Source organism: Mycobacterium sp. IDUB_28, assembly GCF_055419285.1.
This window is the reverse complement of record NZ_JBVAXK010000015.1, coordinates 1-57671: the sequence shown is the minus strand read 5'-3', so window position 1 is coordinate 57671 and position 57671 is coordinate 1. Positions and strand designations below refer to the sequence as shown.

The 57671-nt window shown below is 67.9% G+C and carries 48 protein-coding genes and 1 pseudogene (1 of these 49 running past the window's edge); 31 read left to right on the top strand and 18 right to left on the bottom strand.

Annotated elements, in window-relative coordinates:
• The 3 genes in view from ACZYZ9_RS24130 to ACZYZ9_RS24120 are tightly spaced (at most 58 nt apart) and all read left to right on the top strand, a layout consistent with a single transcriptional unit that may run on beyond the window.
• Positions 1-64, top strand: partial view of a TetR/AcrR family transcriptional regulator gene (locus ACZYZ9_RS24130; RefSeq protein WP_463828712.1) — the 3' end only. The gene continues 566 nt to the left of window position 1, outside the view; 64 of the gene's 630 nt are visible here — the last part of the coding sequence; its start codon lies beyond the left edge, outside the window; it ends in the stop codon at positions 62-64.
• Entirely contained in the window at positions 61-1176 is a 1116-nt protein-coding gene (locus tag ACZYZ9_RS24125) for an alpha/beta hydrolase family protein (protein WP_463828701.1), read from the top strand. Before ACZYZ9_RS24130 ends, ACZYZ9_RS24125 begins: the two co-directional genes overlap by 4 nt.
• A gap of 58 nt (positions 1177-1234) precedes the next feature.
• On the top strand, positions 1235-3409 hold the full coding sequence (locus ACZYZ9_RS24120; protein ID WP_463828700.1) for an acyl-CoA dehydrogenase: 2175 nt from the start codon (positions 1235-1237) through the stop codon (positions 3407-3409).
• A gap of 312 nt (positions 3410-3721) precedes the next feature.
• Here ACZYZ9_RS24120 and fadD2 read toward each other — a convergent pair.
• Positions 3722-5383 (bottom strand): annotated as a pseudogene (gene fadD2, locus ACZYZ9_RS24115) (long-chain-fatty-acid--CoA ligase FadD2); the annotation flags it as partial.
• Between the two features lie 68 nt (positions 5384-5451).
• Between fadD2 and ligD the strand changes: the two are divergent.
• The 10 genes from ligD (at position 5452) to ACZYZ9_RS24065 (ending at position 15402) form a co-directional block, all read left to right on the top strand.
• Positions 5452-6681 carry a non-homologous end-joining DNA ligase gene (ligD, locus tag ACZYZ9_RS24110; RefSeq protein WP_463828699.1) on the top strand — a complete coding sequence of 410 codons (1230 nt, stop codon included), beginning with the start codon at positions 5452-5454 and terminating at the stop codon, positions 6679-6681.
• A gap of 32 nt (positions 6682-6713) precedes the next feature.
• Positions 6714-7691, top strand: a complete 978-nt coding sequence (locus ACZYZ9_RS24105; protein WP_463828698.1) for an ABC transporter substrate-binding protein — start codon at positions 6714-6716, stop codon at positions 7689-7691.
• 87 nt (positions 7692-7778) lie between these two features.
• Positions 7779-8435: a 5-oxoprolinase subunit B family protein gene (locus ACZYZ9_RS24100; RefSeq protein WP_463828697.1), complete on the top strand. Its 657-nt coding sequence runs from the start codon at positions 7779-7781 to the stop codon at positions 8433-8435.
• Between the two features lie 11 nt (positions 8436-8446).
• Positions 8447-9325 carry a 5-oxoprolinase/urea amidolyase family protein gene (locus tag ACZYZ9_RS24095; protein ID WP_463828696.1) on the top strand — a complete coding sequence of 293 codons (879 nt, stop codon included), beginning with the start codon at positions 8447-8449 and terminating at the stop codon, positions 9323-9325.
• A 29-nt stretch (positions 9326-9354) separates the two neighbouring features.
• On the top strand, positions 9355-9888 hold the full coding sequence (locus ACZYZ9_RS24090; RefSeq protein WP_463828695.1) for a GNAT family N-acetyltransferase: 534 nt from the start codon (positions 9355-9357) through the stop codon (positions 9886-9888).
• 133 nt (positions 9889-10021) lie between these two features.
• Positions 10022-11428 (top strand): nitrate/nitrite transporter, encoded by a 1407-nt coding sequence (locus ACZYZ9_RS24085; protein ID WP_463828694.1) that lies wholly within the window; start codon positions 10022-10024, stop codon positions 11426-11428.
• A 176-nt stretch (positions 11429-11604) separates the two neighbouring features.
• Positions 11605-13014 (top strand): nitrate/nitrite transporter, encoded by a 1410-nt coding sequence (locus ACZYZ9_RS24080; RefSeq protein ID WP_463828693.1) that lies wholly within the window; start codon positions 11605-11607, stop codon positions 13012-13014.
• A gap of 34 nt (positions 13015-13048) precedes the next feature.
• Positions 13049-14194 (top strand): uroporphyrinogen-III synthase, encoded by a 1146-nt coding sequence (locus ACZYZ9_RS24075; protein WP_463828692.1) that lies wholly within the window; start codon positions 13049-13051, stop codon positions 14192-14194.
• Positions 14191-14931, top strand: coding sequence for a sirohydrochlorin chelatase (locus ACZYZ9_RS24070; protein ID WP_463828691.1), 741 nt, complete (start codon positions 14191-14193; stop codon positions 14929-14931). Before ACZYZ9_RS24075 ends, ACZYZ9_RS24070 begins: the two co-directional genes overlap by 4 nt.
• 21 nt (positions 14932-14952) lie before the next feature.
• The gene (locus ACZYZ9_RS24065; RefSeq protein ID WP_463828690.1) at positions 14953-15402 is read left to right on the top strand and encodes a TetR/AcrR family transcriptional regulator; all 450 of its coding nucleotides are present in this window, start codon (positions 14953-14955) and stop codon (positions 15400-15402) included.
• 10 nt (positions 15403-15412) lie between these two features.
• Here the strand turns inward: ACZYZ9_RS24065 and nirD are convergent, their stop codons facing one another.
• Together nirD and nirB are read right to left on the bottom strand one after the other, a co-directional pair.
• A complete protein-coding gene (gene nirD / locus ACZYZ9_RS24060; protein WP_463828689.1) occupies positions 15413-15778 on the bottom strand; it encodes a nitrite reductase small subunit NirD in 366 nt (121 codons plus the stop codon).
• A 15-nt stretch (positions 15779-15793) separates the two neighbouring features.
• Positions 15794-18334 (bottom strand): nitrite reductase large subunit NirB, encoded by a 2541-nt coding sequence (nirB, locus tag ACZYZ9_RS24055; protein WP_463828688.1) that lies wholly within the window; start codon positions 18332-18334, stop codon positions 15794-15796.
• A gap of 217 nt (positions 18335-18551) precedes the next feature.
• Between nirB and ACZYZ9_RS24050 the strand changes: the two genes are divergently transcribed.
• The 6 genes from ACZYZ9_RS24050 to ACZYZ9_RS24025 all read left to right on the top strand — a co-directional run bounded on the left by ACZYZ9_RS24050 (position 18552) and on the right by ACZYZ9_RS24025 (position 23264).
• Positions 18552-18989 carry an Hsp20/alpha crystallin family protein gene (locus tag ACZYZ9_RS24050; protein WP_463828687.1) on the top strand — a complete coding sequence of 146 codons (438 nt, stop codon included), beginning with the start codon at positions 18552-18554 and terminating at the stop codon, positions 18987-18989.
• Between the two features lie 159 nt (positions 18990-19148).
• Positions 19149-19445 (top strand): hypothetical protein, encoded by a 297-nt coding sequence (locus tag ACZYZ9_RS24045; RefSeq protein ID WP_463828686.1) that lies wholly within the window; start codon positions 19149-19151, stop codon positions 19443-19445.
• 79 nt (positions 19446-19524) lie between these two features.
• The gene (locus ACZYZ9_RS24040) at positions 19525-20355 is read left to right on the top strand and encodes a hypothetical protein (protein WP_463828685.1); all 831 of its coding nucleotides are present in this window, start codon (positions 19525-19527) and stop codon (positions 20353-20355) included.
• 41 nt (positions 20356-20396) lie between these two features.
• Positions 20397-22310: a fumarate reductase/succinate dehydrogenase flavoprotein subunit gene (locus ACZYZ9_RS24035; RefSeq protein ID WP_463828684.1), complete on the top strand. Its 1914-nt coding sequence runs from the start codon at positions 20397-20399 to the stop codon at positions 22308-22310.
• A complete protein-coding gene (locus tag ACZYZ9_RS24030; RefSeq protein WP_463828683.1) occupies positions 22310-23056 on the top strand; it encodes a succinate dehydrogenase/fumarate reductase iron-sulfur subunit in 747 nt (248 codons plus the stop codon). The genes ACZYZ9_RS24035 and ACZYZ9_RS24030 overlap by 1 nt, the downstream gene beginning before the upstream one ends.
• A 46-nt stretch (positions 23057-23102) precedes the next feature.
• The gene (locus tag ACZYZ9_RS24025; RefSeq protein ID WP_463828714.1) at positions 23103-23264 is read left to right on the top strand and encodes a hypothetical protein; all 162 of its coding nucleotides are present in this window, start codon (positions 23103-23105) and stop codon (positions 23262-23264) included.
• A 9-nt stretch (positions 23265-23273) separates the two neighbouring features.
• On the opposite strand, the gene ACZYZ9_RS24020 is transcribed toward ACZYZ9_RS24025, so the two are convergent.
• Together ACZYZ9_RS24020 and ACZYZ9_RS24015 are read right to left on the bottom strand one after the other, a co-directional pair.
• Positions 23274-23765, bottom strand: a complete 492-nt coding sequence (locus ACZYZ9_RS24020) for a flavin reductase family protein (RefSeq protein ID WP_463828682.1) — start codon at positions 23763-23765, stop codon at positions 23274-23276.
• A gap of 50 nt (positions 23766-23815) precedes the next feature.
• Complete coding sequence (locus ACZYZ9_RS24015) at positions 23816-24811, bottom strand: isopenicillin N synthase family dioxygenase (protein ID WP_463828681.1); 996 nt, start codon at positions 24809-24811, stop codon at positions 23816-23818.
• Between the two features lie 212 nt (positions 24812-25023).
• Between ACZYZ9_RS24015 and ACZYZ9_RS24010 the strand changes: the two genes are divergently transcribed.
• The gene (locus tag ACZYZ9_RS24010; protein ID WP_463828680.1) at positions 25024-26859 is read left to right on the top strand and encodes an acyl-CoA dehydrogenase; all 1836 of its coding nucleotides are present in this window, start codon (positions 25024-25026) and stop codon (positions 26857-26859) included.
• Positions 26860-27239: 380 nt separating this feature from the next.
• On the opposite strand, the gene ACZYZ9_RS24005 is transcribed toward ACZYZ9_RS24010, so the two are convergent.
• On the bottom strand, positions 27240-28553 hold the full coding sequence (locus ACZYZ9_RS24005; protein ID WP_463828679.1) for an acetyl-CoA C-acetyltransferase: 1314 nt from the start codon (positions 28551-28553) through the stop codon (positions 27240-27242).
• A gap of 121 nt (positions 28554-28674) precedes the next feature.
• Here ACZYZ9_RS24005 and ACZYZ9_RS24000 point away from each other — a divergent pair, with 121 nt between their 5' ends.
• Both ACZYZ9_RS24000 and ACZYZ9_RS23995 read left to right on the top strand, forming a co-directional pair.
• Positions 28675-30039: a 3-oxoacyl-ACP reductase gene (locus ACZYZ9_RS24000; protein ID WP_463828678.1), complete on the top strand. Its 1365-nt coding sequence runs from the start codon at positions 28675-28677 to the stop codon at positions 30037-30039.
• A gap of 5 nt (positions 30040-30044) precedes the next feature.
• Positions 30045-30887: a MaoC/PaaZ C-terminal domain-containing protein gene (locus ACZYZ9_RS23995; protein WP_463828677.1), complete on the top strand. Its 843-nt coding sequence runs from the start codon at positions 30045-30047 to the stop codon at positions 30885-30887.
• Positions 30888-30894: 7 nt separating this feature from the next.
• On the opposite strand, the gene ACZYZ9_RS23990 is transcribed toward ACZYZ9_RS23995, so the two are convergent.
• From ACZYZ9_RS23990 to ACZYZ9_RS23980, 3 genes are read right to left on the bottom strand one after another with little or no spacing between them, the layout of a single operon-like run.
• Positions 30895-32175: a chloride channel protein gene (locus ACZYZ9_RS23990; protein WP_463828676.1), complete on the bottom strand. Its 1281-nt coding sequence runs from the start codon at positions 32173-32175 to the stop codon at positions 30895-30897.
• Positions 32156-32770 (bottom strand): TetR/AcrR family transcriptional regulator, encoded by a 615-nt coding sequence (locus ACZYZ9_RS23985; RefSeq protein ID WP_463828675.1) that lies wholly within the window; start codon positions 32768-32770, stop codon positions 32156-32158. Before ACZYZ9_RS23985 ends, ACZYZ9_RS23990 begins: the two co-directional genes overlap by 20 nt.
• 41 nt (positions 32771-32811) lie before the next feature.
• The gene (locus ACZYZ9_RS23980) at positions 32812-33999 is read right to left on the bottom strand and encodes a glycoside hydrolase family 3 N-terminal domain-containing protein (protein WP_463828674.1); all 1188 of its coding nucleotides are present in this window, start codon (positions 33997-33999) and stop codon (positions 32812-32814) included.
• Positions 34000-34097: 98 nt separating this feature from the next.
• On the opposite strand from ACZYZ9_RS23980, the gene ACZYZ9_RS23975 reads away from it, so the two are divergent.
• Genes ACZYZ9_RS23975 through ACZYZ9_RS23965 form a run of 3 tightly spaced genes read left to right on the top strand, consistent with a single transcriptional unit; the run spans position 34098 to position 39855 of the window.
• Positions 34098-34271, top strand: a complete 174-nt coding sequence (locus tag ACZYZ9_RS23975) for a DUF2613 domain-containing protein (RefSeq protein WP_463828673.1) — start codon at positions 34098-34100, stop codon at positions 34269-34271.
• Positions 34222-38412, top strand: coding sequence for a DUF3367 domain-containing protein (locus ACZYZ9_RS23970; RefSeq protein WP_463828711.1), 4191 nt, complete (start codon positions 34222-34224; stop codon positions 38410-38412). The genes ACZYZ9_RS23975 and ACZYZ9_RS23970 overlap by 50 nt, the downstream gene beginning before the upstream one ends.
• A gap of 39 nt (positions 38413-38451) precedes the next feature.
• The gene (locus tag ACZYZ9_RS23965; protein WP_463828672.1) at positions 38452-39855 is read left to right on the top strand and encodes a lipase maturation factor family protein; all 1404 of its coding nucleotides are present in this window, start codon (positions 38452-38454) and stop codon (positions 39853-39855) included.
• On the opposite strand, the gene ACZYZ9_RS23960 is transcribed toward ACZYZ9_RS23965, so the two are convergent.
• The 3 genes from ACZYZ9_RS23960 to ACZYZ9_RS23950 form a co-directional block, all read right to left on the bottom strand.
• Positions 39822-40994, bottom strand: a complete 1173-nt coding sequence (locus ACZYZ9_RS23960) for an NAD-dependent formate dehydrogenase (RefSeq protein WP_463828671.1) — start codon at positions 40992-40994, stop codon at positions 39822-39824. The genes ACZYZ9_RS23965 and ACZYZ9_RS23960 overlap by 34 nt on opposite strands.
• Positions 40995-41092: 98 nt before the next feature.
• Complete coding sequence (locus tag ACZYZ9_RS23955; RefSeq protein WP_463828670.1) at positions 41093-41986, bottom strand: LysR family transcriptional regulator; 894 nt, start codon at positions 41984-41986, stop codon at positions 41093-41095.
• A gap of 24 nt (positions 41987-42010) precedes the next feature.
• Positions 42011-43657 (bottom strand): acetolactate synthase large subunit, encoded by a 1647-nt coding sequence (locus ACZYZ9_RS23950; RefSeq protein ID WP_463828669.1) that lies wholly within the window; start codon positions 43655-43657, stop codon positions 42011-42013.
• Between the two features lie 91 nt (positions 43658-43748).
• On the opposite strand from ACZYZ9_RS23950, the gene ACZYZ9_RS23945 reads away from it, so the two are divergent.
• On the top strand, positions 43749-45125 hold the full coding sequence (locus ACZYZ9_RS23945) for an NADP-dependent succinic semialdehyde dehydrogenase (RefSeq protein ID WP_463828668.1): 1377 nt from the start codon (positions 43749-43751) through the stop codon (positions 45123-45125).
• A gap of 15 nt (positions 45126-45140) precedes the next feature.
• Here ACZYZ9_RS23945 and ACZYZ9_RS23940 read toward each other — a convergent pair whose 3' ends face one another.
• The 3 genes from ACZYZ9_RS23940 to ACZYZ9_RS23930 all read right to left on the bottom strand — a co-directional run bounded on the left by ACZYZ9_RS23940 (position 45141) and on the right by ACZYZ9_RS23930 (position 48856).
• The gene (locus tag ACZYZ9_RS23940) at positions 45141-46079 is read right to left on the bottom strand and encodes a R2-like ligand-binding oxidase (RefSeq protein WP_463828667.1); all 939 of its coding nucleotides are present in this window, start codon (positions 46077-46079) and stop codon (positions 45141-45143) included.
• Positions 46076-46756, bottom strand: a complete 681-nt coding sequence (locus tag ACZYZ9_RS23935; RefSeq protein ID WP_463828666.1) for a TetR/AcrR family transcriptional regulator — start codon at positions 46754-46756, stop codon at positions 46076-46078. Before ACZYZ9_RS23935 ends, ACZYZ9_RS23940 begins: the two co-directional genes overlap by 4 nt.
• Before the next feature lie 402 nt (positions 46757-47158).
• Positions 47159-48856: an acyl-CoA dehydrogenase gene (locus ACZYZ9_RS23930; RefSeq protein WP_463828665.1), complete on the bottom strand. Its 1698-nt coding sequence runs from the start codon at positions 48854-48856 to the stop codon at positions 47159-47161.
• A 125-nt stretch (positions 48857-48981) separates the two neighbouring features.
• On the opposite strand from ACZYZ9_RS23930, the gene ACZYZ9_RS23925 reads away from it, so the two are divergent.
• Positions 48982-49962, top strand: a complete 981-nt coding sequence (locus ACZYZ9_RS23925; protein WP_463828664.1) for a phosphotriesterase family protein — start codon at positions 48982-48984, stop codon at positions 49960-49962.
• An 87-nt stretch (positions 49963-50049) separates the two neighbouring features.
• The gene (locus ACZYZ9_RS23920; protein WP_463828663.1) at positions 50050-50793 is read left to right on the top strand and encodes a PP2C family protein-serine/threonine phosphatase; all 744 of its coding nucleotides are present in this window, start codon (positions 50050-50052) and stop codon (positions 50791-50793) included.
• Positions 50794-50797: 4 nt separating this feature from the next.
• Here ACZYZ9_RS23920 and ACZYZ9_RS23915 read toward each other — a convergent pair whose 3' ends face one another.
• On the bottom strand, positions 50798-51970 hold the full coding sequence (locus tag ACZYZ9_RS23915) for an acyltransferase family protein (protein WP_463828662.1): 1173 nt from the start codon (positions 51968-51970) through the stop codon (positions 50798-50800).
• Between the two features lie 95 nt (positions 51971-52065).
• Here ACZYZ9_RS23915 and pgfA point away from each other — a divergent pair, with 95 nt between their 5' ends.
• Together pgfA and ACZYZ9_RS23905 are read left to right on the top strand one after the other, a co-directional pair.
• Complete coding sequence (gene pgfA, locus ACZYZ9_RS23910; RefSeq protein WP_463828661.1) at positions 52066-53361, top strand: cell envelope lipid trafficking protein PgfA; 1296 nt, start codon at positions 52066-52068, stop codon at positions 53359-53361.
• Between the two features lie 5 nt (positions 53362-53366).
• Positions 53367-55061: an MmpA family trehalose lipid delivery protein gene (locus tag ACZYZ9_RS23905; protein WP_463828660.1), complete on the top strand. Its 1695-nt coding sequence runs from the start codon at positions 53367-53369 to the stop codon at positions 55059-55061.
• Here ACZYZ9_RS23905 and ACZYZ9_RS23900 read toward each other — a convergent pair.
• On the bottom strand, positions 55042-55368 hold the full coding sequence (locus tag ACZYZ9_RS23900; protein ID WP_463828659.1) for a helix-turn-helix transcriptional regulator: 327 nt from the start codon (positions 55366-55368) through the stop codon (positions 55042-55044). The two genes, ACZYZ9_RS23905 and ACZYZ9_RS23900, sit on opposite strands and share 20 nt — an antisense overlap.
• 194 nt (positions 55369-55562) lie before the next feature.
• On the opposite strand from ACZYZ9_RS23900, the gene ACZYZ9_RS23895 reads away from it, so the two are divergent.
• A complete protein-coding gene (locus ACZYZ9_RS23895; protein WP_463828658.1) occupies positions 55563-56333 on the top strand; it encodes a YoaK family protein in 771 nt (256 codons plus the stop codon).
• Here the strand turns inward: ACZYZ9_RS23895 and ACZYZ9_RS23890 are convergent.
• Positions 56330-57487 carry a glycosyltransferase family 4 protein gene (locus tag ACZYZ9_RS23890; protein ID WP_463828657.1) on the bottom strand — a complete coding sequence of 386 codons (1158 nt, stop codon included), beginning with the start codon at positions 57485-57487 and terminating at the stop codon, positions 56330-56332. The genes ACZYZ9_RS23895 and ACZYZ9_RS23890 overlap by 4 nt on opposite strands.
• Positions 57488-57671 lie beyond the last annotated feature (184 nt).

Below are 57671 nucleotides of genomic sequence, written 5' to 3'. Positions count from 1 at the left end.
GTGCATCCGGACGCTGGCCAACATCTACTATCGCGCCATCTACAGCGAGAAGGACCGCTCTTGAGTGAGATCGTCCGCGAGTTCCTCGGACTGACGTCCCCCACCGGAGCGCGGGCCGGCGCCGGCGGTCATCCCTGCCAGGGCCTCTACCACCACGCCGCCGGCCACCGTCCGAAAGTGGCGATGATCGCGACGCACTACCAGATCGACTTCGCCGAGCACTACATCGCCGAATACCTGGCCGCCCGCGGCATCGGGTTCCTGGGCTGGAACACCAGGTTTCGGGGTTTCGAAAGCAGCTTCGTGCTCGACCACGCACTCGTCGACATCGGGGTGGGGGTGCGTTGGCTGCGCGACGAAGCCGGAGTGGACACCGTGGTGCTACTGGGCAACTCAGGTGGCGGGTCACTGATGGCGGCCTATCAGTCCCAGGCGGTGGATCCGAATGTGACTCCGCTGCCCGGCATGCGGCCCGCCGCCGGTGTCACCGAACTCTCCGCCGCCGACGGCTACGTCGCCACCGCGGCCCACCCGGGCCGCCCGGATGTGCTGACCGCCTGGATGGACGGTGCCGTCGTCGACGAAAACGATCCCGTCGCAACCGATCCCGATCTGGACCTGTTCGACGAGAACAACGGGCCGCCGTATTCAGCGGAGTTCGTCGAGCGCTACCGGGCCGCTCAGGTGGCGCGCAACCACGCGATCACCGGCTGGGCCGAGTCCGAGCTCAAACGTGTTGGCGCCGCAGGCTTTTCGGATCGTCCGTTCACCGTGCAGCGCACCTGGGCCGATCCGCGCATGGTTGACCCGAGTATCGAACCGACCAAGCGGCAGGCGAATGCGTGCTATGCCGGTACCCCGGTGAAGGCCAATCGCTCCGCGCGGGGCATCGCCGCGGCCACCACGCTGCGAAATTGGCTGGGCATGTGGAGCCTGCGGGTGGCGCAGACCCGCGCCGAGCCGCACCTGGCCCGCATCACCTGTCCGGCGCTGGTGATCAACGCCGAGGCCGACACCGGCGTCTTCCCCTCGGATGCGGGTCGCATCTACGACGCGCTGGCCGCAACCGACAAGACACGCGTCGCTATCGACAGCGACCACTACTTCACCACGCCCGGTGCCCGCGATGAGCAGGCCGACACCATCGCGGACTGGATCGCCAAACGCTGGCCGTGAGATCCACCCAACCGACCGGTTGTTAGCTTGGTAGAAACCGCGCACGGGAAGGCGACCAATGCCGATCGCAATCAGCCCTGAACATCAAGACCTGGCCGACTCGGTGCGGTCCCTGGTGGCGCGGGTGGCGCCGTCGGAGGTGCTGCACGAGGCCATGGAAACTCCGGTTTCCAACCCGCCCCCGTACTGGCAGGCCGCCGCGGACCAGGGTCTGCAGGGAGTGCACCTTGCTGAAGCGGTCGGCGGCCAGGGCTTCGGTGTCCTGGAGCTGGCCATCGTGCTCGCCGAGTTCGGCTACGGCGCAGTACCCGGGCCGTTCGTGCCGTCGGCGATCGCCAGTGCGCTGATCGCCGCGCACGATCCCAAGGCGGCTGTGCTCACCGAACTGGCCAGCGGGGCGGCCATCGCCGCCTACGCGCTGGATTCGAGCCTGACCGCAACGCGGCACGGCGACGGCCTGGTGATCCGTGGCGAAGTGCGCGCCGTACCCGCCGCCGCACAGGCCGCCATCCTGGTGCTGCCGGTCGCCATCGACAGCGGCGAAGAGTGGGTAGTGCTGCGGTCCGATCAGCTCGAGATCGAGCCGGTGGCGAGCATCGACCCGCTGCGTCCCATCGCCCACGTGCGGGCCAACGCCGTCGAGGTCGGCGACGACGTGGTGCTGGGCAACCTGAGCATGACCACCGCCCACGCGCTGATGACCACGCTGCTGTCCGCGGAGGCGGTGGGCGTGGCGCGCTGGGCGACCGACACCGCCTCCGGCTACGCCAAGATCCGCGAACAGTTCGGCCGGCCGATCGGTCAGTTCCAGGCCATCAAGCACAAGTGCGCGGAGATGATGGCCGACACCGAACGCGCCACGGCAGCGGTGTGGGACGCAGCACGCGCCCTGGACGGTGCCGACGAGCACGTCCCGTTCGCCGCGGCGGTGGCGGCGACCCTGGCACCGGCCGCGGCGCAGCGGTGCACCCAGGACTGCATCCAGGTGCACGGCGGCATCGGGTTCACCTGGGAGCACGACACCAACGTCTATTACCGCCGGGCGCTGCTGCTGGCCGCCGGTTTCGGCCGCATCTCGGAGTACCCGCAGCGGGTGGTGGACACCGCCACCACCACTGGAATGCGGGCGGTGGACATCGATCTGGACCCGGAAACCGAGCAGTTGCGTGCCGAGATCCGGGCCGAGGTGGCCGCGTTCAAGGACATGGACCGCGCGGAGCGCACCGTCGCGCTCGCCGAGGCCGGCTGGGTGCTGCCGTATCTGCCCAAGCCGTGGGGCCGGGCATCCAGCCCCGTAGAGCAAGTGATCATCGCCCAGGAGTTCACCGCCGGGCGGGTGAAACGGCCGCAGGTCGGCATCGCCGCGTGGATCATCCCGTCGATCGTCGCGTTCGGCACCGAAAAACAGCAGCAGCAGTTCCTGCCGCCCACTTTCCGCGGCGAAATGGTCTGGTGCCAGCTGTTTTCCGAGCCCGGCGCGGGCTCCGATCTGGCCGGGTTGTCGACGAAGGCGACCCGGGTCGACGGTGGTTGGCGCATCACCGGCCAGAAGATCTGGACCACGGCGGCGCAGTTCTCGCAGTGGGGTGCGCTGCTGGCGCGCACCGACCCCAGCGCGCCGAAGCACAACGGCATCACCTATTTCCTGCTGGACATGAAAAGCGAAGGCGTGACGGTCACACCGCTGCGTGAGCTCACCGGGCAGGAGTTCTTCAACACCGTCTACATCGACGACGTCTTCGTGCCGGACGAGTGCGTACTGGGCGAGGTGAACCGGGGCTGGGAGGTCAGCCGCAATACCCTTACCGCCGAACGGGTTTCGATCGGCGGCAGCGACCTGAACTTCTTGGCCAGCCTGCCGGCGTTCGTCGAGTTCGTGCGCGACGGCCACTTCGACCAGGCCGCCCGGCAGCGGGCCGGTCAGCTGATCGCCGAAGGGCACGCCGCCAAGGTGCTCAACCTGCGCTCCACGCTGCTGACGTTGGCGGGCGGCGATGCCATGCCCTCGGCCGCGATATCCAAACTGCTCTCGATGCGCACCGGCCAGGGCTACGCCGAATTCGCGGTGTCGTCCTTCGGCTCGGATGCGGCGATCGCCGATCCTGAACAGCCGCAAGGCAAGTGGGGCGACTATCTGTTGTCCAGCCGGGCCACCACCATCTACGGCGGCACCTCGGAGGTCCAGCTGAACATCATCGCCGAGCGGCTGCTCGGCCTGCCCCGCGACCCGTAACGACTTGGGGACACTCCCATTCGAGCGTGAAGCTACGGCGTCCGGGGTGAACAGGTGGCGGGATTATTTTGCCGAATTTCCCGCCGTGCCTTCACTCGCAACGCCGCAGCGTCACTCGGCTTTGGCCTTGTCGTCTTCGGCCTTGTCGTCGTCGGCCTTGTCGTCGTCGGCCTTGTCGTCCGTTGCCTCGTCGCCCTGGGCTTTGTCGCCGTCCGCGGAGTCCTTGTCCGAACCCTTCTCCGAGCCCTTCTTATCGGACTTCTCGTCCAGGTCCTTGGCCTTCTCCTTGGCCTCGTCCTTGTCGTCGACGTCCAGCTCGCGCAGCTCGCGCTTGAGGATCTTGCCGGTGGGGTTGCGCGGCAGCTCGTCGAGGAAGATGACCTCCCGCGGCACCTTGTAGCGGGCCAACTCCTCTTTGACGTGCTTCTTGAGGGTGTCCTCGTCGACGTCGGAGCCGTCCTTCTTGACCACAAAGGCGCGCAGCCGGTGCCCGTACTCTTTGTCCTCGACACCGATCGCGGTGGCTTCCACCACTTCCGGATGTCCACTGAGGCAGTCCTCGACCTCGGCCGGGAACACGTTCTCGCCGCCGGAGACGATCATCTCGTCGTCGCGGCCGCTGACGAAGAGCAGGCCTTCTTCGTCGAAGTAGCCGACGTCGCCCGAGGACATCAGGCCGTCGATGATCTCCTTGTGGCCGCCGCCGGTGTAGCCCTCGAACGGGAACGCGTTGCCGACGAAGATCCGCCCGACCTCGCCCTGCGGCTTCTCCTTGCCGTTGTCGTCGAGGATCTTGACCTTGACGCCCTTGACCACCGGACCGCACGTGGCCGGGTTCTTCTCCAGGTGCTTGGGCTCGGCGATGGTGGCGAACGCGATCTCGGTGGACCCGTACATGTTGTAGATCACCGGACCGAAGTCCTTCAGCGCGCGGCTGGCCAGTTCCCCACCGAGCTGCGACCCGGACACGAAGATGATCTTGAGCTTCGACAGGTCCGGCTTCTCGTCCATCTCCTCGATTGCGTCGAGCAGCCGCGTCAACATCACCGGCACCACCACCATGGCGGTCGCGCCGTGCTTCTCCAGGTCCTTGAGCACCAGCGGCGGCTTGAACTTGCGGCGCAGCACCAGCGTGGAGCCCAGGAACATCGCGATGGTGGCGTGCAGGAATCCCAGCGCGTGGAACATCGGCGCCGGCAGCGAGGTGATCTCGTTGGCCTTGAACGGGACGTGCGACAAGATGCCGCCCACCGGGGCCAACGTCGGCGGCGTGCTGCGATTGGCGCCCTTCGGGGTGCCGGTGGTGCCGCTGGTCAGGATGATGATCGAGGCGTGCTTGGCGGCCTTCGGCGCCGGATCCTTACTGCTGCGCTCGATCAGGTCGGCCAGCGTCTCGTCCTCGCTGCCGGAGTCCTCGTCGCTGTCCGGGTTGGTGCCCAGCGCCCGCAGGAAGCCCAGCTCCGGCTTGGCCTTGCTGACCACCTTGGTGTACTCGTCGTCGTAGATGATGATCTTGGCGCCTTCGCGCTCGGAGACCTCTTTGACCTGTGGCCCGGAGAACTCGCTGTTCAACAGGATGATGCGGGCACCGACGCGGGCCGCACCGAAGTAGGCGACGAGGAACCAGCGGCTGTTGCGGGCCAGGATCGCGACGCCGTCGCCGGCTTTGACGCCTTTGTCGATCAACCCGTTGGCGACGGCGTGCGCGGCATCGTCGAGTTCCTTGAAGCTGAATTCGCCGTCTTCGTCGATGCACGCCGCGCGGTCCGGGGTGCGGGCGGCATTCAGGGCGGGCAACATGCCGAACTCGCCCCATTTGACCAGGCCGGTGGCCAGCGCGGCATAGTTCTGCGGCGGTTCCAGCCGGAATGCGCCCGATTCAAAAATCTTGCGCACGTAATGCAGTTCGGCTGCGCCGCGTTCCACGTACTGCTGAAGTTTTCCGACCCCGGGTACATCGCTCAGGCTAGGCATGGTCCTCACCATATGTGACGGAGGTCGCAATGCGACCAGTGGTTTCCCCCGAATTACCATCAATTTCCATGACCAAACCCGTGTCGCTGGAAGTGAGCGGCCGCCCGGTCACCGTCACCCACCCGGACAAGGTCGTCTTTCCCGACCCGGGCATCACCAAAATCGAGCTGGTCCGGTATTACCTGAGCGTGGCCGACGGCGCCCTGCGTGGCGTGCGGGGTCGGCCGATGATCCTCAAGCGGTTCGTCAAGGGCATCACCGAGGAGGCGGTGTTCCAGAAACGCGCTCCCGCCAACCGACCGGACTGGGTGGACGTGGCCACCCTGCGTTACGCCTCGGGCACCTCCGCCGACGAGGCGGTCATCCACGACGCCGCCGGTCTGGCGTGGGTGGTCAACCTGGGCTGCGTGGATCTCAATCCGCATCCGGTGCAGGCCGACGATCTCGATCATCCCGACGAGCTGCGCGTCGACCTGGATCCGATGCCCGGGGTGTCCTGGTCGGGCATCGTCGATGTGGCGCTGGTGGCACGCGAGGTGCTCGAAGACCACGGTCTGACCGCGTGGCCCAAGACCTCCGGGTCGCGGGGTTTTCACATCTACGCCCGGATCCACCCACACTGGCCGTTCGCCAAAGTGCGGTTGGCCGCGCAGACCGTGGCCCGCGAAGTCGAACGCCGCGTGCCCGACCTGGCGACCAGCCGGTGGTGGAAAGAGGAACGCGAAGGCGTATTCGTCGACTTCAATCAGAACGCGAAGGACCGCACGGTCGCCTCGGCGTATTCGGTGCGTGCCACCCCCGATGCCCGGGTGTCCATGCCGCTGCGCTGGGACGAGGTCGCCGATTGTCGGCCCGAGCGGTTCACCATGCGTACCGTCCCGGATCGGTTTGCCGCGCAGGGCGATCCCTGGGCCGGCATGGACGATGCGAAGGGCGGCCTGGACAAGCTGCTGGCCCTGGCCGACGAGCTCGGTCCACCGGAGAAAGCACCCAGGGGCGCCGGCAAGAGCGGCCGGCGGCAGTCGGTGATGCCGCTGATAGAGGTCGCCCGGACCAAGACCCGGGACGAGGCGATGGCCGCCCTGGACACCTGGCGCGCCCGCCATCCGGCCGCGGCTGAACTTCTGCAGCCCGCCGACGTCCTGGTCGACGGGATGCGCGGACCCAGCTCGATCTGGTACCGGATCCGGATCAACCTGCAGCACGTGCCCGCCGCGGCCCGCCCGCCGCAGGAGGAACTGATCGCCGACTACTCCCCCTGGGTGGGACACACGCCCAAGCAGCGGCCACGCGACTGACGGCCGGGGAAGACACGCGCTACTCTCACGCTGTGACCGGGCTGAGTCGACGCGGATTCCTGCAGGTTGCCGCGGCGTCCGGGCTGCTCGCGGCGTGTTCGGACCCGAAGCCGAAGCCGGGCACCCCCGGCGGCGGGTCGGTCACCGTCACCCACCTGTTCGGCGAGACCGTCGTCAAGGAGCCGCCCAAGCGGGTGGTCAGCGCGGGCTACACCGAGCAGGACGATCTGCTGGCGGTGGGTGTGGTGCCCATCGCGGTGACCAACTGGTTCGGTGATCAGCCCTTCGCGGTCTGGCCGTGGGCCCAACCCAAACTCGGCGCGGCACAGCCCGCCGTGCTGACCCTGGACAACGGGATTCAGGTCGATCAGATCGCCGCACTCAAGCCCGACCTGATCGTGGCGACCAACGCGGGCCTGGACGCCGACACCTATCAGAAGCTGTCGGCCGTCGCCCCGACTATCGCGCAGTCCGATGGGGACGCGTTCTTCGAGCCGTGGCAGGACCAGGCCGCCGCGATCGGCCAGGCCGTCTTCCAGGCCGACCAGATGAAGTCGTTGGTGGACGCCGCCAAGGCCGGGTTCACCGATGTCGGCCAGCAGAATCCCTCCTGGAAGGGCAGGAAGGCGCTGCTGATGCAGGGCCGGATGTGGCAGGGCACGGTGGTGGCGACCGCGGAAGGCTGGCGCACCGACTTCCTCACCCAGATGGGCCTGGTCATCTCCGACGGCATCAAGGCGTACACCACCGACCACCGCGCGCTGATCCCCCGCGATCACATCAAGGACGTGCTCGATTCAGCCGATGTGGTGATCTGGTGCACGGAGAGTCCGGAGGAACAGCAGGCGATTCTGGCTGATCCCGAGGTGGCGGCAGCGCAGAACACCGCCCGCCAGCGCCATCTCTTCACCGGCAAGGACCTGGCCGGCGCCATCGCGTTTGCGTCGCCGCTGAGTTATCCCGTCGTCGCCGATCAACTTCCCCCGCAGCTCGGTAAAATCCTGGGCTGATTGAGTATTCGCTAAGGCACCTCTGGCAGTGCTCCACATTCAGTGCCGAGTGCCCGGCGGCGGCGTTACCGTCGAATTATGACTGTGATGGAGATCACTACCATCGAGGGGGACCGCGACCTGAACGGCGCCGTGATGGACTACGGCGACCAGGCGTTGCTGGTGCAATGTGCTTGCACCGCTGACGTTTTGGCGTGGGCCGAGGCACTGCGTGCGGCGCGGCTGCCCGGTGTCGTCGACATCGTCCCGGCCGCGACCACGGTGCTGGTCAAGCTCGACGGGCCGCGGCGGCAGGCGATCACCCGGCAGCGGTTACGCACGCTGCGCATCACACCTGGCGCGCAGCCGCACCCGCACCAGGCGACGCGCGAAGTCGTCATCGACGTCGGCTACGACGGACCCGACCTGGCCGAGGTCGCCGAACTCACCCGGCTCAGCGCGGCCCAGGTGATCGACGCCCACACCAGCACCCGGTGGCGGGTGGGCTTCAGCGGATTTGCACCCGGGTTCGCCTACCTGATCGGTGGCGACGAACGGCTGCGGGTACCGCGACGCCCGGAACCGCGGTCCGCGGTCCCGGCCGGATCGGTGGGACTGGCCGGCGAATTCAGCGCGGTTTACCCGCGGCGATCGCCCGGCGGGTGGCGACTCATCGGTCGCACCGATGCGGTGCTGTGGGACATCGACCGACCGGACCCGGCCCTGCTCACCCCGGGCACGTGGGTCCGGTTCCGGGCCGTGTGACGGAGGTCGGCATGGACACGGACACCACCCTGGAAATCCTGCGCAGCGGGCCGCTGGCGGTCATCCAGGACCTCGGCCGGGCCGGGCTGGCCCACCTCGGCGTCGGCCGCTCCGGGGCCGCTGACCGTCGGTCCCATACCCTGGCGAACCGGCTGGTCGCCAACCCCGACGACCGGGCCACCGTCGAAGTCACCTTCGGCGGCTTCTCGGCCCGGGTGCGCGGCGGCGACCTGGACATCGCCGTGACCGGCGCCGACACCGAGCCGACGGTAAACGGAAAAGTTTTCGGCACCAACAGCATTCAGCATGTACGCGACGGCGAGGTGATCTCGCTGGGCACTCCGCGGACAGGCCTTCGCACCTATCTGGCGGTGCGCGGGGGCATCTGCGTCACACCGGTGCTGGGCTCGCGCAGCTACGACGTGATGTCGGCGATCGGGCCGCTGCCGCTGCAGGCCGGCGACGTGGTGCCGGTCGGCGAACACACCGACGACTACCCCGAGCTCGACCAGGCGCCCGTCGCAGCGATCGACAACCACCTGGTCGACGTCATGGTGGTGCCCGGGCCGCGGGACGATTGGTTCGTCGATCCCGACGCCCTGGTGCATACCGTCTGGATGGTCTCGGATCGCAGCGACCGGGTGGGCATGCGCCTCGAGGGTCGCCCCATAGCGCACCGCTGGCCGGACCGGCAGCTGCCCAGCGAGGGCACCACCCGTGGCGCAATCCAGGTGCCGCCCAACGGATTACCGGTCATCTTGGGTCCCGATCACCCGATCACCGGCGGTTACCCGGTGGTCGGCGTCGTGGTCGACGAGGACATCGACAAGGTCGCCCAGGTGCGGCCCGGCCAGTACGTACGTCTGCACTGGGCGCGGCCGCGGTCGTGACGGCGGCTGGATCCTGGTAGACAAGGACGGTGCACACCGCACGCCTGGTCCACACCGCTGATCTCGACGACAGAACCCGGCACAGCGCCTGCCGGATGGTCACCGAGGCATTCGACGGTGACTTCGCCGAGACCGACTGGGAACACGCGCTGGGTGGCATGCACGCATTGATCTGGCACCACGGCGCGATCATCGCGCACGCCGCGGTGGTGCAGCGCCGGTTGCTCTACCGGGACCGCGCGTTGCGCTGCGGCTACCTCGAAGCTGTTGCGGTACGCGAGGATTGGCGTGGCAAGGGCCTGGTGACGGCCCTGCTGGACGGCGCCGAACAGGTGCTGCGCGGCGCCTACCAGCTCGGTGCGCTGAGCTCGACCCTCGCGGCTCGCGGACTGTATGCCGCCCGCGGCTGGGCGCCGTGGCTCGGTCCGACGTCGGTGCTGGCCCCGGCGGGTCCGACCCGCACACCTGACGACGACGGCACGGTGTTCGTGCTGCCGGTGAGTGTGACCCTGGACACCTCCGCTGAACTGATGTGCGACTGGCGCGACGGCGACGTCTGGTAGTCCTCACACGGTCACCGGCACGATGGTGAGCGGAAGTTCACCGCCCGGGGTCACTGCGGGAAGCGCCCGGGCAACAAAGGATTTCTAGCGTGGCGACCAGGTCTGCAACAGGTCAAGCCATGAGGAGTCCTTCGTGTTCGCCAAGCTCACGCGCCGTTCACACACCCTTTCCGACTGGGATCCCGACGACGTGGCGGCGTGGGAAGCCGGCAACAAGCACGTCGCGCGCCGCAACCTGATCTGGTCGGTGGCCGCCGAACACGTCGGCTTCTCCGTCTGGTCCATCTGGTCGGTGATGGTGCTGTTCATGCCCGCCTCGGTGTACGGCTTCTCCGCGGGCGACAAATTCCTGCTGGGCGCCACCGCGACCTTGGTGGGCGGCTGCCTGCGGTTTCCCTACACCTTTGCCACCGCCAGATTCGGCGGCCGCAACTGGACCATCTTCTCCGCGCTGGTGTTGCTGGTCCCCACCGTCGGCAGCATCGTGTTGCTGGCCCACCCAGGTCTACCGCTGTGGCCGTATCTGGTGTGCGCCGCGTTGGCCGGTCTCGGTGGCGGCAACTTCGCCTCGTCGATGACCAACATCAACGCGTTCTATCCGCAACGGCTCAAGGGCTGGGCGCTGGCCCTCAACGCCGGCGGTGGCAACCTCGGCGTCCCGATGATCCAGCTGGTCGGACTCCTGGTGATCGCCTCGGTCGGCGACCGCGAGCCCTATTGGGTATGTGCGATCTACCTGGTACTGCTGGGCGTCGCAGGCATCGGCGCGGCCCTGTACATGGACAATCTGACCCAGTTCAGCATCGAGATGCACACCATGCGTGCGGTGTTGGCCGAACCGCACACCTGGGCAATCGCGCTGCTGTACATCGGCACCTTCGGTTCCTTCATCGGCTTCTCCTTCGCTTTCGGCCAGGTGTTGCAGATCAACTTCGTCGCCGGCGGGCAGAGCACCGCCCAGGCTGCCCTGCACTCAGCCCAGATCGCCTTCCTGGGGCCACTATTGGGCTCGCTGTCCCGCGTGTACGGCGGCCGGCTGGCCGACCGCGTCGGCGGCGGGCGGGTAACCCTGGGTGTCTTCTGCGCGATGATCCTGGCCGCCGGAATCCTGGTCAGTGTCAGCACTTTCGGCGCACACCGCCATGGACCTGTGCCGTCGGCGGTGATGGCCGGCTATGTCATGGGCTTCGTCGCCCTGTTCATCCTGTCCGGGATCGGCAACGGCTCGGTCTACAAGATGATTCCGTCGATCTTCGAAGCGCGCAGCCATTCCCTTTCGCTCGCCGAGACGCAGCGCCGCCAGTGGTCGCGCTCCATGTCGGGTGCCCTGATCGGTTTCGCCGGGGCCATCGGCGCGCTGGGCGGGGTGGGCGTCAATCTGGCTCTGCGCCAGTCGTATCTGAGCAGCGGCACCGCCACGTCAGCCTGCTGGGTCTTCGTCGTGTTCTACGTCGGTGCCGCACTGCTGACCTGGGTGGCCTACGTCCGCAAGCCCCTTCGGGCCACTGGTCACCCGCGCGCGGGCCTGGCCTATGTATAGCGACGTCGCTCGGACTATCAGTGTCCTGCCAGAGAACTGAGACTCAACTTTCAGGCGATATCGGCCCTGTGGAGTTGACTGGTTTACGCCACCGATGTGAGCATCGAAACCGACAGCGGCGCAAGCCTCTTGAGCTGACGGCGCCGCCACGTGCGCCTGGAAAGGTGCACATCCTGATGGGTCGCGAGCATCACCTCACCGACTGGAATCCTGAAGACGTCACGGCGTGGGAAGCCGGCGACAAAGCGGTCGCTCGCCGCAATCTGCTGTGCACCATGGCCGGTGACCACGTCGCCTTCTCGATATGGTCGCTGTGGTCGGTGATGGTCCTGTTCATGCCCACAGCGGTCTACGGCTTCTCGGCCGGGGACAAGCTGCTCCTGGGCGCGACAGCGACCCTGGCCGGCGGCTGTGCGCGCATCCCCTACACGTTGGGGATCGCCCGATTCGGTGGCCGCAACTGGACCGCGTTCTCGGCCTTTGTGCTGCTGATACCGACCGCGGCCACCATCGTGTTGCTGGCCAATCCGGGCCTGCCGCTGTGGCCGTACGTGGTGTGCGCGGCACTGACCGGACTGGGCGGCGGCAACTACGCGGCATCGCTGGCGAACGTCAACGTGTTCTATCCGCAGCGCCTCAAGGGTGCGGCGCTGGCGGTCAACGCCGGAGTCGGCAACCTCGGCGTGGCGGTGATCCAGCTCGTCGGGCTGCTCGCCCTGGCCACGGCCGGTCACCAGGCACCGTACTGGGTATGTGCGATCTACCTGGTGCTGCTGGCGATCGTGGGTGTCGCCGCGACCTTATCGATGGACAGCGTCGAACACGGCGTGCAGGTAAAGACCATGGGGGCTGTGCTCTTCGTCCGGCACACCTGGGTGATCTCGCTGCTCTACATCTGCACCTTCGGTTCGTGGATCGGGTTCGCGTTCACGTTCGGTCAGGTGTTGCAGGTCAACTTCGAACACCACGGTGAAACCGCCCGGCACGCTTCGCTGCACGCCGCGCAAATCGCCTTCGTCGGACCGCTGTTGGGTTCGCTGGCACGCATCTACGGGGGCCGGTTGTCCGATCGCATCGGCGGCGGCCGGGTCACCCTGGCCGTGCTGGGCGGCATGATGCTGGCCGCCGGTGCACTGGTGACGCTCAGCAGTCGTTCCGAAAACCAGTCCAGTACAGACACTTTCATGGTGGCCGGCTATGTGTCGGGCTTCCTGGCGCTGTTCATTCTGGCGGGCATGGGAAACGGCTCGGTGTTCAAGATGATCCCCTCGATCTTCGAGGCACGCAGCCGCGCACTGGAGGTGAGCGAGGCCAACCGCCGCGAATGGTCCCGCGCCATGTCGGGATCGCTGATCGGGTTCTGCGCCGCGGTCGGCGCACTCGGCGGCGTGGGCATCAACCTGGCACTGCGCGAGTCCTACCTGCGCACCGGCAGCGAGACGCTGGCCTACTGGGCTTTTCTGGTCTGCTATGCGGTGGCCGCGTGGCTCACCTGGGCGATGTACGTGCGACGTCCGGCCACCGCGGTTCCGGCGGCTGTGACCGAGAACGCAGGTGAGGGCAATGCCGCAGCAATTGCCAGGTAACTTCCCCGAAACTTGCGGGGCATACACAACTGGTATGGCCCAGAAGCCTTCTGTGCCACTGAGTGGCTACCGGATTGCCGTGACCTCAGCTCGTCGTTCCGAGGAGCTGTGTGCGTTGCTGCGCAGACACGGGGCCGAGGTCTACAGTGCGCCCGCGATCAACATGATCGCCCTGCCGGACGACGATGAACTGCACAGCAACACCCAGTCCCTGATCGCCGACCCGCCCGACATCCTGATCGCACACACCGGTATCGGTTTCCGCGGCTGGGTCGCCGCCGCCGAAGGCTGGGGGCTGGCCGCTGAACTCCTCGACTCGTTGGCGCGCGGGCGGGTCATCTCCCGCGGACCCAAGGCGACCGGGGCGCTGCGCGCAGCGGGACTGCGCGAGGAGTGGTCACCGGATTCCGAGTCCTCGCAAGAGGTCCTGGACTACCTGCTCAACACCGGGGTGGACGGCAAACGCATCGCGATCCAGCTGCACGGTGCCGCCGACGGGTGGGATCCGTTCCCCGAATTCCTCGCCGGCCTGGAGGCCGCCGGTGCCGAGGTGGTTCCGATCCGGGTATACCGTTGGAAGCCAACGCCTTTGGGCGGGGATCTGGACCAGTTGGTCACCGGCATCGCGCGGCGCCAGTTCGACGCGGTCAGCTTCACCTCGGCCCCGGCGGCGGCGGCGGTTTTGGAACGCAGTCGCGAACTGGACATCGAAGAACAGGTGCTCGATGCGCTGCGCAACGGCGTGCACGCGATGTGTGTCGGCCCGGTGACATCCCGGCCCCTGATCAGGCGGGGTGTGCCGACCTCGTCGCCGGCACGGATGCGGCTGGGCGCCTTGGCCCGTCACATCGCCGAGGAGCTGCCGACATTGGGCTCGTGCAGCGTGCAGGCCGCCGGCCACCTGGTCGACATCCGGGGCACCTGCGTCCTGGTCGACGGCTCGGTCAAAACGGTGTCCGGATCGGGAATGGCCATCCTGCGCGCCCTGGCCCATCGCCCCGGCGACGTCGTCGCGCGCACCGAGCTGCTGCGCGTGCTACCGGGCAACGGCGACGACACCCATGCGGTGGACACCGCGGTGCTGCGGCTGCGAACTGCACTGGGCGACAAGAACATCGTCGCGACAGTAGTCAAACGCGGTTACCGGTTGGCCCTCGACAACGAACACGACGCCGCATGAACCTGGTCCTGGCGGCGCACGGCACCCGCCGGTCCGCGGGCGTCGCGATGATCGGCGACCTCGCGGCCCGGGTGGGTGAACTCCTGGACCGCAGCGTGCATGTCGCGTTCGTCGACGTGTTGGGACCCACGCCCAGCGAAGTGCTGTCGCGGCTGGCCGACCGGTCGCCGGACTGCCCGCCGGTCATCGTGGTGCCGGCGTTCCTGTCCCGCGGCTACCACGTCCGCGCAGACCTACCGGCCCACATCGCGGCCAGTGGCCACCCGCACGTGACCGTCGCCACGGCTCTGGGCCCGGGTCCGGAGATCGTCGCCGTGCTCGGCCAGGTGTTGCAGGAATCCGGTTGGCGTCCCGGCGATTCGGTGATCCTCGCCGCGGCCGGTACCTCCGACGCCCGGGCCCGTGCCGACCTGCGTTGCGCGGCCGCGTCGTTGTCGGCACTCATCGGGTCGTCAGTCGAGTTGGGATTCGCCGCCGTCGGCGCACCGACGGTATCCGACGCAGTCGCCGATGCGCGCCACCGGGGCGCCCGCCGCGTGGTGCTCGCGTCCTACCTGCTGGCCGACGGGCTGTTCCAACAACGGTTGCACTGCAGCGGCGCTGACCTGGTGACGCCCCCGCTGGGCACCCATCCCGGATTGGCCCGCCTGGTGGCGAACCGGTTCCGCAGGGTGCTGCCGCTCGCAAAGCGCTGCCGACCGGGCGCCCCCACACCGGCGCGGCTTGATCTTTGGTGATATCCAGGTAATCCTGGCACCATGGCCCGTAACGAAGAGCCCTCCCGCGGGCTCCTCGACCCGGTGGCGAAGATGCTGCGTTTACCCTTCGCCACACCGGAGTTCATCGATCGGATCGTCACCGGCAGTGTCAATCAGGTAGGCAGGCGCACGCTCTACATGCTCATCACGACGTGGGATGCGGCCGGCGGGGGTCCGTTTGCTGCCAGCGCGATCGCGTCCACCGGGCTGGCCAAGACCGCCGAGATCGTGCAGTCCATGTTCATCGGGCCGGTATTCAATCCGCTGCTGAAGACGCTGGGGGCGGACAAGGTGGCGGTTCGGGCTTCGCTGTGCGCCTCGCAGCTGGTGGGGCTGGGCATCATGCGCTACGGGGTGCGTTCCGAGCCGTTGCACTCGATGACGGTGTCGCAGGTCGTCGACGCGATCGGGCCGACGATGCAGCGTTACCTCGTCGGCAAAATCGACTGAACCAGAGGTTCTAGGCCGCCAACCGCGCGGCAAACCGACCGATCTGAATGCGACCGTCGGCCGTCAGCCGCACCGGGTAGACCGGCACCGACACCGCGGGGTCGTCCAGGCAGCTGCCGTCGTCGAGCGCGAAAGCCTGCTTGAGAATTGGTGATTGGACCATGGCGCGGCCACCGCGGTCACCGACGATGCCCCGGGACAGCACGGCGGCGCCGGAGAACGGGTCGACGTTGCCCAGGGCATGCACCGATCCATCGTCAAGGCGGAACAAGGCGGCCTGGTTGCCGTCGTCGAGCAGCACGCCCACCCCGCGGCCGGGGATCAGGTGCGCGTAGTCGCAGGCTGTGGTCCAGACTCGAATATCGTTGCGGCTCATCAGTTTTCTCCTTGCTCAGCGGATCCGCGGGAAGCCCAGGACTACCGGCACTTTGCGACCGGCCCGTTCGGTGAATACCACCGTGTCGTCGACGGCGTCCGGGGCGTTGACGAAGGACACAAACCGCGACATCTTGTCCGGGTCCTCCAATACGCCTTTCCATTCACACTTGTAGTTGTCGACGTGACGTTCGACCGCGGCCTCGAATTCTGCGGCCAGGCCCAGCGAGTCGGCGCAGACCACCTCCCGCACGTGGTCCAGACCCAGTGCTTCCACCCACGGCGCGGTGCGCTGCAGCCGGTCGGCGGTGCGGATGTAGTACATGAGAAACCGGTCGATATAGCGGACCAGTGTCGCGGTGTCCAGATCGCCGGCCAGCAGTTGGGCGTGCCGGGGGGTCATGCCCCCATTGCCGCCCACGTAGAGGTTCCACCCCTGCTCGGTGGCGATCACGCCGACGTCCTTGCCGCGCGCCTCCGCGCACTCGCGGGCACAGCCCGACACGCCCAACTTGATTTTGTGCGGCGCCCGCAGCCCCCGGTAGCGCAGTTCCAGGTCGATGGCCAGCTGCACCGAATCCTGCTGTCCGTACCGGCACCAATCGCTGCCCACGCAGCTCTTCACGGTCCGCAAAGCTTTTCCGTAGGCGTGCCCGGACTCCATGCCGGCGTCCACCAGGCGCTTCCAGATCGCGGGCAACTGGTCCACCCGCGCGCCGAACATATCGATGCGCTGGCCGCCGGTGATCTTGGTGTACAGCCCGAAGTCCTGGGCGATCTGCCCGATCAGGATCAGATGCTCGGGTTTGATGTCGCCACCGGGTACCCGCGGTACCACCGAGTAGCTGCCGTTCTTCTGGATGTTGGCCAGAAAGTGGTCGTTGGAATCCTGCAGCGAGGCCTGCTCACCGTCCAGGATGTGGTCCGAACCGGTGGAAGCCAGGATCGAGGCGACCACGGGTTTGCAGATGTCGCAACCTTTTCCGGTGCCGAAGCGCTGCAGCAGCCCGGAGAAGGTGCGGATCTCGGTGGCCGCGATGATCTGGAACAGTTCGGCCCGCGACTGGCCGAAGTGCTCGCAGAGCGCCTTGGACTGCGCCACACCCTCGGCCTCCAGCAGCTGCTTGAGCAGCGGCACACACGACCCGCACGAGGTACCCGCTGCCGTGCAGGCCTTCAAGGCGGGGACGTCGGCACAGCCATCGGCGATGGCGCACTTCAGGTCACCCTTGGTGACGTTGTTGCAGGAGCAGATCTGCGCGGATTCGGGCAGCGCCCCGATGCCCGGGGCGCCGGCACCGTCCCCGGAGCCGGCGGGTGCGATGAATGCCATGGGGTCTCCGGGTAATTCACTGCCGACCAGCGGTCGCAGCACACCGTAGGAGGACGCATCGCCGACCAGCACTCCGCCGAGCAGGGTCTTGGCGTCGTCGGAGAGCACCAGCTTGGCGTAGGTGCGGTTCACCGCGTCGTTGACGACGACCTCGAGGCAGTTCGGGGTGGTGCCCATCGCATCGCCGAAGCTGGCGACATCGACCCCGAGCAGCTTGAGTTTGGTGGACAGATCCGCCTCGGGGAATTCCGCGACCCCGTCGAGCAGTCGGTCGGCCACCACCTCGGCGCTGGTGTATCCGGGCCCGACCAGGCCGTAGCACTTACCGTCGATCGCAGCGACCTCGCCGATCGCGTAGATGTCGGGATCGCTGGTGCGGCAAGACAAGTCGGTGAGGACGCCGCCACGCGGCGCGATCTGCAGCCCGGATGCGCGGGCCAACTCGTCCCGCGGGCGGATGCCGGCGGCGAAGATCAGCACGCCGGCGTCGATGACGTGGCCGTCGGACAACCGCACCCGCATCGAATCACCCTCGGCCTCAATCGATTCGGTGCCGGTGCCGACATGGATCTCAATACCGAGATCGCCGATCATCCTGGCCAGCAGGGCGCCGCCGGCCGCGTCGATCTGCTGGGCCATCAGCCGGGGCATCATCTCGACGACATGCGTCGGCATGCCGAACTGGCGCAACGCATTGGCGGCTTCCAGGCCCAGCAGGCCGCCACCGATCACGACGCCGGCGCTGCCGCGTCCCGCGGCCACGGCGCGCCGGGCGGCGGCCCGGATGGCATCGAGGTCGTCCAGCGTGCGGTAGACGTGGCAGGACGGCAGGTCGTGGCCGGTCACCGGCGGGACGAAGGCATAGGACCCGGTGGCCAGCACCAACGCGTCGTAGTCGTGCCGCCGGCCGTCGGCGGTCACCACAGCCTTTGCCGCGCAGTCGATCTCGACGACGCGGGTGTTCAGCAGCAGTTGCACCGCGTTGTCGCCGGCGTAGTCATTGCCGGGCAGCGCCAGCAGGCTGCGGTCCCAGTTCTCGGTATAGGACGTCAGGCCGACACGGTCGTAGGCGGCGTCGGCTTCCTCGGCCAGCACGGTGATGTTCCAGGCGCCGTCGATGTCGCGGGCGCGCAACGCCTCGACGAACCGGTGCCCCACCATGCCGTGGCCGACCACCACCACCTGCCGGGTGGCAGGGCGCACGGACGTTCCGGCTGCAGGCATGGCTCCGACCTTACGAAGGTGATGTTGCCGAAAATGACGCCGAATGTGACGCGCGCATCAAGGCGTCCTCACAGCTGAAAGCCGGCTGTGTGACAACCGTTCGCGGTGGGCGAACACCCAGGTGGAACTTAAGCGTAGGCGACTCATGTTCTATCGGGTAGCCGACCGATACAGCGTCGGGCACAGCAAACTCACAACGAAGATCAAGGAGTTATCCATGAGCAATCTCGCCTTGTGGTCGCGTCCGACGTGGGACACCGACCGGTGGTTGCGGGACTTTTTCGGTCCGGCCTATTCGGACTGGGCCAAACCGGTGACCAGCGGTTTCAGCCCGGCCGCCGAGGTCGTGAAGGACGGTGACGACGCGGTAGTCCGCGTCGAGCTGCCCGGGGTGGACGTCGAGAAGGACGTCAACGTCGAGGTGGACAAGGGTCGCCTGGTGATTCACGGCGAACACCGCGACGAGCACGCCGACGAGCAGGACGGCCGTACCCTGCGAGAGATCCGGTACGGGTCGTTCCGCCGGTCGTTCCAGCTGCCCGCACACGTCACCGGGGAGGCCATCTCCGCGTCCTACGACGCGGGCGTGCTGACCGTGCGGGTCGCCGGCGCCTACGCCGGTGCCCAGGCGCAGCGGATCGCGATCACCAAGTAGCCGCCGCTGCCTGTCAACAGCCGCAGAAGCCCGCGCACGCCCACCGTCTCGCGGGCTTTTGTGTCTGCTGGGCGGTTGCTTGGCCGACACGTCGGTGGGCCAGCGGTTAGTATCGGGTCCGTACTGTGATTTGTGACACCTTCAGCCCCGGGAGATCTCTTGTCCACCACCACTGAACTCGCCGAACTGCACGACCTGATGGGCGGCCTGCGGCGGTGCGTGAGTTCACTCAAAGCCCGCTACGGAGACAATCCGGCGACGCGGCGCATCATCATCGATGCCGACCGCATCCTCAGCGACATTCAATTACTCGACAGTGATGTTGCCGAATTGGATCTCGCCCGCGCCACCGTGCACCAATCCGGCGAGAAGATCGCCATTCCCGACACGCAATATGACAGCGATTTCTGGCGCGATGTCGACGACGAGGGTGTCGGGGGTCACAACCGCTCTTGACAGCGAAGCCCGACTAAAGAGCGGGCTCCGTTTCTGTGTACCCTTCGGTTACAGCCCGTTCGAAGAGGAACACATATAGATGAGCGCACCAACGGCGAGTCGTGCTGACTCCGGCGTCTTTTCCCCCACCCGAGCCAAAATCGGGCAAAAAACGCTACGCACCGACAGATGGTGGCTGCAGCCACTGCGGATCAACCTCGGCTTCGCCGCGTTCGTCATCTACGCGACGTTTCGGGCCTTTCAGCAGAAATACTATTTCGTTCCTCAGTACCACTACCTGACGCCGTTCTACTCGCCGTGCGTCAGTCAGGGCTGCACCAAGCAGGCCAGCGAGTTCTGGCCGCAGATCCTGCCGCATGTCTGGTGGCTGCCGTTCGCCGCGCTGACACTGCCGTTCCTGCTGCTGTTCCGGCTGACCTGCTACTACTACCGGGGCGCCTACTACCGCACGGTGTGGCAGTCGCCGTCGGCCTGTGCGGTAGCCGAGCCGCGGGTGCACTACACCGGCGAGACCCGGTTCCCGCTGATCATTCAGAACACCCACCGGTATTTCTTCTACGCCGCCGCGCTGATCTCCATCATCAATACCTACGACGCGATCGTCGCGTTCCACTCTCCCGACGGGCCAGGCGGATTCGGCTTCGGCCTGGGCAACGTGATCCTGCTCGGCAACGTCATCATGCTGTGGGTGTACACGCTGTCCTGCCACTCCTGCCGGCACGTCACCGGCGGCCGGCTCAAGCACTTCTCCAAACACCCTGTGCGGTATTGGATCTGGACCCAGATCAGCAAACTCAACACCCGCCACAAGCTGTACGCGTGGATCACGCTGGGCACGTTGATGCTCACCGATTTCTACATCCTGCTGGTGTCCAGCAACACCATCACCGACTTGAGATTTATTGGCTGACAAGCCGATTCATCTATCACAGAACTTAGCGAGGAATTCTCATGGTTGAGGTCGAACGGCACGCCTACGACGTGGTCGTGATCGGAGCCGGCGGCGCGGGGTTGCGCGCGGTCATCGAAGCGCGCGAACGCGGCCTGAAGGTCGCGGTGGTGTCGAAATCGTTGTTCGGTAAAGCCCACACGGTGATGGCCGAGGGCGGCTGCGCCGCCTCCATGGGCAACGCCAACCCGAAAGACAACTGGCAGACCCACTTCGGCGACACCATGCGCGGCGGGAAATTCCTGAACAACTGGCGGATGGCGGAACTGCACGCCAAGGAGGCACCCGACCGGGTCTGGGAGCTGGAGACCTACGGCGCGCTGTTCGACCGCACCAAGGACGGCCGGATCAGCCAGCGGAACTTCGGCGGGCACACCTACCCCCGGCTCGCGCACGTCGGTGACCGCACCGGCCTGGAGTTGATCCGCACCATGCAGCAGAAGATCGTCTCGCTGCAGCAGGAGGACTACGCCGAGTTCGGCGATTACGACGCGCGCATCAGGGTGTTCGCCGAGTGCACCATCACCGATCTACTCAAAGACGGCGACTCGATCGCCGGAGCATTCGGCTATTGGCGCGAGACCGGCAATTTCGTGCTGTTCGAGACACCGGCAGTGGTGTTGGCCACCGGCGGAATCGGCAAGTCGTTCAAAGTGACTTCGAACTCCTGGGAGTACACCGGCGACGGTCACGCGCTGGCGTTGCGGGCCGGTGCCACGCTGATCAACATGGAGTTCGTCCAGTTCCACCCGACCGGCATGGTCTGGCCGCTGAGTGTGAAGGGCATCCTGGTCACCGAGGGTGTGCGCGGTGACGGCGGAGTTCTGAAGAACTCCGAGGACACCCGCTTCATGTTCGACTACATCCCCCCGGTGTTCAAAGGCCAGTACGCCGAGACAGCCGAAGAAGCCGACCAATGGCTCAAGGACAACGACTCGGCTCGGCGCACCCCGGACCTGCTGCCCCGCGACGAGGTGGCGCGCGCGATCAACTCGGAGGTCAAGGCCGGCCGCGGCAGTCCGCACGGTGGGGTCTACCTCGACATCGCGTCCCGCCTCACCGCCGAGGAGATCAAGCGGCGGCTGCCGTCGATGTACCACCAGTTCATGGAGCTGGCCGAGGTCGACATCACCAAGGAGGCGATGGAGGTCGGGCCGACCTGTCACTACGTGATGGGCGGGGTGGAGGTCGACGCCGACACCGGCGCGGCCAAAGTGCCGGGGTTGTTCGCCGCCGGTGAATGCTCCGGCGGCATGCACGGCTCCAACCGCCTGGGCGGCAACTCGCTGTCGGACCTGCTGGTGTTCGGCCGGCGCGCCGGACTCGGGGCAGCCGACTATGTGCGGGCGCTGAGCAGCCGTCCGTCGGTCTCGCCCGACGACGTCGACGCCGCCGCCGAGCGGGCCCTGAAGCCCTTCCAGGGGCCGACCGACGGCTCGGCTCCGGAGAACCCGTACGCGCTGCAGTCGGACCTGCAGCATGTGATGAACGACTTGGTCGGCATCATCCGCAAAGAGGACGAGATCACCAAGGCGTTGACGCTGCTGAAGGAACTCTGGGCGCGGTACCAGAACGTGCAGGTCGAGGGACAGCGGCGGTACAACCCGGGCTGGAACCTGGCAGTCGATCTGCGCAACATGCTGCTGGTCAGCGAGTGCGTGGCCAGGGCTGCGCTGCAGCGTACCGAGAGCCGCGGCGGGCACACCCGCGACGACCATCCCGGCATGGACTCCGGGTGGCGCAAGACGCTGCTGGTATGCCGCGAGGCGCAGGGTGACGGCGACGCGCACATCACCATCGAGCGGCAACCGCAGGTGCCGATGCGCCAAGACCTGCTGGAATTGTTCAAGATCGCTGAACTCGAGAAGTACTACACCGACGACGAGCTCGCTGAGCATCCGGAACGGAGAGCGTAATGGCATACAACGCGAGCTTGCGGGTGTGGCGCGGCGACGAGGGCGGCGGCGCGCTGGCGGACTACACGGTCGAGGTCAACGAGGGCGAGGTGGTGCTCGACGTCATCCACCGCCTGCAGCAGACCCAGACGCCCGACTTGGCCGTGCGCTGGAATTGCAAGGCCGGCAAATGCGGATCGTGCTCGGCGGAGATCAACGGCCGGCCCCGGCTGATGTGCATGACCCGGATGTCGACGTTCGAAGAGAACGAGGTCGTCACCGTCACCCCCATCCGGACCTTCCCGGTGATCCGCGACCTGGTGACCGACGTGTCGTTCAACTACGAGAAGGCCCGCGAGATCCCGTCGTTCGCGCCGCCGAAGGAACTGCAGCCGGGCGAGTACCGGATGGCCCAGATCGATGTGCAGCGCTCCCAGGAGTTCCGCAAGTGCATCGAATGCTTCCTGTGCCAGAACGTCTGCCACGTGATCCGTGACCACGACGAGAACAAGCAGGAATTCGCCGGGCCGCGCTACCTGATGCGCATCGCCGAACTCGACATGCACCCGCTGGACACCGTGGACCGGCGCGACATGGCGCAGGAGGACTTCGGTCTGGGTTACTGCAACATCACCAAGTGCTGCACCGAAGTGTGCCCGGAGCACATCACGATCACCGACAACGCCCTGATCCCGATGAAAGAGCGGGTCGCGGACCGCAAGTACGACCCGGTGGTGTGGCTCGGCAACAAGCTGTTCCGACGCTGAGACTTGCCGGGGTTAGGCCCGTAGCGCCTTCGGGTATGCGATGGGGATGCTAGATCCCACCAGCATTGACGAGATCAAGACCGCGATCGACGAGCTCTCCACCCGGGTGGACGCGGCCCGCAAGGAAGGTCGGGACTCCGACGCCGCCGAGATGGAGCAGCGTATCCAGGGTCTCCGGGAAAGACTTGCCGACCGCTCGCCGACCTAGACCGCGCAGTTACTTGATGCCGAGCCGGCGCAGTTCGCTGCGGTGAAACACGATCGGCGCCACGTCTGGATCGACCGTGACCTCGCTGACCCGCAGCACCACGATAGTGTGATCCCCAGCAGGAATCAGCTGCTCGATCGCACTTTCCAGCCAGAGGCCGGTGCCTTTGATGAAGACGGCACCGCTCTGGCTGACCACCGTTTCCAACCCGGCGAACCGGTCGCCGGTCTTGGCGGCCAGCGTCCGCACCGCCGCGTCGTGCGCCTCGCCCAGCACACTGATGCCCAGTGAGGGCACGTCCTTCAACTTCGGCCAGGTAGTCGAGGTGTTCTGCACGCAGAACGACACCAACGGCGGTTCCAGCGAAACGGGGACGAAGGTGCTGGCCGCCAAACCGTGCCGCACCCCGTCCACGCGGGCGGCGATGGCCACCACCCCGGTCGGGAAGTGACCGAATGCCTCACGTAGCGACGTCGGGGTCAGATTGTTGTGGGAGTTCACCGGACTTCATTCGCTCCTCGAGCCGAGAACGGGATTCTCGTTTTCGCAGCCTACCCGGCGCAGTATCCGTGCCGGGCAGCCACGTCGGGGTGCGCGCGCAGCCGGCTCTTCCAGGCGTTGCGGCCGTAGACCGGGTGAATCGGGTCGGACGGATCCTGCACCGCCGGCGGGGCCGATCTGGCCAGCTCCGGTGGCAGCGTCAACACGGGAATCTGGGCGTCCAGACGAGGATTGAAGAAGTACGGCACGGAGATCCGGTCGGCGGTGGCGTCGGTCAAATTCACCCGGTGCTCGGTTGCGCGCAGGTAGCCGCCCGTCGCGAACTGCAGCAGCTCCCCGATGTTGACGACGAAGGCACCGTCCAGCGGGGGCACGTCGACCCAGTCCGCCGCGTCCGCAGGACGCACCTGCAGGCCGCGGCTGCCCGGCTCGGCCAGCAGCAACGTGAGCACACCGGAGTCCTTGTGCGCGCCCACCCCCTGCGCACCGGCCGGGTTGGCCGGGTACCGCACGACCTTGATCAGCGTCGCCGGGGCCTCGGCGAAGGCCGCGTCGAATATCCCGGCCGGGCTGCCCAGTGCGGCCGCCCAGTGCCGCAGCAGCGTGCGCGACACCTGCGCGAGTGCGGCGTCCCATTCGGCGATGATCCCGGGCAGTTCGGGCAGCGCGGCCGGCCACTGGTTCGGACCCTGCAGCCACAGATAGTCGGGGCGGCCGGGACCTCCGACGGGCGGGCGCTCCGGACCGATGTCGATCTGTTCGCGCCAGTCGGTCTCGCCGCGGGTGAGCTCACCGCCCAGCCGTGTGTAGCCGCGGAAATGTGGGCTGCGCACCATCGCGACGGCATCCTTGTCTGCTTGCGGCAGCCCGAACAGCCGGCGCGCCGCATCCAGCACCCGAGCGGACAGCTCGCCGGGGACGCCGTGCCCCGTCAGATAGCAGAAACCGACCCGGTGTGCGACGTCGCGAAGACCCGCGCGCAGCACCGGCGGCTCGGCTCGTAGATCGACCACGGGCAGGGCCGTGACGCTCCCCACACTGTTCATCAGACCCATCATCGTCGCAGGTGAGGATGGCTGCCAGGGATGCACTCAGCGCCATCCCAACTGGTTGGTTAGTTAGCCGGTGAAATTTAGCTCACACTCGCTTGCGATCAAGTTACCGACGGGTATATTTAGAACCGTTACTGGTGGGTAACTTAGGCGAGCCCAGTCCTGGTACCCAACCACAGGTGGCATTCTCAATGAGGAGGACCGTAGTGAGCCACTACAAGAGCAACGTCCGCGACCAGGAATTCAACCTGTTCGAGGTGCTCGGCGTCGATAAGGCGCTGGGGCAAGGCGAATTCAGCGACCTGGACGCCGACACCGCCCGCGAAATGCTGGCGGAGATGGCTCGCCTGGCTGAGGGACCCGTCGCCGACTCGTTCACCGAAGGTGACCGCAACCCGCCGGTCTTCGACCCGAAGACGCACTCGGTGACGCTGCCCGAGTCGTTCAAGAAGTCGGTCAAGGCCGTGATGGACGCCGGCTGGGACAAAGCCGGCCTCGACGAGGCGCTCGGCGGCATGCCGATGCCCAAATCCCTGATGTGGGCGCTCAACGAACACATCCTGGGTGCCAACCCGGCGGTATGGATGTACGCCGGCGGCGCCGGCTTCGCGCAGATCCTCTACCACCTCGGTACCGAGGAGCAGAAGAAGTGGGCGGTGCTGGCCACCGAGCGCGGCTGGGGCTCGACCATGGTGCTCACCGAGCCGGACGCCGGCTCCGACGTGGGTGCGGGCCGGACCAAGGCCGTGCAGCAAGAGGACGGCTCCTGGCACATCGACGGCGTCAAGCGCTTCATCACCTCCGCCGACTCCGACGACATGTTCGAGAACATCTTCCACCTGGTGCTGGCGCGCCCCGAGGGAGCCGGACCCGGCACCAAGGGCTTGTCGCTGTTCTTCGTGCCCAAGTTCCTGATCGACTTCGAGACCGGCGAACCCGGTGAGCGCAACGGGGTGTTCGTCACCAACGTCGAGCACAAGATGGGCCTGAAGATCTCGACCACCTGCGAGCTGTCCTTCGGCCAGCACGATGTGCCCGCCAAGGGCTGGCTGGTCGGCGAGGTGCACGACGGCATCGCGCAGATGTTCGAGGTGATCGAACAGGCCCGGATGATGGTGGGCACCAAGGCGATCGCCACGCTGTCCACCGGCTACCTGAACGCGCTGGAGTACGCCAAGTCCCGCGTACAGGGTGCCGACCTGACCCAGATGACCGACAAGACCGCCCCCCGGGTCACCATCACCCACCACCCGGACGTGCGCCGGTCGCTGATGACCCAGAAGGCCTACGCCGAGGGTCTGCGCGCGCTGTACCTGTACACCGCCACCTTCCAGGACGCGGCGGTGGCCGAGGCGGTGCACGGCGTGACCCCGGAGTTGGCCGCCAAGATCAACGACCTGATGTTGCCGGTCGTCAAGGGGGTCGGCTCCGAGCAGGCATACGCCAAGCTCACCGAGAGCCTGCAGACCTTCGGTGGGTCCGGCTTCCTGCAGGACTACCCGATCGAGCAGTACATCCGGGACGCCAAGATCGACTCGCTCTACGAGGGCACCACTGCCATCCAGGCGCAGGACTTCTTTTTCCGCAAGATCATTCGGGACAAGGGTGTGGCCCTGGCCCACGTGTCGGGCGAGATCCAGAAGTTCGTCGACAGCGAGGCCGGCAACGGCCGGCTCAAGGGTGAGCGTGCGCTGCTGGCCAAGGCGTTGACCGACGTCCAGGCGATGGCCGCCAGCCTGACCGGCTACCTGATGGCCGCGCAGGAGGACGTCACCAGCCTGTACAAGGTGGGCCTGGGTTCGGTGCGCTTCCTGATGAGCGTCGGCGACCTGATCATCGGCTGGTTGCTGCAACGCCAGGCCGCGGTGGCCATCGAGGCGCTGGACGCCGGGGCCACCGGTTCCGAGCGGTCCTTCTACGAGGGCAAGCTGGCGGTGGCGGCGTTCTTCGCCAAGAACTTCCTGCCGCTGTTGACCAGCACCCGCGAGGTGATCGAGACCCTGGACAACGACATCATGGAATTGGACGAAGCCGCTTTCTGACCAGGTCTTCGCGTGACAGCCCCCGCTTCGGCGGGGGTTTTCGCGTTCTGGGTCTCAGCCCGGTTGCGCCGACACTGAACTGACGCCGACGACACGCCGGGGTGGGGCGCCTACGTTCAGTCTCGATGCCGTGGGTGCAGGCTCGCGGGCCGGATGTAAAAAGACCGCCGCTGGATCCCCTCATTCCAGCGGCGGCCCTTTTCGTTCGCCCGTCTCCGCTGACCGGCGGTCGACCAAGGATTGCCCCGCGTTGCCGTCGGGGTCGGGGGGTCAGACCACAACACGGGGCTATCCGGACCCACGGATACCCACAGCCTCCAGTACCAAAACTCCGACAAAATAATCTTTTCGGATGTTTTCGGTGGCCCAGGTGCGCCGCGTCAGGCCTCCAAAATCGCGGCGACGCCCTGTCCCCCGGCGGCGCAGATCGAGATCAGCGCCCGAACCGGGCCGCCACCCTGCTGCTCGGCTTTCTTCTCCGAAAGTTGCTTGGCGGTCTGGGCCAGGATCCGTGCGCCGGTGGCCGCGAACGGGTGCCCGGCGGCCAACGACGACCCGTTGACGTTGACCTTGGACCGGTCCACCGCACCCAGTGCCGCGTCCAGACCCAGCCGTCCCTTGCAGTACTCGTCGGATTCCCAGGCCTGCAGGTGCGCGAGCACCACCGAGGCGAAGGCCTCGTGGATCTCGTAGAAGTCGAAATCCTGCAGGCTCAGCCCGTTGCGGGCCAACAGCCGGGGCACGGCGTAGGTCGGCGCCATCAACAGGCCGTCGTGCCCGTTGACGTAATCCACGGCGGCCGTCTCGGCGTCCACGAAATAGGCCAGCGGCGACAGCGAATGGTCGGAAGCCCACTGTTCGTTGGCGAGCAGCGCGACCGACGCGCCGTCGGTCAGCGGAGTGGAGTTGCCCGCCGTCATCGTCGCGTCGCCGGCCTTGACCCCAAAGACCGGACGCAGTTTGGCGAGGTTCTCCACGCTGGCGTCCGGGCGCAGGTTGTCGTCCCGGTACAGCCCGAGGAAGGGCGTGATCAGGTCGTCGAAGAAGCCACGATCGTAGGCCGCGGCCATATTGCGGTGGCTGGCGACGGCCAGCTCGTCCTGATCGGTGCGCTTGATGCCCATCTCCTTGGCGGTGATGGCGGCGTGCTCCCCCATCGACAGCCCGGTGCGGGGTTCGCTGTTGGCCGGCAGGTCCAACCCGAGGTTGGCCGGCAGCGCGCCCAGCAGCTTGGCCCGCTGCACGTTGGATTTGGCCCGACGCACCTTGAGCAGCGTCTTGCGCAGCTCGTTGCCCAGCGCGATCGGCGCGTCCGAGGTGGTGTCCACACCGCCGGCGGCGGCCACCTCGTAGCGGCCGGCGGCGATCCCGTCAGCGGCGGCGATGGCGGCCTGCAGGCCGGTTCCACACGCCTGCTGAACGTCGAAGGCGGGCGTCTCCGGGGAGAGGTCGGAGCCCAGGACGCATTCGCGCATCAGGTTGAAGTCGCGGCTGTGCTTGAGCACCGCGCCGCCGATCACGGCCCCGAGCCGCTCACCGCTCAGCCCGAACCGGTCCACCAGGCCGCCGAGCGCGGCGGTGAACATGTCCTGGTTGGAGGCTTCGGCATAACTCCGGTCTGAGCGGCCGAACGGGATGCGGTTGCCGCCCAGCACAACGACGCGCTGTCTCGACTCAGAACTTCCAGTGGCCATTATTTTCTCCGTGTGTCGGCGCTCGTGTGGGGGTTAGTTTTGGGGTACCCGGCTCAGCAGGCAATACTACTCACTGTTCTTACTCGGAAGTAAGTTCGTCCCTGACACGGAAGGCAACCCAGTGGCCACCAAGCGTTCGCCGGACCTGTTCTCCCAGGTCGTCAACTCCGGACCCGGATCGTTCCTGGCCAAGCAGCTCGGCGTCCCGCAGCCCGAGCCGCTGCGCCGCTACAGTCCGGGTGACCCGCCGCTGGCCGGACCGCTGCTGATCGGCGGTGCGGGCCGGGTGGTCGAGCCGCTGCGGGCGGCGCTGGACGGCGACTACGATCTGCTCGGCAACAATCTGGGCGGTCGCTGGGCGGACAAGTTCGCCGGCCTGGCGTTCGACGCCACGGGCATCACCAAACCGGCCGACCTCAAGGCGCTGCACGAGTTCTTCACGCCGTTGCTGCGCAATCTCGAACCGAACGCACGCGTGCTGGTGATCGGCACCACGCCGGAGGCCGCGAGCAGCACCGACGAACGCATCGCGCAACGCGCGCTGGAGGGGTTCACCCGGTCGCTGGGTAAGGAGGTCCGCAACGGGGCCACCGTGAACCTGGCGTACCTGGCGCCGGACGCCAAGCCGGCGGCCACCGGGCTGGAATCCACCGCCCGGTTCATCCTGTCGGCCAAGTCCGCCTACGTCGGCGGCCAGGTCTTCTACGTCGGAGCCGAGGATGCCACGCCGCCGGCCGACTGGGACAAGCCGCTGGACGGCAAGGTCGCCGTGGTGACCGGGGCCGCGCGCGGCATCGGTCGCACGATCGCCGAGGTGTTCGCCCGCGACGGTGCCCGCGTCGTCGCGATCGACGTCGAATCCGCCGAGGAGGCCCTGGCCGAAACCGCCAACAACGTCGGCGGCACCCCGCTGTGGCTGGACGTAACCGCGGAGGACGCCGTCGACAAGATCACCGAACACCTGCGCGATCACCACGGTGGCCACGCCGACATCCTGGTCAACAACGCCGGGATCACCCGCGACAAGTTGTTGGCCAACATGGACGACGGGCGTTGGGACTCCGTCCAGGCGGTCAATCTGCTTGCCCCGCAACGGCTTACCGAAGGCCTGATCGACGGCGGCACGATCGGTGCGGGCGGCCGGGTAGTCGGCCTGTCGTCGATGGCCGGGATCGCCGGCAACCGCGGTCAGACCAATTACGCCACCACCAAGGCCGGCATGATCGGCCTCACCCAGGCGCTGGCACCGGTGCTCGCCGAGAAGGACATCACGATCAACGCCGTGGCACCGGGCTTCATCGAAACCCAGATGACGGCGGCCATCCCGCTGGCCACCCGCGAGGTGGGTCGCCGGTTGAACGCGTTGCTGCAGGGCGGTCAGCCCGTCGACGTGGCGGAGACCATCGCCTACTTCGCCAACCCCGCGTCGAATGCGGTGACCGGCAACGTGATTCGCGTCTGCGGCCAAGCCATGATCGGGGCTTGATCCAGATGAGTCAACCAAGCGGTCTGACGAACATGCTGCGCGCGGTGGCCGGGGCGCTGCCGGTGGTGCCCCGCTCGGACAAGCTGCCCGACCGCACCGTGACGGTCGAGGAGTTGTCGATCGACCAGTCCAATGTGGCGGCCTACGCCGCGGTCACCGGGTTGCGGTACGGCAACAACGTGCCCCTGACCTACCCCTTCGCGCTGACCTTCCCGTCGATCATGTCGCTGGTGAGCGGGTTCGACTTCCCGTTCTCCGCAATGGGATCGGTGCACACCGAGAACGAGATCACCCAGTACCGGCCGATCGCGGTGACCGACACGGTGAGCGTGCAGGTCCACGCCGAGAACCTGCGGGAGCACCGCAAGGGATTGCTGGTCGACCTGTTGACGGACGTCCACGTCGGCAACGAACTGGCCTGGCACCAGGTGACCACCTTCCTGCACCAGCAGCGCACCAGCCTGTCCGACGAACCCAAACCGCCGCCGCAGAAGCAGCCCAAGCTGCCCCCGGCGTCGACGGTGTTGCGGATTTCGCCCAGCCAGATCCGGCGCTACGCGGTGGTCAGCGGTGACCTCAATCCGATCCACACCAGCGGCCTCGCCGCCAAACTGTTCGGTTTCCCGACCTCCATCGCGCACGGAATGTTCAGTGCAGCAGCGGTTTTAGCGAACATCGAGAACAAAGTGCCGGATGCGGTGCGGTATTCGGTGCGCTTCGGCAAACCGATCCTGCTACCGGCCAGCGTGGGGTTGTACGTCGAGGAAGCTGAGGGCGGCTGGGAGTTGTCCCTGCGCAACCTGTCCAAGGGCTACCCGCACCTGACCGGGTCGCTGAGGCCGCTCTAGCCCGGGTTCACCCCGCACGCTGGTCGCGGTGCGGCAGTCGGCGTCCGAGCACGAATGTCTTGAGCGCGTGGGCGCCGACGGCGGTCACCGCGAAGGCCAACAGCATCCGGATCGGCGGGTGCGCCAGTTCCCAGACGAACAGCGCCGCCCACACCGGTGAGCCCTGGGTGACCGCCAGCACGCCGGCGGCCCCGCAGAGCGAATTGACCGGGCCGTGCCAGTGCGTCCCGAACACCGCATTCAGCGTCAGCACCAACACCGTACCCGCCGCCGCCCCGGTGGCCAGGGACGGCGTGAGCAGGCCGCCGGCACCTCCGGCCCGCAGAAACAGCGCTGTCAGAAGCGGTTTCAACACCAGGAGCACCGCCGCCGACGCCAGCGTCAGCCCGCTGGCCAGGCTGATCGACAGGATGCTCCTGCCGTTGCCGGGCAGCTGCGGCCACCAGTGGGAGCAGATTCCGGTGAGCAGTCCGGCGGCGGCGAGTCCCGGGATCAGCAGCCACGACCGGATGAGGGTGGCCGGCCGCGCCGCAGCGATGATTGTGTTGAAGACCCATCCCACCGCGAAAGCCACCGGCACCAATGCCAGCGCATGCGCACTGAGGAGATAATTCGATTCGGCGCGTGGCCAATCCAGCTCGGGACGGTTGTGGGTGAGCAGCGAGCCGACCGCCACAGCAAGCGCGGAGGTGAGTAACGCCGCGCCCATCGCCCGTAACCGCCAGGTGTTCAGCATGATGCGCAGGGTGAAGAGCGCCCCGGACAGCGGCACCGCATAGACCGCACCGAGCCCCGCCCCGGACGCACACGCCAGCAGGATCTCGCGGTCGCCCGGCGACAACCTTCGCAGCCACCCGGTGCCCAAATCGCTCAACACAGCGGCGAATTGGCGCGGCGCGCCCTCCCGGCCCAGCGAGGCACCCGAGCCGACCAGCACGATCTGCAGCACCGCGTCGACGCTCCAGGTAAGACGTGGGATTCGCTCGTGGCGGGCGATGGTCCCGGCCAGCGGTGGCACCCCGGCGCGCCGGCGCAGCAGCCACCACCCCAGGCCGGCCAACCCCGCGCCCATCATCGGCGCGAGTGCCCGACGCACCGCGCTGCTGCCAGTGATGCCGTCCAGCAGCGAACCGAAAGTGTAGTGATACGTGAGGTGTTCGACCGACCGCAGCACCACCGTCGTCGCCAACCCGGCCAGGCCGGCCAGCAGCCCGACGATGACGACGGCACAGAAGAAGTCGAGGTCGCGTCGGGGTGCGAACCCAGACCTAGCTGGTGCCGGCGTCACGATCGGCCGGGGCGCCGCGCAGCCCCGCCCAAAACAGATCGATCATCATCTGGGCCGCGGTGTCGACATCGGTGTCGCCGGTGCTCAGCCGGTTGGCGATCGCCTCCCCCGCACCCACCAAAGCCACTGCCATGATGTCGATTTCGGTATCCGTGGCAGGGCTGCGGGTGCCGGCGCGGACCAACCCCGCCACCAGTTCGATGATCTGCTCACGGCCCTCGCGTACCGTGTGCGCGAACGCCTGCGAGCTGGTGGCCTGGGTGTACATCACGATCCACGACGCGCGGTTCTCGTCGATGTATCTGAGGAACGAACTGATGGTGTTGCGCAGCAGGTCTTTTGGACTCTGGGTGAAATCCACGTCAGCGCGCAACGCGCCGATGAACCGGTTCATCTCACGGTTCAGGCACGCGCCGAACAAATCCTCTTTGGAGCCGTAGTACAGGTACAGCATCGGTTTGGAGATCTGCGCCTCGGCGGCGATGGCATCCATGGACGTCTCGTGATAGCCGTTGACCGAGAACATCTGGACGGCAGCGTCCAGCATCTGCTGTTCGCGCACGGCACGGGGCAACCGTTTGGTACCACCTGCCATTGCGCTGCGCCTCTCTGACCAGTCCGGGTATTTTAGACCGGCTAACGGCCACAGCCTGGTTTGACGCCTTTCATCGTGGCCACGCGCACCAGGGATGCGTTGACCGACTCCATGGACAGCTCCTTGGCGTTCACCGCCTGCTCGAGGCGGTCCAAGACCGCAGGCACCTCTTTGGTGGTGATCCACAGCGCGACGTCGGTGCCGGCTTGCAGCGTCTTCAGCACCGCCTCGGGCACGGGGAACCGGTCGGAGATCGCGGCCATGCTGGACAGGTCGTCGCTGAAGACCGGGCCGTCGAAGGCCGGGCCGCCGTAGCCGGTGCCGCTGCGCAACAGGTCCAGCGCGGGCTTGCTCAGGCTGGCCGGATCGGTGCCGGTCAGACCCGGAACCTGCATGTGACCGACCATCACCGCGACCGGCGACTTGGCCAGCAACGTCTGGTAGGGCACCAGGTCATTGCCGACCAGCTCCTGCAGGGGCGGGGTGCTGACCCCGCCGGTGTGCGAATCGCCGGAGCCATGCCCGTGACCGGGGAAGTGCTTGAGCACCGGCAGCAGCCCCGCGTCCCGCAGACCCTGCGCGTACTGACCGGCCCACTCGGTGACCTTGGCCGGGTCCGGGCCGAACGAGCGGTCCCCGATCACCGTGTCGTCCGGGGCATCGGTGACGTCGACCACCGGCGCGAAATCGATGGTGAAACCCAGCTCTTTCATCTTGCGGCCACGCTCGAACACCAGATCGTGAACCTGCTGCGGGGTCAGGGTCTGACCCATCTCTTTGGCCGTGGGACCCCGGCCGCCCAGCAGCGTGCGCAACCGGGAGACCCGACCGCCCTCCTCGTCGACGCCGACCGCCAGCGGCAACGGTGTCGCGACGGCGGCGATCTCGGCCAGCGGGCCGGGCAGCATGGTCAGGTCGGTGTCGCTGTCGATGATGATGCCGCCGACGTGGAATTCGGTGACCACCGCCTTGGCGTCGGCGGCGTCTTTCACCCCGACCATCAGCAGCTGGGCCAACTTGTCACGCAGGTTGGGTATCGCTGCGGGCACATCCTTGGGATCGGCACACACCCGGGGTCCGGACGCGGCGGCCGGTGTCGTCGAGCTGGTCGGGGCGGTGCTGCCGGGCGTGGCAGTGGTCGAGGAGGACCCGCTCTTGGTGCCGCCGTGACAGGCCGCGACCAGCGTGGATACCGCAACCAGAACGAACAGAGCGCGCGGAAAAGCCATCCGGACATGCTGTCACGAGGCATTTCACTGCGCGGGTGCGGGTGCGACCGCTGCCCGGAGCCCCGGGCTGGGACCGCCGTTCTGCTAGGTTGGCCGCTATGAACCGGATCATCGTGCCGGCCGCGGCCAGCGTGGTAGTTGGTCTGCTGCTCGGCGCGGCCGCGATCTTCGGAATCACCCTGATGGTCCAGCAGGACACGAAACCGCCACTGCCCGGGGGCGATCCGTCGTCGTCGGTGCTCAACCGGGTCGAGTACGGTAACCGCAGCTAGCCAGGCAGCGCCCCAGTCGCGTCGCTGGCTGCTGCTCGTCGGGGCCGTCTCGCTGGTTTTGACCTTCGCGCAGTCCCCCGGGCAGGTCTCGCCCGACACCAAGCTGGACCTCACCGCCAACCCGCTGCGGTTCCTGGCCCGCGCCACCAACCTCTGGAACAGCGAACTGCCGTTCGGCCAGTCCCAGAACCAGGCGTACGGCTATCTGTTCCCGCACGGCAGTTTCTTCCTGGCCGGTCACCTACTGGGGCTCCCCGGCTGGGTCACCCAGCGGTTGTGGTGGGCGCTGTTACTGACCGTCGGGTTCTGGGGGCTGCTGCGGGTCGCCGAAGCGCTGGGTATCGGCAGCCCGTCGTCGCGGGTGCTGGGCGCGGTCGCGTTCGCCCTGTCACCGCGGGTGCTGACCACGGTCGGGTCCATCTCGTCGGAAACGTTGCCGATGATGCTGGCGCCGTGGGTGTTGTTGCCGACGATCCGGGCAGTGCAGGGCACGTCGGCCCGTTCGGTGCGGGTGCTGGCCGGGCAGGCCGCGCTGGCGGTGGCGCTGATGGGCGCGGTGAACGCGATCGCGACGGCCGCAGGTTGTCTGCCGGCGGTGATCTGGCTGGCGTGTCACCGTCCGAACAAGCGGTGGCTGCGGTACGTGGGGTGGTTGGTGCCGGCTGTGCTGGTCGCGGCGCTGTGGTGGGTGGTGGCGCTGAGTCAGCTGCGCGACGTCAGTCCGCCGTTCCTGGATTTCATCGAATCCTCCGGGGTGACCACCCAATGGTCCGCGCTGGTGGAGTTGCTGCGCGGCACCGACAGCTGGACGCCGTTCGTGGCGCCCACCGCGACGGCGGGCGCTCCCCTGGTCACCGGCTCGGTCGCGATCCTGGGCACCTGCCTGGTCGCGGCGGCGGGCCTGGCCGGGCTGGCCGCCCCGGCGATGCCGGCGCGGGGCCGGCTGGTGACCATGCTGCTGGTCGGGGTGGTGTTGCTGGCGATCGGCTACAGCGGCGGGCTGGGTTCTCCGATCGCCCATCAGGTGCAGGCGTTCCTGGATGCCGGCGGTACGCCACTGCGCAACGTGCACAAAGTCGGGCCGGTGGTGCGGATCCCGCTGGTACTGGGTTTCGCCCAGCTCCTGGGCCGGATCCCGCTGCCCGGCAGCGCGCCGAGGTCGGTGTGGCTCGGCGCCTTCGCGCACCCCGAGCGCGACCGCCGAGTCGCCGTCGGCATCGTGGCGCTGATCGCGCTGCTGGTCAGCGGTTCGCTGGCGTGGAGCGGCCGGCTGACCCCGCCGGGCACGTTCAGCGCGATTCCGGACTACTGGCACCGGGCCGCCGACTGGCTCACCGAACACCGCAGCGGCCGGGTGCTGGTGGTGCCGGGCGCGCCGTTCGCCACCCAGGTGTGGGGCACCAGCCACGACGAGCCGCTGCAGGTGCTGGGCTCCAGCGCCTGGGGGGTGCGCGACTCGATCCCGCTGACACCGCCGCAGACCATCCGTGCGCTGGACTCGGTGCAGCGCCTCTTCGCCGCCGGGCGGCCCTCCGCCGGACTGGCCGATACCCTTGCCCGACAGGGTATTTCGCATGTGGTGGTGCGCAACGACCTGGACCCGGAATCGTCGCGGTCGGCGCGGCCGATCCTGGTGCACCGCGCGATCGCGGGGTCGGCGGGTTTGACCGAGGTGGCCGAATTCGGCGAACCCGTCGGCCCCGGCACGCTGGCCGGGTTCGTCAACGACAGCGGGCTGCGCCCGCGCTATCCGGCGGTGCAGATCTACCGGGTCGATGCGGCGGGTTCGACTGCGCCGTACTTCGCCGACACCGACCGGCTGGCGCGGGTCGACGGCGGTCCCGAGGTATTGCTGCGCCTCGACGAGCGGCGCCGTCTGTTGAACCAGCCCCCGCTGGGGCCGGTGTTGATGACGGCCGACGCACGCGCGGCGGGACTGCCGACGCCGCTGGTCACCGTCACCGACACCCCGCTGGCCCGCGAAACCGACTACGGCCGTGTCGATCTGCATTCATCAGCCATCCGCGCGCCCGGCGATGCCCGGCACACCTACAACCGGGTGCCCGACTACCCGGTGCCCGGCGCCGAGACGGTCTACGGCGGCTGGACCGGCGGCCGCGTCACCGCGTCGAGTTCATCCTCGGATGCCACCGCCCTGCCCGATGTGGCGACGGCCACCTCACCGGCTGCCGCGATCGACACCGACCCGGCCACCGCGTGGGTGTCCAACGCACTGCAGGCGGCTGTCGGGCAGTGGCTGCGGGTCGATTTCGACCACCCGGTGACCAACGCCGTGCTCACCCTGACGCCCAGCGCCACGGCCGTCGGAGCCCAGATCCGCCGCATCCTGGTCGAAACCGCCAACGGCAGCACCACATTGCGGTTCGACGAGGACGGGAAGCCGCTGGCCGCCGCCCTGCCGTACGGCGAGACGCCGTGGGTGCGCATCACCGCGGCGGCCACCGACGACGGCTCGCCGGGCGTGCAATTCGGCATCACCGAGTTGTCCATCACCCAGTACGACGCCTCCGGATTCGCCCATCCGGTGCCGCTGCGGCACACGGTGTCGGTGCCCGGGCCGCCGCCGGATGCGGCGGTGGCGCGCTGGGACCTGGGTGCCGAGCTGTTGGGCAGACCGGGCTGCGCCGCCGCGCCGGACGTGGTGCGCTGCGCCGCGTCCATGGCCCTGACCCCGGAGGAGCCGGTCACCCTCAGCCGCACCCTGACCGTGCCGCGCCCGGTGTCGGTGACACCGACGGTGTGGGTGCGCCCACGGCAGGGTCCCAAGCTGGCCGACCTGATCGCCGAACCCGGCGCCACGCGGGCGCGCGGTGACGCCGACCTGGTCGAGATCCTCGGCTCGGCCTACGCGGCCACCGACGGCGACCCGGCGACCGCGTGGACGGCACCGCAGCGGGTGGTGCAGTACAAGACCCCGCCGACGCTGACGCTGACGCTGCCGCACCCGACCGAGGTGACCGGCCTGCGGCTGATCCCGAGCCGGTCGGTGCTGCCGGCGCATCCGACCATAGTGGCCGTAGACCTGGGTGACGGGCCGCAGGTGCGGACGTTGTCCGGTGCAGACCTGTCGCTGCATCCCACCGTGACCGACACGGTCACGGTGAGCCTGCTGGACTGGCAGGACATCATCGACCGCAACGCACTGGGCTTCGATCAGCTCAAGCCGCCGGGGTTGGCGGAGATCGTCGCGCTCGGCGCCGACGGTCAACCCGTCGCGCCCGCCAAACCGGACCGCGCCCGCGAGATCGTCGTCGACTGCGAGCACGGACCCGTGATCGCGGTCGCCGGCCGGTTCGTCCACACCTCGATCCGGACCAGCGCGGGAGCCCTGCTGGACGGCGAGCCGGTGGCGGCGCAACCCTGTGACACCGAGCCCATCGCGCTGCCGGCAGGGCAGCAGGAACTGTTGATCAGCCCGGGGGCGGCATTCGTCGTCGACGGCACCCAGTTGGCTGCCACACCGGAATTACCCAGTGCTGCAGTAACTTCCGCCGTCACCGGGACGTGGGGACCGGCTCGGCGGGAGGTGCGGGCGGCCCCGTCGGGCACCTCGCGGGTGCTGGTGATCCCGGAGAGCATCAACCCCGGCTGGGTCGCACGCACCAGCACCGGGGCGCGTCTGACGCCGATCGCGGTGAACGGGTGGCAGCAGGGCTGGTTGGTACCCCCCGGGGATCCCGGCACCATCACGCTGACCTTCGCGGCCAACACGGTGTACCGCGCCGGCCTGGCCGTAGGGCTGGCCCTGCTGCCGTTGCTGGCAGTGCTGGCGTTCTGGCGCCGCCGCGCCGGTCGCGACGACGATCCCGCTGCGCCGCCGTGGGCACCCGGCCCCTGGGCTGCGGTGCCCGTGCTCGCGGCCGGGGGGCTGATATCGGGTGTGGCCGGCGTAGCGGTGTTCGGCGCGGCGCTGGGTCTGCGGTATGCGCTGCGGGGCCGGTTACTGGTGACACTCGGTGCGGGCGGGCTGATCGCGGCCGGGGCGGCGTTGTCGCGGCATCCGTGGCGCTCGGTGCACGGCTACGCCGGACACTCCGCGAGTGTGCAACTGCTGGCGCTGATTTCGCTCGCAGCGGTGGCCGCATCGGTGGTGGTACTGCGATCCGGTGGTGCGGAGTAGTTGGCGGCCGGCAGTTCGGCTGGTTGACTGGACACCGCCATGGAATGGTTTTCGGCACCCGGATACTGGCTGGGCACCGCGGTGCTGCAGCGGGGGGTGGCGCTGATCTATGTCATCGCGTTCGTCGCCGCCGCGCGGCAGTTCCGACCGCTCATCGGCGCGGATGGGATGCTCCCGGTGCCTGGATACCTGGCCCGGCGGCCATTCTGGCAGGCGCCCAGCATCTTTCAGTTCCGGTATTCGGACCGGCTGTTCACCGGAGTGTGCCGGCTGGGCGCGGTACTGGCGGCGGCCGTGGTCTGCGGACTGACGCGGGTGGTGCCGCTGTGGGCCGGGATGCTGACCTGGCTGCTGCTGTGGGTGCTGTACCTGTCGATCGTCAACGTCGGCCAGGTCTGGTACGGATTCGGTTGGGAATCACTGCTTTTGGAGGCCGGTTTCCTGATGGTGTTTCTCGGCGGCGAACTGATGGCGCCGCCGCTGCTGACCCTGCTGCTGGTGCGCTGGCTGCTGTTCCGGGTCGAGTTCGGCGCCGGTTTGATCAAGCTGCGCGGCGACTCCTGCTGGCGGGATCTCACCTGCCTGTACTACCACCACGAGACCCAGCCGATGCCCGGACCGTTGAGCTGGTTATTCCACCACCTGCCCAAGCCGCTACATCGAATCGAAGTGGCCGGCAACCACTTTGCCCAACTGGTGGTGCCGTTCGGGTTGTTCGCACCGCAACCGGTGGCCGGCATCGCCGCGGCGACCATCATCGGCACCCAACTGTGGTTGGTGCTGTCCGGTAACTTCGCCTGGCTCAACTGGCTGACGATATTCCTGGCGTTCAGCGCGGTCGAGGTGTCCGCGGTGTCGTCCACGCCGCGACCGCCGGGGTGGTTCGTGGTCGTGGTGGTCGCGTTCGCGGCGGTGATGGTGTGTCTGAGCTACTGGCCGGCGCGCAACATGTTGTCACCCCGGCAGCGAATGAACGTGTCCTTCAATATGTTTCACCTGGGCAACACCTACGGCGCGTTCGGCAGCATCTGCCGCACCCGTCGGGAGGTGGTGATCGAAGGCACCCGGGAGCCGGACGTCACCGGCCAGACCGTCTGGCAGGAGTACGAATTCAAGGGCAAACCCACCGGATTGCGCCGGCTGCCACGCCAGTTCGCGCCGTATCATCTGCGACTGGACTGGCTGATGTGGTTCGCGGCGATATCGCCGGGTTATGCGCTGGCCTGGATGACGCCGTTCCTACACCGGCTGCTACGTAACGATGCCGCGACGCTGCGGTTGTTGCGGCACAATCCTTTTCCGGATGCACCGCCCCGGTATGTGCGGGCGCTGCTCTACGAGTACCGCTTCACCACGCCCGCCGAGTTGCGCCGGGAGCACGCGTGGTGGCATCGGTCCCTGATCGGCAGTTACGTGCCGCCGACGTCACTGCCGGACTTCTGATACGAGAGTGCCCCGGTGCCGGCCAGTTTCCCGCCCTCGACGATCAGGTAGTCGGGACGGATCGGCCTGCCGTCGAACCAGCACTCGAGGATCTCCCGGGTGCCCGCGGCATAGCGCGCCTGCGCCGACAGGGTGGTGCCGGAAACGTGCGGCGTCATCGCATTGTTCGGCATGGTGCGCCAGGGGTGGTCGGCCGGCGGCGGCTGCGGGAACCAGACGTCGCCGGCGTAACCCGCCAGCTGGCCGCTTTCCAAGGCCGCCACAATCGCTTCGGGCACCGTTTCTTCGGCGCGCGCGGTGTTGACGATGTAAGAGCCGCGCCGCATCGAGGACAGCAACTGCTCGTCGAACATCGCGCGGGTGTCCGCGTACAGCGGCGAGTGCACCGACACCACGTCGACCGCTTTGACCAGCGACTGCACGTCGGGATGGAAGGTGAGGTTGAGCTCGGTCTCCACTTCGGCCGGCAGCCGGCGGGTGTCGGTGTAGTGCAGGTTGACGTCGAACGGGGCCAGCCGGCGCAACACGGCCCGCCCGATCCGGCCGGCGGCGATGACGCCGACGTCCATGCCCTCCAGGTCATAGGCGCGCTGGACACAATCGGCGATGTTCCAGCCGCCGTCGGCGGCCCAGCGGTGCGACGGCACGAAGTTGCGTACCAACGCCAGGATCTGCATGACGGCGTGCTCGGCGACGCTGATGCTGTTGCTGTAGGTCACCTCGGCGACGGTGATGCCGCGCTCCTGGGCCAGGTCGAGGTCGACGTGGTCCGAACCGATGCCGGCGGTCAATGCCAGCTTCAGCTCGGGCGCCTTGGCGATCCGTTCCGCGGTCAGGTATGCGGGCCAAAATGGTTGGGAGATAACGATATCGGCGTCGGCCAGTTCACGTTCGAACTCGGGGCCGTCCTTGTCCGACGTCACCACCAGCTGGTGTCCGCCCGATTCGAAGAACTCGCGCAGACCCAGCGCGCCCGAGACGCAGCCGAGCAATGCGCCCGGGGTGAAGTCGATTTTCGACGGCGTGGGCACGGTGCTGCCGCCGGGGTAGCTGTGGATCTTGGGAATGCTGTCGCGGGCGTAGGCCGGCGGGTAGCCGTCGACCGGGTCGGGGTACAGCACCATCACACACTTGGCCATCGGACTCTCCTCGCTTGCGTTTGAACTGATTTCAGTCTCGCGGTGCGGTGCAGCGCGTGTCCAAGACGTGGTTCCGAACAACCGATAGGCGCGACCGATCAGAGCGGCGGGGCGATGGAGTGCGCCATCTGGACCAGCGCGCGGGTGAGCGGTGAGCCAGGCTCGGCCGCGTTGGTGACGAGTGCGATCAGGGCGGTCACCGACGGCTCCTCCAGACGCAACACGGTGGCGCCGGCCGGCGGACCGAGGGCGTCCACCCAGGTGTGTGGCACGATGCTGGCCCAGCGCCCGGTGGCGACGTGGGCGAACAGCGCGCCGACCGAGTCGGTCTCGAGTTGCGGCGTGATCACCAGGTCCTTGGTGGCCAGTGCGTCGTCAATGAGCCGCCGGCCCCGCATGCCCTTGCTGAGCAGACACAGGGGCAGCCCCAGCGCCGCCGGCCAGCTGACGGTGCCGGTCGTGCCGGGCAGCAGATCCGCGCCGACTAGCAGCACCTCCTCCTCCCGGTACAGCGGAGTGAACAGCAGGTCGTCGGCGTCGTGCTGATCGGGATAGACGATGCCTGCGTCGAGCTCGAACTGACGAATCCGGTCGATGATCCCGGCCGATCGCAGATTCGTCTCCAGCTGTACCCGTACCAGTGGATGGGCGGTACAGAACGGATCGGTGAGCAGCGCAACGGTGGTCGCGGCGGCCGGGACCACCCCGAGCCGGAGTTCACCGCTGAGGCCGGTCTGCAGGGCGGTGACTTCCTGTTGCAGCGCATCCCGGTCGGCCAGGATGCGTCTGGCCCAGTGCACCAGCCGCTCACCTTCGGGAGTGAGACCTTCGAACTTCTGCCCGCGCCGGACCAGTGGGACCTTGAGCTCTTGCTCCAGCTTGCGGATGGATTCCGACAGCGCCGGCTGCGAGACGAAACAGGCGGCCGCGGCTCGCGCGAAATGCCGCTCATGGGCAAGGGCGACGAAGTACTCCAGCTGGCGGAACAGCACGGATCTATTCGACCACGGGTGAGCTCACAGCGTTTCGTCCAACTCCCCCAGCCGGTCGGTAAGCCGCAGGTTCTCCGAGTAGTCGACCGGACAGGAGATGATGGTCACCCCGTCGTCATCCAGTGCCGCCCGCAGCGTGGGCAGCAGTTCGTCGGCACTCTCGATCCGATATCCTTTGGCGCCAAAGCTTTCCGCGTACTTCACCACGTCCGGGTTGCCGAACGAGATGTGGTGGTGCTCGCCGAGTTCAAGGTCCATCTTCCACTCGATCAGGCCGTAACCGCCGTCGTCCCAGATCAGCACCACCAGCGGAATATTCTCCCGCACCGCGGTTTCGATCTCCTGGGAGTTCATCAGGAACGCGCCGTCACCCACCACGGCCAGCACCTTCGCCTCCGGCCGGGCCAGCTTCACCCCGAGCGCGCCGGGCAGCGCAAATCCCATGGTGGACAGGCCATTAGAGATGAGGCAGGTGTTGCGCTCGAAGGTTGGATACAACCGGGCCATCCACATCTTGGTGGCACCGGTGTCCACCAGCACCACGTCGTCGCGGCCCAGCGCCTCTCGGGTGTCGGCCACGATGCGCTGCGGCGCCAGCGGATACCGCGAATCCTGTTGGCCGCGGGCGAATTCCTCGGCCAACAGACCCGAGCCGGGGATCTCGGCGCCTTCGCCGAAGCGGTGACCGTCCAGCGCGTCGGTCAGCGCGTTGAGGGATTCGTTGATATCACCGATGATTCCGACGTCGACCGAGTAGTGCACGTCCACCTCGGCCGGGAAACGGTGGATGTGAATGATCTTCTTGTCGGCCTGCGGATTGATCCGCACCGGGTCGAACTCCTGCAACTCGTAGCCAACCGCTATCACCACGTCGGCGTTGTCGAAACCGAAGTTGACGTAGTCGTGCGTCATGAATCCCAGCGTGCCGATGCTGTTGGGGTGGTCGTCGGGCATCACACCCTTGCCGTGGAAGGAGTTGGCCACCGGTACGCCGAGTTCCTCGGACAATCGGATCAGCGCCTTCGACGCCTCGCTGCGGGCGGCACCGTGCCCGGCGAGCACCACCGGCCGCTGGGCGTTGCGCAGGATGTCGACGGCACGGGCGACCTGCCGCGCGGCCGGCGCGTCGGCACGCACGACGTTGCGCGGCAACGGCTTCAGCTCGTAGTCGTCTTCGTCGGTGTCGATGTGCTCAGGCACCGCGAGGTAGACCGCGGCGGGCCGTTCGGTCTCGGCGAGCTTGAATGCTTTGCGCACCATCTCCGGGACGGCCTTGGCGGTGGGAATGTCGGCGGCCCACCGGGTGATCGGGGCGTACATCGACACCAGGTCGACGTACTGGTGCGACTCCTTATATTCACGGTCCTGACCGACCTGCGCCGAGATGGCCACCACCGGGGTGCTGTTGGTGGTGGCGTCGGCGACGCCGAGTTGCATGTTGATCGCCCCCGGCCCCAGCGTGGCGGATACGACGCCCGCGCGCCCGGTGACCCGGCCGTACATCTCCGCCATGAACGCCGCCGCCTGCTCGTGCCGGGTCAGCACGTAGCGGATGTCGGAGGCGGCCAGCGCTTTGATCAACCGGATGTTCTCTTCACCGGGTATCCCGAAAACGAACTCGACGCCCTCGTTCTCCAGGCATTTCACGATCAACTCGGCCGGCGTACTCATCCGCTGGACCTCCTACGGTCTTCTCCCGACACATTAGTGGCAGGCTAGATACAGGACGTTCCTCAAGTACCCACCAGACGAAGGATTCAGCGTGCCCATCGCCACCATCAACCCGGCCACCGGGGAGACCGTCAAGACCTTCGACCCGGCCAGCGACGACGACGTCGACGCAGCCATCGCGCGCGCGCACGAGCGGTTCCTGGACTACCGCCATTCGACCACCTTCGCCCAGCGCGCCGAGTGGGCCAACGCCACCGCCGACCTGCTGGAGAAGGAGGCCGACGACGTCGCGGCGATGATGACCCTGGAGATGGGCAAGACGCTGGCCTCGGCTAAAGCCGAAACACTCAAGTGCGCCAAGGGTTTTCGCTACTACGCCGAGAACGCGGAGAAGCTGCTCGCCGACGAGCCGGCCGAGGCTTCGAAGGTCGGGGCGAAGCAGGCCTACGTGCGGTACCAGCCGCTCGGGGTGGTGCTGGCGATCATGCCGTGGAACTTCCCGCTCTGGCAGGCGGTCCGGTTCGCGGCCCCGGCGCTGATGGCCGGCAACGTCGGGATCCTCAAGCACGCGTCGAACGTGCCGCAGTCGGCGCTGTATCTGGCCGACGTCATTTCCCGCGGCGGGTTCCCGGACGGCTGCTTCCAGACGCTGCTGATCTCGTCGAGCGCCATCGAGCGCATCCTGCGCGATCCCCGGGTGGTGGCGGCCACCCTCACCGGCAGTGAACCCGCCGGTCAGTCCGTCGCCGCCATCTGTGGTGACGAGATCAAGCCGACCGTGCTGGAACTCGGCGGCAGCGACCCGTTCATCGTGATGCCGTCGGCCGACGTCGACGAGGCCGCCAAGACCGCGGTCAAGGCGCGGGTGCAGAACAACGGTCAGTCCTGCATCGCGGCCAAGCGCTTCATCGTGCACACCGACATCTACGACGCGTTCGTGGACAAGTTCGTCGAACACATGCGGGAACTGAAGGTCGGCGACCCCACCGACCCGGACACCGACGTGGGGCCGCTGGCCACCGAGTCAGGTCGCGACGAGATCGCCGAGCAGGTCGACGCCGCCGTCAAGGCCGGGGCGAAGGTCCGCCTCGGCGGGGAGAAGCCCGACCGGCCGGGATGGTTCTACCCGCCGACGGTGATCACCGACATCACCAAGGACATGGCGCTGTACACCGAGGAGGTGTTCGGCCCGGTGGCGTCGATGTACCGCGCCAAGGACATCGACGAAGCCATCGAGATCGCCGACGCCACCACGTTCGGGCTCGGATCCAACGCCTGGACCAACGACGAAGCCGAGCAGCAGCGCTTCATCGACGACATCGAAGCCGGCCAGGTGTTCATCAACGGAATGACGGTGTCCTACCCTGAGCTCGGCTTCGGCGGGATCAAGCGGTCGGGCTACGGCCGCGAGCTGGCAGGGTTGGGCATCCGGGAGTTCGTCAACGCCAAGACGGTCTGGGTGGGCTGAGGCCCCGGGGCCGCTTCAGACGGCGGCCAGCGCGCGGCGGTCCTCGTCGGCGAAGTCGTCTTCGAGCTGCACCGGCGAGTAGTCGAGGTCGATCTCGCCCAGCGGACGGCCGCGGGCGCTGCTGATGGTGCCGAACCGGCGCATGCCTTTGTCGGTGGAGTACTGCAGAAACTCGTCCCGGGACAGATCGAAGGGCGCCGGGTCGCCGTACAGGGCGAAGCCGTCCTCGGTGAGTTGCAGCGCCAGCGGGATCAGCTCGTTCATCCGCGATTCGAACACCGCCCAGTTCGCGTCGTCGGCGGCGACGTGGCGACGGCAGGTGAAGGTGCCCCACGCCATGTGGCGGCGCTCGTCGTCGCCGATGTGGCGGATCAGCTGCTGCATGCCGGGCAGGATGGCGCGTTCCACGCAGATCTTGTGCCAGGCGAAATACCCCGTCAGGGCAAGCATCCCCTCGACGATGTGGTTGTAGGTGACCGAGGCCCGCACCTGCGCAGCCGGTGAGGGATCCGAGGTGAGTGCGTGCAGGCAGTCGGGCAGCTCGTCGTAGAAGATCCGGCGGTAGGTGGGCAGCTCGTCGAGGTAACCGTGCAGATCGTCGGTCATCCCGACCGCGTCCAGCCACATCCGGAACACCTGGGTGTGCTTGGCCTCCTCGAACGCGAACTGTGTCAGATACATCTCGTCGCCGAGGCGTCCCTCGGCGCGCATCGCGGCCATGAACGGCTGGATGTCCTCGGTGACCGCTTCCTCTCCGGCGATGAACTGGGCGCACAACCGGGTGGCGTAGTCGCGTTCGGTGTCGGTCAGCCGTTCCCAGTCCGCCCGGTCGCGGGAGAAGTCGATGTCGGCCGGATTCCAGAACTTGGCGTTGCCGCCGGCGAACAGCTTGAGCGGCAGGCTGGCCCAGTTCAGGCCACCGGCGGCCAGCGAACCGGATCGGGTGCGGGTCATGTGAACTCCTCTGATCGGACTGGGGCTGGGGCTGGGGCCGGGCAGAACGCGGCGGCCAAGACGGCGACCAGTCGGCGCACCGCCAGTGCCGGCTGCTCGGGCGTGGGCTCGTCCAGGCCGAGGACCGGGTCCAGGCCGCGCATGTAGGGCGCCAGCGCCAGGTGCGGGAAGATCATCAGCAGCAGTGACAGCAGGGCGTCGGTGTCGGCGTCGGCGCGCAGGTCACCGCGCTTGAGCGCCTCGGCCACCAGCGGGCGCAGCACTTCCAGGTAGTGGCGGTGGATCACGTTGCGCACGCTGATGCGGGCGTCGGTATCGACCTCCAGGGTGGCCGCGGCGTGCAGCGAGCGTTCCCGGGGATGTTCGGCGTAGTAGGCGACCCAGGCGTCGAGCAACTCGGTGAGGAATTCGAAGAACGGTCGGCTGGGGTCCAGGTCGCGGATGACGCCCTCGACGTAGGCGCGTACCCGCTGGCTGGCTACGTCGGCGATGAAGGCATAGAGGTCGCGCTTGTCCGCGAAGTACTGGAAGAGGCTGCCCTTGGCGACACCGGCGCGCCGGGCGATCACGTTCAGGCTGCCGTTGGAGAAGCCGTGTGCACCGAATTCGGCCTCGGCGGCTTCGATGACGGCCGCGCGTCGCGCGGGGTCGACGCGAGCCCAGGTGACGGTCGGCATGCGGCCTCCTGTTCGGTATGACCAGTGGTCATTTTGGCTGTGACGTGTTTCACAGTCAAGGCTAGCGCTCGTCCTGGGTGGGTCGGGTGCCGCCGAGCGTCACGCTAGCGTGGCGGCGGGCAGCGAGCGTCACGCCAGCGTGACGCGCAAGGGCCCAGCGGGAAGCCGGGCACCCGTGAGAGCCGGGGGCACCCGCTGAGCGTCACGCTAGCGTGACGGCGGGTGGCGAGCGTCACGCCAGCGTGACGCGCAAGGGCCCAGCGGGAAGCCAGGCACCCGTGAGAGCCGGGGCACCCGCCGAGCGTCACGCCAGCGTGGCGGAGCGCAGCGAGCGTCACGCCAGCGTGGCGGAGCGCAGCGAGCGTCACGCCAGCGTGACGCTCGCACCGCAGGGGAGAAGCGTCAGGGGCGCATTTCGTAAGCGCCGTTGAGCGGCAGCACGAACTCGTTCCACACCTTGTCGTAGCGCGCCTGATCGTTGGCGGGTCGGCGGATCATCCGCAGCGCGAAGTCCGCCTGCGCGTCGGTGGTGGCGGCTTTGTCGTTGAGTTCGACTGCGTAGCTGTTGAAGTCGCGCACCAGCAGTCCGAAGATCTCGTCGAGCAGGGCATCGTCCACCCCCGACAACGACGCCTCCTCGAGGATCAATTGCCCGTAGGGCACCAGCGCGAAGATCTGGCCCACCCCGAACGCGAAGTCGATGTCCTTCTGCTGTGCGGCATCCGGCGTCGCCGCCGCCAGCATCTCGGCGAGCACCTCGACCTGCTCGCGCAGCAGCGCGACATTGGGGACCCGGGCGTAGGCGTCGAACGCTGCGCGCCAGTCGTGGAAGCGCACCTTGCCCAGACCGCCGGTGGGTCCCTGATTGAACAGGAACGTGTCGTCGGCGTCGTCGTCGCGCCGGCCGATCAGCGGCAGCGAGGCGTCCGGGGCGAACAGGAAGTTGGGCATGAACTTGGCCAGCAGCCCGATGTTGATGTGCACGGTGCCCTCCAGTCGGGGGAGCATGCCGATCTCCTGGGCCACGGTCTCGAAGAACGTGTCCTTCTCCACACCCTTGGCCGCGATGACGTCGAACAGCGCGGTGACCACCCGCTCGCCCTCACTGGTCACCTTGGCCTTGGTCAGCGGGCTGTACAGCAGGTAGCGGCGATCGTCGGCGGCAGCACTGCGCATGTAGTCCGAGGCGCGGGTGCAGACCAGCCGCATCGCGACCAGCCGGGCGTAGGCGTCGGTGAGCAGCCGTCGCACATGGCTGAAGTCGGTCACCACCGACCCGTAGAGGTGCCGGTTGGCGGCGTGCGTGATGGCTTCGTAGAAGGCGTGGGTGCACATGCCGACCGAGCCCCAGCCCAGGTTGTACTTGCAGACGTTGACCGTGTTCAGCGCGGCGTGGAAGGCGCCCATTCCCCGGTGCAGCAGGTCGGCCTCGGTGACGGGGTAGTCGTGCAGGGCGTAGTTCGCCACGTAGTTCTGCGAATTCACCACGTTCTTCTTGCACTCGTAGCGGTCGTCCTGCGAGTCGGCGGCGAAGAACACGTACTCGTCGGACTCGTCGATCTTGCCGAAAGTGGACACCATGCGCGCCACGTTGGCGTTGCCGATGTAGTACTTCTCGCCGTTGGCGACCCACCCGTGCTCGGCCGGGGTCAGGATCATGTCGGTCTGGTAGACGTCGGCACCGTGCGCCTGCTCCGACAGGCCGAAGGCGAACACCTCACCCTGTTCCAGCTGGGCGGCGGCCTTGCGCTTGGCGTCCTCGTTGTCGCTCATCCAGATCGGGCCCAGCCCCAGCGCGGTCACCTGGAACGGGTACCAGTAGCTCAGCCCGTAGAAGCCGATGATCTCGGCGAACTCGCTGATCCGGTAGGTGTCCCAACGGCAATCGTCGGCACCGTACTGGGCCGGGGTCAGCAGCGACGCGAAGATGCGGTGCTTGGCGATGTGGTCCAGGAAGTCGGTGTACCAGGTGCGGTCGTGGGCGTCCTGCTTGAGCTTGGCCTTACCGCGGTTCTCGAAGAAGTCCACGGTGGCCTGCATGATCTCGGCCGACCGGGCGTCGGGGTACTTGCGTTGCAGGTGGTTGGGGTTGAGCAGCATGCGGGTGACTCCCAGCGCGGACGGGTCAGGACGGCTAGACGGTACTGCAACCGGCCGGTGGCCGAGGCCGGAGTCGCCGAGATCGGCACTGTCAACTGACTACCGATCGACCTAGCATCAGTGGCGTGTCAGAACTCAATACCGCCCGCGGAACCATCGACACCGGGGACCTCGGGGTCACACTCATGCACGAGCACGTGTTCATCATGACCACCGAGATCGCCCTGAACTACCCCGAAGCCTGGGGCGACGAGGACCAACGGGTGGCCGACGCGGTGGCCCGGCTCAACGAACTCAAGTCGCGCGGCGTGGACACCATCGTCGACCTGACGGTGGTGGGGCTGGGCCGTTACATCCCGCGCATCGCCCGCGTCGCCGCCGAAATCGAGCTGAACATCGTCGTCGCGACCGGCCTCTACACCTACAACGACGTGCCGTTCTGCTTCCATTACACCGGCCCGGGCACCATGCTGGACGGCCCGGACGTGATGGTCGACATGTTCGTCCGCGACATCGAGCAGGGCATCGCCGACACCGGCATCAAAGCCGGAATCCTCAAGTGCGCCACCGACGAACCCGGCATCACCCCGGGCGTCGAGCGGGTGTTGCGCGCGGTCGCCCAGGCGCACAAGCGCACCGGGGTGCCGATCTCCACCCACACCCACGCAGGCCTGCGCCGCGGGCTGGAACAGCAACGCATCTTCGAAGAAGAAGGCGTGGACCTGAGCCGGGTGATCATCGGACATTCGGGCGACAGCACCGACGTGGGCTATCTCGAAGAACTGATCTCCGCCGGCTCCTATCTGGGCATGGACCGGTTCGGCATCGACGTGATCCTGCCGTTCGAGGAGCGCGTCGACATCGTGGCGACGATGTGCGAGCGCGGCCACGCCGACAAGATGGTGCTCTCCCACGACGCCAACTGTTACTTCGACGCGCTGCCCGACGACATGCTCTCGGTCGCTGCCCCGAACTGGCACTACCTGCACATCCACAACGACGTCATCCCGGCGCTCAAGGAGCGCGGGGTCACCGACGAACAACTGCAGACCATGCTGGTGGACAATCCGCGCCGCATCTTCGATCGCCAGGGTGGCTACCAGTGAGGCGCCGGTCGCCGGGGGACGACGCGGAAAGGGCGCGTCGGGCCGCGGTGCGTGACGTCGTGGGCGCGTGGTTGCAGACTTAGACCCATGTACGCCCTGGAATACTCTGCGCTCAGCGACGTCGGCTGCGTACGAAGCGACAATCAGGACCGCTGGGGGGCCGACGCCGATCAGTTCCTGTTCATGGTGGCCGACGGTGTGGGAGGCAGCCGCGACGGCGCCCTGGCTGCCCAGACGATGGTCGAGGTACTGCCCAACTACGTCGCGCATCACCTCCCACCCGAACACCGCGGCGAACCCGATGCACCGGAACGACTGGGCCGCGCGGTCTCCGAACTCTCCGACGACCTGCACGCCAAATCGCAGGACGATGCGCGTTACCAGGGCGCCAACAGCACGCTGGTGACCGTGGTCATCGCGGGCCCGCGGGCGCTGGTGGCCCACCTCGGCGACAGCCGCGCCTATCTGCGCCGCGACGGTCAGTTGCAGCGGCTGACCCGCGATCACACCCTGGTCCAGGCGCTGGTCGACGCCCATCAGGTGGACGCAGCCGACACCGGCCGGCACAAAGCCCGCAGTGTGGTGACCAAATATATGGGAATGAAGCCGCCGGCGCGCGCCGACTCCAGCGCGCTGGAGTTGCGGGTCGGCGACCGGATCCTGCTGTGCAGCGACGGCCTGCACGGCGTGGTCAAGGAGCCCGAACTGGGCCGGATTCTGGACGAGAACCCCGCACCCGGTTATGCCTGCGCGTCGTTGATCGCGGCGGCCCGCGACGGCGGCGGCCCCGACAACATCACCGCGCTGGTGATCAACATCAACCCCGCCTAGCGGGTCACGGCGCGACGGCGTCCGCCTCGGAGTCGACGTCCGGTGCCGGTTTTTCGCGTTTCTCCCACCGGCGCAACGCTTCCCGACAGGGCGACTCGACCAGGGCGTAACTCACCGCGGCTATCGCGGTGCCGAACAGCAGGGTCAGGGCCAGCACCGTCGGCATGTGTCCGGAGAACGCGAACGCGCCGATCACCGGGAACACCATGTCGAGTGCGGCCAGATGCCAGATGAACAGGCCGTAGGACCAGCGGCCCAGGGTGACCATGAAGGTGCTGCCGAGCAGCCGGTGCGGCGTGTCCGGCCGGTCCAGCACCAGCGGCGCCACCAACGCGAACGCCACCACCGCGCCCATCGCCGTCTTCACCGAGAACTCGGTGGCGGTGCTGGTCACCAGCCCGGCCGGACCGGCCAGCGGGGAGGCCGCAACCAGGTAGGCGGCCAGCGCGATCACCGCCATCAGGACGCGACGTCGGGCCAGCCGGTGCACCCGGCCGACCGGGCTGTGCACCAACTCGGCCAGCACCATCCCCGCAGCGAACCAGGAAAAGTAGGCCGGCGGCCAGTTCAGCGGGTTGGCACCCGGCCCCCGGCCCAGTGCCTCCAGCGGCAACCACCCCCAGCCCCAGCTGAGCACGCCGACGGCGGCGATCACCGGCAGGCGCGCACCGGGCCGAATCCGGCGGGCCAGCAGCGCCAGGATGGGCAGCGCCAGGTAGAAAGCGACCTCCACCGACAGGCTCCACATCTGGGTCAGCCCGCCGGTCAGCGTCAACGGCACGTAGATCTGGGTGAGCGTCAGATTGGCCAGCCACACTGTCAGGCTCGCGTGGTTGGAGTCCGGCAGCAGCGTCAGGATCACCACCACCGCCACCAGATAGGCCGGCATGATGCGGACCGCCCGCGAACGCAGGTAGTGACCGGTGCGTGGCCGCGGCGTCAGGTTGCGGGCGGCCGCGGCGTGGGCGCGCCACAACAGGAACCCCGACAACGCGAAGAACACCGCGACGGCCAGGTCGAACCGGCCGAACAGCCGTCCGTCCACGCCGCTGGAATGTCCGGTCTGGAAGGCGACGTGGGTGACCACCACCCCCATGGCCGCGCAGGCACGCATCCCTTCGACGGCGGGCAGGAAGCTGCGGGTGCCACCCACCTGCTGCGAGTCGGTCACGATCACAGTCTGCCTGCGCGTCCTCGCCGACCATCGGGGTAGGGTCAGACCAGTCTGCTGCACTGCTTGCGAAACTTGGACCTAGAGGAGGTCACTGCAACGTGAACCGAGCAGTCATGTTGCGTATCGCCGCATGCGGCACCATCGGCCTCGGGGCCGCCCTGCTGATCGCCGCGCTGCTGCTGTCGACCTACACCAGCAGCCGGGTCGCCAAGGTTCCGCTCAACATCGACGCCACGCTGAACAGCGAGGGCAGCGGCACGGCGCTGAACCCCGAGTCGCTGTCGACCGACCACGTCGTGGTCAACCAGAATGTGCCGCTGGTGTCCCAGCAGCAGGTAAGTGTCGAGCTGCCGGCCAACGCCCAGGTGGTCACCTTGCAGGTCGGCTCGTCGCTGCGGCGCAGTGACCGGCAGAAGGACAGCGGACTGCTGCTGGCCATCGTCGACAACGTCACCCTCAACCGCCGGACCGCCCTTGCCGTCGCCGACGACTCCCACCCGGGCGGGTCGGTGCAGAAGCCGCGCGGACTGGGCGACGAAAGCCCGCCGACGCCGATCCCGCTGCGCCACGAAGGCCTGTCCTACCGCTTCCCGTTCAACACCGAACGCAAGACCTACCCCTACTTCGACCCGATCGCGCAGAAGGCGTTCGACGCCAACTTCGACGGCGAGGAAGACGTCAACGGGCTGACCGCCTACCGGTTCACCCAGACCGTCGGCGTCAACTCCGAAGGCAAGGTGGTGGCTCCCATCGCCTACCCGTCGCTGTACGCCGGCGAAGAGGACCGCAAGATCACCACCAGCGCCGGAATGTGGGGCCTGCCCGGCGATCCGGCTGAGCAGATCACCATGACCCGCTACTACACCGCTAAGCGGGTGTTCTGGGTGGACCCGGTGTCCGGCACCATCGTCAAGCAAACCGATCAGGCGCACCACTACTACGCCCGCGACGCGCTCAAGCCCGAGGTGACGCTGGTCGACTACAAGATCACGTCCACCCCGGAAACGGTGGAGTCCCAGGTCAATTCGGCGCGCGACGAGCGCGATCGACTGGCGCTGTGGTCGCGGGTGCTGCCGATCACGTTCACCGCGATCGGGTTGATCGCGCTGCTCGGCGGCGCGGTGCTGGCGTCGTTCAGCCTGCGCACCGAGAGCGCGTTGACCGATCCCGGCCTGGACCGCGACGACACCGATTTCCTGCGGCGCGCCGGCCTGGAGCCGCCGGTTCCCGGCGCCGAAGCCGAGACGGAGAAGATACCGGCGCAACGACCGGAACCGCCCGGTGATCCGCCGCCGGCCGGGGACCCGCCACCCAAGCCGCCGTCCGGTGAAGCGCCCTCGACCGAACCCGGCCCGACCGACCCGCCACCGCCGGGCCCGCCCGAACGGAGCTAATCGCCGTGCGGGCCGGTTTGGTCCGGCCGGCGTACACGTTGGTACTGGCGTTGCTGGTGGTGGCGCCGATCCTGGGGCCCGGCTACCTGTTGCTGCGCGATGCCGTCTCCACCCCCCGCTCGTACCTGTCCGACGCCGCACTGGGGTTGACGGCGGCCCCGCGCGCCACCCCGCAGGACTTTGCGCTGGCGCTGGCGTCCGGCGTCGTCGACGGCGGGCTGCTGGTCAAGGTCCTGCTGCTGCTCGGGTTGTGGCTGGCGGGGTGGGGTGCGGCGCGACTGGCCGAGGTGGTGCTGCCGGAGTCCGGGACGGCCGGCGGCCTGGTGGCCGGCACGCTGGCGGTGTGGAACCCCTACGTGGCGGAGCGGTTGCTGCAGGGCCATTGGAGCCTGCTGCTCGGCTACGGCTGTCTGCCGTGGGTGGCCGCGACGATGCTGGAGTTGCGGGTGGCGGGTGGCCGGCGCGGCTTTTTCGCGCTGGCCGGCTGGGTCGGTGTGGCGGGTCTGACGCCGACGGGTCTGCTGTTGGCCGCAACGGTGGCGCTGGTGTGCGCGGCGGCGCCGGGATCGGGCCGCCCGCGGTGGCGGTGCGGGGTCGCCGCACTGGGCTGCGCGGTGGTGGGCGCGCTGCCGTGGCTGACGGCGGCGCTGCTGGGGACGTCGTCCGGCGCCGCCGACGCGGTCGGGGTCGACGTGTTCGCGGCGCGGGCCGAGCCGGGGCTGGGCACCCTGCTCAGCCTGGCCGGCCTGGGCGGGATCTGGAACGGCGCAGCCGTACCTGCTTCGCGGACAACGCTTTTCGCGCTGGTATCCACGGCGGTGCTGCTGGGCGTGGTGGCGACCGGGTTGCCGGCGGTGGTGCGCCGGCCGGCGGTGCGGCCGCTATTGGTGCTGGCCGGTGTGGCGGTGCTGGTGCCGACCCTGCTGGCCACCGGCCCGGGGCTGCATCTGCTGCGGACCGTGGTCGAGGCGGTTCCCCCGCTGGGGGTGCTGCGCGACGGGCAGAAATGGGTGGCCCTGGCCATGCCGGGGTACGCCCTGGCCGGCGCGGGGGCGGTGTTGACGCTGCAGCGCCGAATGGCGCCCGCGGCGACGGCGTTGGGGTGCTGCCTGACGCTGGTGCTGGCGCTGCCCGACCTGGCCTGGGGTGTCTGGGACACGGTGACGCCGGTGCGTTACCCGCCCGGCTGGGCCGCGGTGGCCGCGCGGATCGACGCGCAGCCGGGACCGGTTGCGGTGCTGCCGGCCGGCACCATGCGGCGCTTCTCCTGGTCGGGTCCGGCACCGGTGCTCGACCCGCTGCCCCGCTGGGTGCGCGCTGACGTGCTGACCACCGGTGACCTGCTGATTTCCGGGGTCACGGTGCCCGGCGAGGGAGACCACGCCCGGCAGGTACAGCAACTGCTGCTGTCCGGGCCGGAACCGTCGGCCCTCGCGTCCGCTGGGGTGGCCTGGCTGGTCGTGGAATCCGACAGTGCCGGGGACATGGGTGCTGCTGCCCGCACCACGGCGCGGCTGACGCCGGCCTACCGGGACGGCGAGCTGGCGTTGTACCGGATCGGCGGCGACGCCCCCGGGATGTCCGGGTCGCGCCGGGGGGCAGTGGTCGCCGCGCATCTGGCGTGGCTGGCGATGTTGCTGATCGGCGGAGTGGGTGCGGCGTGCCTGCGGCGACGACCGATCAGGACAGCGCCTGAATGAGTTCGCCCACGGTGTGACTGGCTTCCAACGGGTGCCGTAGCCGGCCCGCCGGGTTCAGGGTGTAGACGTTGCGGCGACCGACCTTGGACTTGATCAGGTACCCCTCGTCCGTCAGATCGGCCAGGATGGTCTGCACGGACCGCTCGGTGATGCCGATCCGCAGCGACAACTCCCGGGCGGTCAGCGATCCACCGGCGGAAACACACAGCAGCACGTGGCCGTGGTTGGTGAGGAACGTCCAGCCACGCATCGAGCCCGGCGGCTCGATGTCCTGAGGTGTCTCGACAGTGGCCACATCTCTGATCATAGTGACGCTGGCTTTTCGCGTAAATTACTTCGCCAATTCAGCCGATCGAAAGATAGCGCGGCACGCGGCAGCGTCATTCTTGCCAGACTCATACGAAGATCTATTGATGAAGAATTTTTCGCTATATATCCTTCATATCAGGGGCGCTGCGGCCCCGCCCATGCCGGAACCAGACGCTGAAAGCGAACCTTCCGATGACCAACACCGACCAACTGCACGACGACGCCCCGCTGGCCACCCCGCGGGCGCTGCTCGGCTACAGCGGATCGCTGGCCTTCATCGCCGGCTTCGTCAACGCTGTGGCCATTTCGATCCTTGCCTTTCCGGTCGGCAACCTGACCGGAGTGACCACTCAACTGGGTATGACCACCGCCAACCCGTGGCTCTACGAAGGCCATCTGCTGGCCGCGATCCTGATCGGGTTCTGGATCGGTGCGATCGCAGCCGGCGCCGTCCTGGGACGCAACCAGCACCCCAGGGGCCCACACCTGGCGGCGGTCCTGACCGCAGAGGCGGTACTGCTGCTCATTGCCGCCTTCGGCGTCGAAGACACCCCGCTCAAGGCTGCGATCGCGGCCCTGGGCGTCGAACAGCCCGTCGTACAGGCTTTCTTCGCCGCCGCGGCACTGGGCATGCAGAACGGACTGACCTCGAGCTTCCGCGGGATGGCGGTCCGCACCACCCACTTCACCGGCACGGTCACCGACCTCGGGCTGATGCTGGGACGCATCCACCGGGACGGCATCGAGAAGTGGAAGGCCGCGGTCCTCTCGGTGACCCTGCTGCTCTTCCTGGTCGGCGGGGCGGCCGGAATCATGATCGGCGCACGGATCGGCGGGTTCGCGATGCTGGTGCCCGCGGCGCTGTGCATTGTGCTGGGGACGTGGTATTCGATCAACTCCCGTAGCGCCCGGTCGGCGGCACCCGCACCACGCGCCGGCGAACTCGCCACCGCAGCCAGCTAGATGAGGCCGCCGCAGCGCTCACCGGCCTGCACAGCGGACAGCACCACGCGCATCGCTGCGGCGCTCTGCTCCCACGAGAACTCCATGCTGCGCGCCTGGGCCTTCGCACCCAGCTGATCGCGCAGCACCGGGTCGCGCAGCAGCTCTTCGAGCCCGTCCACCAACCCGGCACGGTCATCGACCAGGATGCCGGTGACCCCGTCGATGATCGAGTCGGACAGACCGCCGGAGGCGCGGTAACCGATGGTGGGCACGCCGTGCCGGCCGGCCTCGACCACCGCCAGACCCCAGCCCTCCTTGCGCGACGGCAACACGTGCACCCATGCACGCTGCAGCAGCCGGTGTTTTGCCGCGTCGTCGACATGGCCGTGGAAGGTGACCGCCTCGGCGATGCCGAGCCGGTGCACGTGGTCGACGAGGCGTTGCCGCCACCAGCCGCCGCCGACCACGTCCAGGTGCAGCCCCGGGATCCGGGACCGCAACTGCGCGACCGCCTCCAGCGCGTCCTCGATCTGCTTGTGCGGCACCAGCCTGGACAGCACCACCACGCGCGGGGCGGGCGCCCGCGGAGCCGCCAGCGTCGGCTCCGGAGCCTCGTCCAGACCGTTGCGCACCACGGCGATCCGGTCGCTGTCCACGCCGAGTGCGACCAGATCCCGCGCCGACGGCAGCGACACCGTCACGTACTGGTTGCGCCGGTTCAGCAGCGGGGACAACGTCGACTCCACGAACCACCCCACCCGGGACAGCACCGGCCCGGCGACCGGCCACTGCTCGCGGTGGCAGTGGTGCACCAGCACCACCACGCGTCGCCCGTACAGCAGCCGAGCCAGGAACGGCAGCCCGTTCTGGGTGTCGACCACCACGTCGGGACGCACCCGCCGCAACGGTCCCAGGCCGACCCTGGCCAGAGCCATCGCCAGCATCGCCCAGATGTACACGGTGTAGCGCCCGCCGGCCCGGTTGATGTGCACGCCGTCGACGATCTCGTGGCGCGGCGCGCCCGGGTAGCGGGCGGTGCGCAGGGTGACACGCATGCCGTCGGTCCCGGCCAGGTGGGCGCCGATGCGCTGCAGGTAGGTCTCGCTGCCGCCGCCCTGCGGGTGCCCGGTATCACGCCAGCACAGCAGCAGGACGGAGCGCAGGTCAGACATCGGACCCAGCCTAATGGCACACCGTTGCGGTCGATTCAGGGGAATCATCGGCCATTCGGCTGTCGGACTCATAGGGTTGCAGGCAGCAGAGGGAGGTTGGCGTGGACGGGACGCCGTTTGGTCGTTACCGGTTGATCGAGTTGCTGGGTCGCGGTGGGATGGGCGAGGTGTGGCGGGCTTTTGA

Excerpts from the sequence above, each read along its gene's own strand:
- ACZYZ9_RS23950 (WP_463828669.1), bottom strand. The coding sequence starts at position 43,657 with ATGAGTACGCCGGCCGAGTTGATCGTGAAATGCCTGGAGAACGAGGGC.
- ACZYZ9_RS24075 (WP_463828692.1), top strand. The coding sequence starts at position 13,049 with ATGGCCCAGAAGCCTTCTGTGCCACTGAGTGGCTACCGGATTGCCGTG.
- ACZYZ9_RS23890 (WP_463828657.1), bottom strand. The coding sequence starts at position 57,487 with ATGTCTGACCTGCGCTCCGTCCTGCTGCTGTGCTGGCGTGATACCGGG.
- ACZYZ9_RS23920 (WP_463828663.1), top strand. The coding sequence starts at position 50,050 with ATGTACGCCCTGGAATACTCTGCGCTCAGCGACGTCGGCTGCGTACGA.
- ACZYZ9_RS23965 (WP_463828672.1), top strand. The coding sequence starts at position 38,452 with ATGGAATGGTTTTCGGCACCCGGATACTGGCTGGGCACCGCGGTGCTG.
- ACZYZ9_RS24070 (WP_463828691.1), top strand. The coding sequence starts at position 14,191 with ATGAACCTGGTCCTGGCGGCGCACGGCACCCGCCGGTCCGCGGGCGTC.
- ligD (WP_463828699.1), top strand. The coding sequence starts at position 5,452 with ATGACCAAACCCGTGTCGCTGGAAGTGAGCGGCCGCCCGGTCACCGTC.
- ACZYZ9_RS23940 (WP_463828667.1), bottom strand. The coding sequence starts at position 46,079 with ATGACCCGCACCCGATCCGGTTCGCTGGCCGCCGGTGGCCTGAACTGG.
- ACZYZ9_RS23900 (WP_463828659.1), bottom strand. The coding sequence starts at position 55,368 with ATGATCAGAGATGTGGCCACTGTCGAGACACCTCAGGACATCGAGCCG.
- ACZYZ9_RS23930 (WP_463828665.1), bottom strand. The coding sequence starts at position 48,856 with ATGCTGCTCAACCCCAACCACCTGCAACGCAAGTACCCCGACGCCCGG.
- ACZYZ9_RS23975 (WP_463828673.1), top strand. The coding sequence starts at position 34,098 with ATGAACCGGATCATCGTGCCGGCCGCGGCCAGCGTGGTAGTTGGTCTG.
- ACZYZ9_RS23960 (WP_463828671.1), bottom strand. The coding sequence starts at position 40,994 with ATGGCCAAGTGTGTGATGGTGCTGTACCCCGACCCGGTCGACGGCTAC.
- ACZYZ9_RS24040 (WP_463828685.1), top strand. The coding sequence starts at position 19,525 with ATGAGCGCACCAACGGCGAGTCGTGCTGACTCCGGCGTCTTTTCCCCC.
- ACZYZ9_RS24080 (WP_463828693.1), top strand. The coding sequence starts at position 11,605 with ATGGGTCGCGAGCATCACCTCACCGACTGGAATCCTGAAGACGTCACG.
- nirD (WP_463828689.1), bottom strand. The coding sequence starts at position 15,778 with ATGAGCCGCAACGATATTCGAGTCTGGACCACAGCCTGCGACTACGCG.
- ACZYZ9_RS24015 (WP_463828681.1), bottom strand. The coding sequence starts at position 24,811 with ATGAACAGTGTGGGGAGCGTCACGGCCCTGCCCGTGGTCGATCTACGA.
- ACZYZ9_RS24030 (WP_463828683.1), top strand. The coding sequence starts at position 22,310 with ATGGCATACAACGCGAGCTTGCGGGTGTGGCGCGGCGACGAGGGCGGC.
- ACZYZ9_RS23995 (WP_463828677.1), top strand. The coding sequence starts at position 30,045 with ATGAGTCAACCAAGCGGTCTGACGAACATGCTGCGCGCGGTGGCCGGG.
- ACZYZ9_RS24035 (WP_463828684.1), top strand. The coding sequence starts at position 20,397 with ATGGTTGAGGTCGAACGGCACGCCTACGACGTGGTCGTGATCGGAGCC.
- ACZYZ9_RS23980 (WP_463828674.1), bottom strand. The coding sequence starts at position 33,999 with ATGGCTTTTCCGCGCGCTCTGTTCGTTCTGGTTGCGGTATCCACGCTG.
- ACZYZ9_RS24025 (WP_463828714.1), top strand. The coding sequence starts at position 23,103 with ATGCTAGATCCCACCAGCATTGACGAGATCAAGACCGCGATCGACGAG.
- ACZYZ9_RS23935 (WP_463828666.1), bottom strand. The coding sequence starts at position 46,756 with ATGCCGACCGTCACCTGGGCTCGCGTCGACCCCGCGCGACGCGCGGCC.
- ACZYZ9_RS24095 (WP_463828696.1), top strand. The coding sequence starts at position 8,447 with ATGGACACGGACACCACCCTGGAAATCCTGCGCAGCGGGCCGCTGGCG.
- ACZYZ9_RS24065 (WP_463828690.1), top strand. The coding sequence starts at position 14,953 with ATGGCCCGTAACGAAGAGCCCTCCCGCGGGCTCCTCGACCCGGTGGCG.
- nirB (WP_463828688.1), bottom strand. The coding sequence starts at position 18,334 with ATGCCTGCAGCCGGAACGTCCGTGCGCCCTGCCACCCGGCAGGTGGTG.
- ACZYZ9_RS24050 (WP_463828687.1), top strand. The coding sequence starts at position 18,552 with ATGAGCAATCTCGCCTTGTGGTCGCGTCCGACGTGGGACACCGACCGG.
- ACZYZ9_RS24120 (WP_463828700.1), top strand. The coding sequence starts at position 1,235 with ATGCCGATCGCAATCAGCCCTGAACATCAAGACCTGGCCGACTCGGTG.
- ACZYZ9_RS24100 (WP_463828697.1), top strand. The coding sequence starts at position 7,779 with ATGGAGATCACTACCATCGAGGGGGACCGCGACCTGAACGGCGCCGTG.
- ACZYZ9_RS24005 (WP_463828679.1), bottom strand. The coding sequence starts at position 28,553 with ATGGCCACTGGAAGTTCTGAGTCGAGACAGCGCGTCGTTGTGCTGGGC.
- ACZYZ9_RS23985 (WP_463828675.1), bottom strand. The coding sequence starts at position 32,770 with ATGGCAGGTGGTACCAAACGGTTGCCCCGTGCCGTGCGCGAACAGCAG.
- ACZYZ9_RS23895 (WP_463828658.1), top strand. The coding sequence starts at position 55,563 with ATGACCAACACCGACCAACTGCACGACGACGCCCCGCTGGCCACCCCG.